Source organism: Actinosynnema sp. NPDC023587, from assembly GCF_040640215.1.
GTDB lineage: Bacteria > Actinomycetota > Actinomycetes > Mycobacteriales > Pseudonocardiaceae > Actinosynnema.
Window position 1 is genome coordinate 960475 of record NZ_JBFABG010000001.1, and the last position, 55555, is coordinate 1016029.

Annotated in this window: 58 protein-coding genes and 1 tRNA gene (2 of these 59 running past the window's edge); 39 read left to right on the forward strand and 20 right to left on the reverse strand. The window is 71.6% G+C overall.

Translation table 11 applies throughout. The features are described from left to right. Window positions 1-686, reverse strand: partial view of a M20/M25/M40 family metallo-hydrolase gene (locus AB0G01_RS04790; RefSeq protein WP_360939687.1) — the 5' end (the start) only. The gene continues 727 nt to the left of window position 1, outside the view; only the first 686 of its 1413 coding nucleotides appear in the window; it begins with the start codon at window positions 684-686; the stop codon falls past the left edge of the window. A gap of 451 nt (window positions 687-1137) precedes the next feature. Between AB0G01_RS04790 and pdhA the strand changes: the two genes are divergently transcribed. From pdhA to AB0G01_RS04810, 4 genes are all read left to right on the forward strand, one after another. After that, window positions 1138-2334, forward strand: coding sequence for a pyruvate dehydrogenase (acetyl-transferring) E1 component subunit alpha (gene pdhA / locus AB0G01_RS04795; protein ID WP_360939689.1), 1197 nt, complete (start codon window positions 1138-1140; stop codon window positions 2332-2334). 1 nt (window position 2335) lies between these two features. Next, the gene (locus AB0G01_RS04800) at window positions 2336-3358 is read left to right on the forward strand and encodes an alpha-ketoacid dehydrogenase subunit beta (protein ID WP_360939691.1); all 1023 of its coding nucleotides are present in this window, start codon (window positions 2336-2338) and stop codon (window positions 3356-3358) included. Window positions 3359-3371: 13 nt separating this feature from the next. Beyond that, window positions 3372-4775 carry a dihydrolipoamide acetyltransferase family protein gene (locus AB0G01_RS04805; protein WP_360939693.1) on the forward strand — a complete coding sequence of 468 codons (1404 nt, stop codon included), beginning with the start codon at window positions 3372-3374 and terminating at the stop codon, window positions 4773-4775. Window positions 4776-4960: 185 nt separating this feature from the next. Continuing rightward, complete coding sequence (locus AB0G01_RS04810) at window positions 4961-5863, forward strand: MerR family transcriptional regulator (protein WP_360939695.1); 903 nt, start codon at window positions 4961-4963, stop codon at window positions 5861-5863. A gap of 3 nt (window positions 5864-5866) precedes the next feature. Here AB0G01_RS04810 and AB0G01_RS04815 read toward each other — a convergent pair whose 3' ends face one another. Continuing rightward, window positions 5867-6235 (reverse strand): VOC family protein, encoded by a 369-nt coding sequence (locus tag AB0G01_RS04815; protein ID WP_360939697.1) that lies wholly within the window; start codon window positions 6233-6235, stop codon window positions 5867-5869. Window positions 6236-6290: 55 nt separating this feature from the next. Continuing rightward, window positions 6291-7505 (reverse strand): acyl-CoA dehydrogenase family protein, encoded by a 1215-nt coding sequence (locus AB0G01_RS04820; RefSeq protein WP_360939699.1) that lies wholly within the window; start codon window positions 7503-7505, stop codon window positions 6291-6293. Window positions 7506-7733: 228 nt separating this feature from the next. Between AB0G01_RS04820 and AB0G01_RS04825 the strand changes: the two genes are divergently transcribed. Beyond that, on the forward strand, window positions 7734-8420 hold the full coding sequence (locus AB0G01_RS04825) for a TetR/AcrR family transcriptional regulator (RefSeq protein ID WP_360939701.1): 687 nt from the start codon (window positions 7734-7736) through the stop codon (window positions 8418-8420). 90 nt (window positions 8421-8510) lie between these two features. Here the strand turns inward: AB0G01_RS04825 and AB0G01_RS04830 are convergent, their stop codons facing one another. After that, on the reverse strand, window positions 8511-9137 hold the full coding sequence (locus AB0G01_RS04830; RefSeq protein ID WP_360939703.1) for an SIMPL domain-containing protein: 627 nt from the start codon (window positions 9135-9137) through the stop codon (window positions 8511-8513). A gap of 132 nt (window positions 9138-9269) precedes the next feature. On the opposite strand from AB0G01_RS04830, the gene AB0G01_RS04835 reads away from it, so the two are divergent. From AB0G01_RS04835 to AB0G01_RS04865, 7 genes are all read left to right on the forward strand, one after another. Then, a complete protein-coding gene (locus tag AB0G01_RS04835; protein ID WP_360939705.1) occupies window positions 9270-10463 on the forward strand; it encodes an ATP-binding protein in 1194 nt (397 codons plus the stop codon). 226 nt (window positions 10464-10689) lie between these two features. Continuing rightward, on the forward strand, window positions 10690-10836 hold the full coding sequence (locus AB0G01_RS04840; protein WP_360939707.1) for a hypothetical protein: 147 nt from the start codon (window positions 10690-10692) through the stop codon (window positions 10834-10836). 450 nt (window positions 10837-11286) lie between these two features. Next, window positions 11287-11661, forward strand: coding sequence for an NTP pyrophosphohydrolase (locus tag AB0G01_RS04845; protein WP_360939708.1), 375 nt, complete (start codon window positions 11287-11289; stop codon window positions 11659-11661). A gap of 492 nt (window positions 11662-12153) precedes the next feature. Further along, a complete protein-coding gene (locus tag AB0G01_RS04850) occupies window positions 12154-13995 on the forward strand; it encodes an NHL domain-containing thioredoxin family protein (RefSeq protein ID WP_360939710.1) in 1842 nt (613 codons plus the stop codon). 36 nt (window positions 13996-14031) lie between these two features. After that, entirely contained in the window at window positions 14032-14325 is a 294-nt protein-coding gene (locus AB0G01_RS04855) for a co-chaperone GroES (RefSeq protein ID WP_360939880.1), read from the forward strand. Between the two features lie 79 nt (window positions 14326-14404). Beyond that, on the forward strand, window positions 14405-16687 hold the full coding sequence (locus AB0G01_RS04860; RefSeq protein ID WP_360939712.1) for a VanW family protein: 2283 nt from the start codon (window positions 14405-14407) through the stop codon (window positions 16685-16687). 93 nt (window positions 16688-16780) lie between these two features. After that, window positions 16781-17569 (forward strand): DUF1206 domain-containing protein, encoded by a 789-nt coding sequence (locus tag AB0G01_RS04865; RefSeq protein ID WP_360939714.1) that lies wholly within the window; start codon window positions 16781-16783, stop codon window positions 17567-17569. Window positions 17570-17626: 57 nt separating this feature from the next. Here AB0G01_RS04865 and AB0G01_RS04870 read toward each other — a convergent pair whose 3' ends face one another. Both AB0G01_RS04870 and AB0G01_RS04875 read right to left on the reverse strand, forming a co-directional pair. Further along, window positions 17627-19465 carry an acyl-CoA dehydrogenase gene (locus AB0G01_RS04870; protein WP_360939716.1) on the reverse strand — a complete coding sequence of 613 codons (1839 nt, stop codon included), beginning with the start codon at window positions 19463-19465 and terminating at the stop codon, window positions 17627-17629. 114 nt (window positions 19466-19579) lie between these two features. Then, on the reverse strand, window positions 19580-20203 hold the full coding sequence (locus AB0G01_RS04875) for a response regulator transcription factor (RefSeq protein ID WP_360939718.1): 624 nt from the start codon (window positions 20201-20203) through the stop codon (window positions 19580-19582). Window positions 20204-20424: 221 nt separating this feature from the next. Between AB0G01_RS04875 and AB0G01_RS04880 the strand changes: the two genes are divergently transcribed. Continuing rightward, the gene (locus AB0G01_RS04880; protein WP_360939720.1) at window positions 20425-20871 is read left to right on the forward strand and encodes a MarR family transcriptional regulator; all 447 of its coding nucleotides are present in this window, start codon (window positions 20425-20427) and stop codon (window positions 20869-20871) included. Next, on the forward strand, window positions 20868-21269 hold the full coding sequence (locus AB0G01_RS04885; RefSeq protein WP_360939722.1) for a DUF5313 family protein: 402 nt from the start codon (window positions 20868-20870) through the stop codon (window positions 21267-21269). The genes AB0G01_RS04880 and AB0G01_RS04885 overlap by 4 nt, the downstream gene beginning before the upstream one ends. Before the next feature lie 29 nt (window positions 21270-21298). Here the strand turns inward: AB0G01_RS04885 and AB0G01_RS04890 are convergent, their stop codons facing one another. The 6 genes from AB0G01_RS04890 to AB0G01_RS04915 all read right to left on the reverse strand — a co-directional run bounded on the left by AB0G01_RS04890 (window position 21299) and on the right by AB0G01_RS04915 (window position 25208). Continuing rightward, complete coding sequence (locus AB0G01_RS04890) at window positions 21299-21490, reverse strand: hypothetical protein (protein WP_360939724.1); 192 nt, start codon at window positions 21488-21490, stop codon at window positions 21299-21301. Between the two features lie 277 nt (window positions 21491-21767). Then, the gene (locus tag AB0G01_RS04895; RefSeq protein WP_360939726.1) at window positions 21768-22343 is read right to left on the reverse strand and encodes a PIN domain-containing protein; all 576 of its coding nucleotides are present in this window, start codon (window positions 22341-22343) and stop codon (window positions 21768-21770) included. Next, window positions 22343-22801, reverse strand: a complete 459-nt coding sequence (locus AB0G01_RS04900; protein ID WP_360939728.1) for a helix-turn-helix domain-containing protein — start codon at window positions 22799-22801, stop codon at window positions 22343-22345. The genes AB0G01_RS04895 and AB0G01_RS04900 overlap by 1 nt, the downstream gene beginning before the upstream one ends. Window positions 22802-23244: 443 nt before the next feature. Beyond that, window positions 23245-23802 (reverse strand): NUDIX hydrolase, encoded by a 558-nt coding sequence (locus tag AB0G01_RS04905; protein WP_360939730.1) that lies wholly within the window; start codon window positions 23800-23802, stop codon window positions 23245-23247. Between the two features lie 446 nt (window positions 23803-24248). Then, on the reverse strand, window positions 24249-24824 hold the full coding sequence (locus tag AB0G01_RS04910; RefSeq protein WP_360939732.1) for a Uma2 family endonuclease: 576 nt from the start codon (window positions 24822-24824) through the stop codon (window positions 24249-24251). Window positions 24825-25137: 313 nt separating this feature from the next. After that, window positions 25138-25208 (reverse strand) — tRNA-Gly (locus AB0G01_RS04915). Between the two features lie 38 nt (window positions 25209-25246). On the opposite strand from AB0G01_RS04915, the gene dcd reads away from it, so the two are divergent. Further along, window positions 25247-25828: a dCTP deaminase gene (gene dcd, locus AB0G01_RS04920; protein ID WP_360939734.1), complete on the forward strand. Its 582-nt coding sequence runs from the start codon at window positions 25247-25249 to the stop codon at window positions 25826-25828. Here dcd and AB0G01_RS04925 read toward each other — a convergent pair. Beyond that, a complete protein-coding gene (locus AB0G01_RS04925; RefSeq protein ID WP_360939736.1) occupies window positions 25825-26832 on the reverse strand; it encodes a cation diffusion facilitator family transporter in 1008 nt (335 codons plus the stop codon). The genes dcd and AB0G01_RS04925 overlap by 4 nt on opposite strands. Window positions 26833-26950: 118 nt before the next feature. On the opposite strand from AB0G01_RS04925, the gene AB0G01_RS04930 reads away from it, so the two are divergent. Together AB0G01_RS04930 and AB0G01_RS04935 are read left to right on the forward strand one after the other, a co-directional pair. Continuing rightward, window positions 26951-28003, forward strand: a complete 1053-nt coding sequence (locus AB0G01_RS04930) for a hypothetical protein (protein ID WP_360939738.1) — start codon at window positions 26951-26953, stop codon at window positions 28001-28003. A gap of 10 nt (window positions 28004-28013) precedes the next feature. Beyond that, window positions 28014-28394, forward strand: coding sequence for a phage holin family protein (locus AB0G01_RS04935; RefSeq protein ID WP_360939740.1), 381 nt, complete (start codon window positions 28014-28016; stop codon window positions 28392-28394). 91 nt (window positions 28395-28485) lie between these two features. On the opposite strand, the gene AB0G01_RS04940 is transcribed toward AB0G01_RS04935, so the two are convergent. Beyond that, on the reverse strand, window positions 28486-30723 hold the full coding sequence (locus AB0G01_RS04940) for a (Fe-S)-binding protein (RefSeq protein WP_360939742.1): 2238 nt from the start codon (window positions 30721-30723) through the stop codon (window positions 28486-28488). A gap of 130 nt (window positions 30724-30853) precedes the next feature. On the opposite strand from AB0G01_RS04940, the gene AB0G01_RS04945 reads away from it, so the two are divergent. The 8 genes from AB0G01_RS04945 to AB0G01_RS04980 all read left to right on the forward strand — a co-directional run bounded on the left by AB0G01_RS04945 (window position 30854) and on the right by AB0G01_RS04980 (window position 37723). Then, complete coding sequence (locus AB0G01_RS04945) at window positions 30854-31186, forward strand: multidrug efflux SMR transporter (protein WP_360939744.1); 333 nt, start codon at window positions 30854-30856, stop codon at window positions 31184-31186. Beyond that, entirely contained in the window at window positions 31167-31706 is a 540-nt protein-coding gene (locus AB0G01_RS04950; protein ID WP_360939746.1) for a TetR family transcriptional regulator, read from the forward strand. Before AB0G01_RS04945 ends, AB0G01_RS04950 begins: the two co-directional genes overlap by 20 nt. A gap of 23 nt (window positions 31707-31729) precedes the next feature. After that, window positions 31730-32302 carry a hypothetical protein gene (locus tag AB0G01_RS04955; RefSeq protein ID WP_360939748.1) on the forward strand — a complete coding sequence of 191 codons (573 nt, stop codon included), beginning with the start codon at window positions 31730-31732 and terminating at the stop codon, window positions 32300-32302. A 162-nt stretch (window positions 32303-32464) separates the two neighbouring features. Further along, on the forward strand, window positions 32465-33271 hold the full coding sequence (locus AB0G01_RS04960; RefSeq protein WP_360939750.1) for a DUF4097 family beta strand repeat-containing protein: 807 nt from the start codon (window positions 32465-32467) through the stop codon (window positions 33269-33271). Window positions 33272-33559: 288 nt separating this feature from the next. After that, window positions 33560-35419: a molecular chaperone DnaK gene (dnaK, locus tag AB0G01_RS04965; RefSeq protein WP_360939752.1), complete on the forward strand. Its 1860-nt coding sequence runs from the start codon at window positions 33560-33562 to the stop codon at window positions 35417-35419. Further along, on the forward strand, window positions 35416-36111 hold the full coding sequence (gene grpE, locus AB0G01_RS04970; protein ID WP_360939754.1) for a nucleotide exchange factor GrpE: 696 nt from the start codon (window positions 35416-35418) through the stop codon (window positions 36109-36111). The genes dnaK and grpE overlap by 4 nt, the downstream gene beginning before the upstream one ends. A gap of 17 nt (window positions 36112-36128) precedes the next feature. Further along, window positions 36129-37298: a molecular chaperone DnaJ gene (gene dnaJ, locus AB0G01_RS04975; protein ID WP_360939756.1), complete on the forward strand. Its 1170-nt coding sequence runs from the start codon at window positions 36129-36131 to the stop codon at window positions 37296-37298. Then, a complete protein-coding gene (locus tag AB0G01_RS04980) occupies window positions 37295-37723 on the forward strand; it encodes a helix-turn-helix transcriptional regulator (protein ID WP_360939758.1) in 429 nt (142 codons plus the stop codon). The genes dnaJ and AB0G01_RS04980 overlap by 4 nt, the downstream gene beginning before the upstream one ends. Window positions 37724-37854: 131 nt before the next feature. Here the strand turns inward: AB0G01_RS04980 and AB0G01_RS04985 are convergent, their stop codons facing one another. Together AB0G01_RS04985 and AB0G01_RS04990 are read right to left on the reverse strand one after the other, a co-directional pair. After that, the gene (locus AB0G01_RS04985; protein ID WP_360939760.1) at window positions 37855-38958 is read right to left on the reverse strand and encodes an FAD-binding oxidoreductase; all 1104 of its coding nucleotides are present in this window, start codon (window positions 38956-38958) and stop codon (window positions 37855-37857) included. A 494-nt stretch (window positions 38959-39452) separates the two neighbouring features. Further along, window positions 39453-39833, reverse strand: a complete 381-nt coding sequence (locus AB0G01_RS04990) for a VOC family protein (protein ID WP_360939762.1) — start codon at window positions 39831-39833, stop codon at window positions 39453-39455. Between the two features lie 236 nt (window positions 39834-40069). Here AB0G01_RS04990 and clpB point away from each other — a divergent pair, with 236 nt between their 5' ends. The 6 genes from clpB to AB0G01_RS05020 all read left to right on the forward strand — a co-directional run bounded on the left by clpB (window position 40070) and on the right by AB0G01_RS05020 (window position 46190). Further along, complete coding sequence (clpB, locus tag AB0G01_RS04995; RefSeq protein ID WP_360939764.1) at window positions 40070-42652, forward strand: ATP-dependent chaperone ClpB; 2583 nt, start codon at window positions 40070-40072, stop codon at window positions 42650-42652. Between the two features lie 200 nt (window positions 42653-42852). Further along, window positions 42853-43548 (forward strand): hypothetical protein, encoded by a 696-nt coding sequence (locus AB0G01_RS05000; protein WP_360939766.1) that lies wholly within the window; start codon window positions 42853-42855, stop codon window positions 43546-43548. Then, window positions 43545-44324, forward strand: coding sequence for an SDR family oxidoreductase (locus tag AB0G01_RS05005; protein ID WP_360939768.1), 780 nt, complete (start codon window positions 43545-43547; stop codon window positions 44322-44324). The genes AB0G01_RS05000 and AB0G01_RS05005 overlap by 4 nt, the downstream gene beginning before the upstream one ends. Before the next feature lie 149 nt (window positions 44325-44473). Then, a complete protein-coding gene (locus AB0G01_RS05010; protein WP_360939770.1) occupies window positions 44474-44827 on the forward strand; it encodes a hypothetical protein in 354 nt (117 codons plus the stop codon). Then, window positions 44824-45762, forward strand: coding sequence for a hypothetical protein (locus AB0G01_RS05015; protein ID WP_360939772.1), 939 nt, complete (start codon window positions 44824-44826; stop codon window positions 45760-45762). Before AB0G01_RS05010 ends, AB0G01_RS05015 begins: the two co-directional genes overlap by 4 nt. Next, a complete protein-coding gene (locus tag AB0G01_RS05020; protein ID WP_360939774.1) occupies window positions 45759-46190 on the forward strand; it encodes a hypothetical protein in 432 nt (143 codons plus the stop codon). Before AB0G01_RS05015 ends, AB0G01_RS05020 begins: the two co-directional genes overlap by 4 nt. A gap of 18 nt (window positions 46191-46208) precedes the next feature. Here the strand turns inward: AB0G01_RS05020 and AB0G01_RS05025 are convergent, their stop codons facing one another. After that, complete coding sequence (locus AB0G01_RS05025) at window positions 46209-46775, reverse strand: hypothetical protein (RefSeq protein ID WP_360939776.1); 567 nt, start codon at window positions 46773-46775, stop codon at window positions 46209-46211. 53 nt (window positions 46776-46828) lie between these two features. Between AB0G01_RS05025 and pyrE the strand changes: the two genes are divergently transcribed. The 5 genes from pyrE to AB0G01_RS05050 all read left to right on the forward strand — a co-directional run bounded on the left by pyrE (window position 46829) and on the right by AB0G01_RS05050 (window position 50447). After that, on the forward strand, window positions 46829-47383 hold the full coding sequence (gene pyrE / locus AB0G01_RS05030) for an orotate phosphoribosyltransferase (protein ID WP_360939882.1): 555 nt from the start codon (window positions 46829-46831) through the stop codon (window positions 47381-47383). A gap of 1 nt (window position 47384) precedes the next feature. Continuing rightward, window positions 47385-48074, forward strand: coding sequence for a hypothetical protein (locus tag AB0G01_RS05035; protein ID WP_360939778.1), 690 nt, complete (start codon window positions 47385-47387; stop codon window positions 48072-48074). Window positions 48075-48138: 64 nt separating this feature from the next. Next, window positions 48139-48516, forward strand: coding sequence for a DUF2784 domain-containing protein (locus AB0G01_RS05040; RefSeq protein WP_360939780.1), 378 nt, complete (start codon window positions 48139-48141; stop codon window positions 48514-48516). Window positions 48517-48640: 124 nt separating this feature from the next. Next, window positions 48641-49336, forward strand: coding sequence for an RNA methyltransferase (locus AB0G01_RS05045; protein ID WP_360939782.1), 696 nt, complete (start codon window positions 48641-48643; stop codon window positions 49334-49336). Window positions 49337-49361: 25 nt separating this feature from the next. Further along, window positions 49362-50447 (forward strand): glycoside hydrolase family 76 protein, encoded by a 1086-nt coding sequence (locus AB0G01_RS05050; protein ID WP_360939784.1) that lies wholly within the window; start codon window positions 49362-49364, stop codon window positions 50445-50447. Here the strand turns inward: AB0G01_RS05050 and AB0G01_RS05055 are convergent. Next, the gene (locus tag AB0G01_RS05055) at window positions 50428-51198 is read right to left on the reverse strand and encodes a TIM barrel protein (protein WP_360939786.1); all 771 of its coding nucleotides are present in this window, start codon (window positions 51196-51198) and stop codon (window positions 50428-50430) included. The two genes, AB0G01_RS05050 and AB0G01_RS05055, sit on opposite strands and share 20 nt — an antisense overlap. Before the next feature lie 12 nt (window positions 51199-51210). Further along, entirely contained in the window at window positions 51211-52167 is a 957-nt protein-coding gene (locus AB0G01_RS05060) for a LacI family DNA-binding transcriptional regulator (protein ID WP_360939788.1), read from the reverse strand. Window positions 52168-52229: 62 nt separating this feature from the next. Between AB0G01_RS05060 and AB0G01_RS05065 the strand changes: the two genes are divergently transcribed. Both AB0G01_RS05065 and AB0G01_RS05070 read left to right on the forward strand, forming a co-directional pair. Beyond that, entirely contained in the window at window positions 52230-53066 is an 837-nt protein-coding gene (locus tag AB0G01_RS05065; protein ID WP_360939790.1) for a PfkB family carbohydrate kinase, read from the forward strand. Beyond that, complete coding sequence (locus AB0G01_RS05070) at window positions 53063-53683, forward strand: nucleoside/nucleotide kinase family protein (RefSeq protein ID WP_360939792.1); 621 nt, start codon at window positions 53063-53065, stop codon at window positions 53681-53683. The genes AB0G01_RS05065 and AB0G01_RS05070 overlap by 4 nt, the downstream gene beginning before the upstream one ends. Window positions 53684-53721: 38 nt before the next feature. On the opposite strand, the gene AB0G01_RS05075 is transcribed toward AB0G01_RS05070, so the two are convergent. Next, window positions 53722-54363, reverse strand: a complete 642-nt coding sequence (locus tag AB0G01_RS05075) for a DedA family protein (RefSeq protein WP_360939884.1) — start codon at window positions 54361-54363, stop codon at window positions 53722-53724. 213 nt (window positions 54364-54576) lie between these two features. Here AB0G01_RS05075 and AB0G01_RS05080 point away from each other — a divergent pair, with 213 nt between their 5' ends. Further along, a protein-coding gene (locus AB0G01_RS05080) for an FAD-linked oxidase C-terminal domain-containing protein (protein ID WP_360939794.1) crosses the window boundary here: on the forward strand, window positions 54577-55555 show its 5' portion. Its footprint extends 404 nt past the window's final position; the window shows 979 of its 1383 coding nt (coding positions 1-979); it begins with the start codon at window positions 54577-54579; its stop codon lies off the right edge, out of view.

Below are 55555 nucleotides of genomic sequence, written 5' to 3' on the forward strand. Positions count from 1 at the left end.
CTGGCCATGCCCGAGTGCAGGCCGCTCTCCAGCACCCGCACGGTCAGCGCGGCCTGCGCGAGCCCGCGCAGCGACGTGGTCAGCCACATCCGCTCGTAGTCGCTGCCGCCCGAGTCCAGGCACACCACCAGCGACACGTCGCCCAGCCCCGGCTTCAGGTGCTCCAGGTAGGCGGGCAGGTCCGGGCTGCCGGACTCCTCGCCGGTCTCCAGCAGCACCACGCACCGCGCGTGCGACCCGCCGGCCGCCCGCAGGCCCTCGATCGCGGCCACCGCGGCGTACCCGGAGTAGCCGTCGTCCACCGCGCCCCGGCCGTAGAGGCGACCGTCCCGGACGACCGGCGTCCACGGGCCCAGCCCCTCGGACCAGTTCGCCACCGGCGGCTGCTTGTCCAGGTGCCCGTAGAGCAGCACGGTGTCGGGGGACTCCCCGGTGGCGGGCACGTCGACCAGCAGCAGCGGCGTGCGCTCGGGGAGTTCGACCACCTCGATGGTCGCGCCCGGCAGGTCGCGCCCGGCGAGCCAGCCGCGGACGTGCTCGACCGCGGCGGCCAGGTGCCCGTGCTCGGCCCACGCGGGGTCGAACGCCGGGGAGATCGCGGGCACCGCGACCAGGTCGGACAGGCTCGGGAGGATCTCGTCGTCCCAGAGGCCACGGACGGTACGGGTCAGCGCTGAACGGTCCACGTCCCGATACTCGCACGGGCCGTGGCGGTACCGGGTGGTGGACAAGCCCCGGGCGGCCGATGGTCGGACGTCCACGGGTGCCCGCGCCGCCGGTCCGGCCAACCCCCGAGGTCCCGCGCACGCGGGTGCGCCGACCGGGTGTACCCGGAGTCGTGCGGTCGGTCGTTAACGAACGGTAACCGGGACGTTCCCGTCCGTTGTGCGAACGGCCTAATCGGACTGCCGAAGATTGGGCTTCCTACCGTTGTGCCTGTTCAGGCGCGTGCGGGCACCATCACAAACTGGGACGGGGCTCACCATCCCGGGTGAACGCGTGTCAGGATGTGGATGAGAAACACCGTCAGCGCCGACGGTTGCCCACCACCCTCACCAGGGGGCGGCGACTGGCGGTGCCGCCGCGCATGGTCGTCACGAGCGACTTGGCGGCCTCGTAGACGAGGAGTAAGGCGCAATGTCGTCCCCAGAGAAATGGACGCAACCGGGGCCGGACAGCCCGCCGGCCACGGCCGCCGCACCGACCGCCGAGCAGGTGATCGCGGGTTTGCGGGCGACTGACGAGGGCGGTGCCGACCTGGTGCAACTGCTGACCCCCGAGGGTGAGCGGGTCACGCACCCGGACTTCGACATCGACATCACCGCCGACGAGCTGCGCGGGCTGTACCGCGACATGGTGCTGGTGCGCAGGGCGGACCGCGAGGCCAACGCCCTCCAGCGCAAGGGCGAGCTCGGCCTGTGGGTGCCGCTGCTCGGCCAGGAGGCCGCGCAGATCGGCGCGGGCCGCGCGATGAAGCCGATGGACATGGCCTTCCCGAGCTACCGCGAGCACGGGGTGGCCTGGTGCCGGGGCATCCAGCCGCACGAGATCCTGGGCATGTTCCGGGGCACCGACGCCGGCTCGTGGGACCCGGTGGAGCGCCGCTTCCACCCCTACACGATCGTCATCGGCAACCAGGTCCTCAACGCCGCCGGGTACGCCATGGGGCAGAAGTTCGACGGCAAGGTCGGCGACGACGCCGACAGCGAGGCCACCATCTGCTTCTTCGGCGACGGCGCGACCAGCCAGGGCGACGTGCACGAGGGCTTCGTCTGGGCCGCGGTGTACGACGCGCCCCTGGTCTTCTTCTGCCAGAACAACCAGTGGGCCATCTCCGAGCCCACCGAGCGCCAGTCGCGGCTGCCCCTCTACCAGCGGGCGCGCGGCTACGGCTTCCCCGGCATCCGGGTCGACGGCAACGACGTGCTGGCCACGCTCGCGGTCTCCCGCTGGGCGCTGGAGGAGTGCCGCCAGGGCAACGGCCCGATCCTCATCGAGGCCTTCACCTACCGGATGGACGCGCACACCACGTCCGACGACCCGTCCCGCTACCGGCTCTCCGACGAGCTGGAGCTGTGGAAGCTCAAGGACCCGATCGAGCGCGTCAAGGTGCACCTGGTCAAGCAGCAGTGGGCCGACCAGGCGTTCTTCGACTCGGTCGAGGCCGACGCCGAGGAGCTCGCCATCACCATGCGCGAGCACTGCGTCAACCTCCAGACCCCGCCCGCCGAGCGGATGTTCAGCAACGTCTACGCCGAGGACCACCCGGTGCTGGACGCCCAGCGCGACGAGTTCCTGGCCTACCACGCCGGATTCGCGGGAGGTGAGCACTGAAATGGCTGCTCCGACGATGGACCGACCGACCTCCGACGCGAGCGCCCCGGTGCAGACGCTGACCATCGCCAAGGCCATCAACAACGGCCTGCGCGCGGCGATGGAAGCCGACCCGAAGGTCCTCGTGATGGGCGAGGACGTCGGCAAGCTCGGCGGCGTCTTCCGGATCACCGACGGCCTCCAGAAGGACTTCGGCGAGCAACGGGTGCTGGACACCCCGCTGTCCGAGTCCGGGATCATCGGCACCGCCGTGGGCCTCGCGATCCGGGGCTACCGACCGGTGTGCGAGATCCAGTTCGAGGGCTTCATCTTCCCCGGCTTCGACCAGATCGTCAGCCAGGTCGCCAAGCTGCACTACCGCACCCAGGGCAGGCTCAAGCTGCCGATGGTGATCCGGGTGCCCTTCGGCGGCGGCATCGGCGCGGTCGAGCACCACTCCGACTCGCCCGAGTCGTACTTCGCGCACACCGCCGGCCTCAAGGTCGTGTCGTGCTCGAACCCGGCCGACGCCTACTGGATGATCCAGCAGGCGATCGACTCCGACGACCCGGTGCTGTTCTTCGAGCCCAAGCGGCGCTACTACGAGAAGGGCGAGGTCGACACGACCGCCGCCCCCCTGCCGCTGCACTCGTCCCGCGTGCTGCGCACCGGCACGGACGCCACGCTCGTCGCGTACGGCCCGATGGTCCGGGTCTCGCTCGACGCCGCCGCTGCGGCGGCCGAGGAGGGGCGCTCGCTGGAGGTCGTCGACCTGCGCACGCTGTCCCCGCTGGACCTCGCGCCGGTGTACGACTCGGTGCGGCGGACCGGCCGGCTGGTCGTGGTGTCCGAAGCGCCCGGCGAGGCGTCCATCGCCGGCGAGATCGCGGCCAAGGTGCAGCAGGAGTGCTTCTACTCGCTGGAAGCGCCCGTGCTGAGGGTGACCGGTTTCGACACGCCGTACCCGCCGTCGAAGTTGGAGGAGGAATTCCTCCCCGACCTCGACCGGGTGCTGCACGCCGTAGACCGCTCGCTGGCCTGGTAAGGGGACCGCCGGAATGCCGCAGTTCAAACAATTCCCCCTGCCCGACACGGCGGAGGGGCTGACCGAGGCCGAGATCCTGACCTGGCACGTGGGTCCGGGCGACGCGGTCAAGGTCAACGACATCATCGTGGAGATCGAGACCGCCAAGGCGGCGGTCGAGCTGCCGTGCCCGTGGGACGGCGTGGTGACCGAGCTGCTGGTGCAGGTGGGCCAGACGGTCGAGGTCGGCATCCCGATCATCACCATCGACGTGGACCCGTCCGGCACCGCCGCGCCGGCCGCGCCGGAGACCAACGGCGTGGCCGCGAAGCCCGCCGAGGGCGAGGGCCGGGTGGCGAACCTGGTCGGGTACGGCCCGAAGTCCGGTCCGGCCAAGCGCCGGGCCCGCACGGGTGCGCCCACTGCGCCCACTGCGGCTACCGCGCCCACTGCGCCCACTGCGCCATCGTCGGTCGCCGTGGCCCCGCCGCCCCCGGCTCCCGTCGCGCCGACTCCGGTCGCGCCGGTCGCGCCGGTTCCGGTGGCCGCGCCGGGCGGGTACGTGCCGCTGGCCAAGCCCCCGGTCCGCAAGCTGGCCAAGGACCTGGGCGTGGACCTGACCGGCCTGACCGGCAGCGGTCCGGGTGGCGTGATCACCCGGGAGGACGTGGAGCGGGCGCTCACCGCTCCCGCGCCGGCAGCGCCCGCCGCCGTCGTCGTCGCGAGTCACGACGCCGGCACGCGCGAACGCCGGGTGCCGATCAAGGGCGTCCGCAAGGCGACCGCGCAGGCGATGGTCGACAGCGCGTTCACCGCGCCGCACGTGACGGAGTTCCTCACCATCGACGTGACGCCGATGATGGAACTCCGCGCCCGCCTCAAGGGCAGCCCGCAGTTCCGCGACGTCAAGCTCACCCCGCTGGCGTTCGCGGCCAAGGCCGTGGTGCTGGCGGCCCGCCGCACGCCCGACGTGAACGCCTCGTGGGACGCGGCGGCCGGCGAGATCGTCTACAAGGACTACGTGCACCTGGGCATCGCGGCGGCCACGCCGCGCGGCCTGGTCGTGCCCAAGGTCCGGGACGCGGACCGGATGTCGTTGCGGGAGCTGGCGATCGCGCTGGACGGCCTGGCGACGGTGGCCCGGGACGGCAAGACGTCCCCGGCGGACATGGTGAACGGGACCTTCACCATCACCAACGTCGGCGTGTTCGGCGTCGACACCGGGACCCCGATCATCAACCCCGGGGAGTCGGCGATCCTCGCCCTGGGCGCGATCCGCGACATGCCGTGGGTGGTCGACGGCCAGGTCGTGCCGCGCAAGGTGTGCCAGTTGGCCCTCAGCTTCGACCACCGCGTGGTCGACGGCCAGCAGGGCTCGCAGTTCCTGGCCGACGTGGGCGCACTGCTGGCCGACCCGGGCGTCGCCCTGACCTACTGATCTGCCGATTTTCGACCCACTGATCTGCTGCTGATCCGCCGAGAGATCCGCTCGGGACGCCGGGTGCCTTCGGGTGCCCGGCGTTCTTCGTGCGCCCCGAACTCGTGCCCGAAGTGCGGTGCTGTCGGATCATCGGCGGAAAAGGGGTTGAAGTTCCAGTGACTGGAGAGTTCAAGGTGGTCCCCGTGACGCACTACTCCATCGGCCAACTGGCGCGGCTGACCGGCTTGTCCACCAGGACGATCCGGTTCTACTCCGACTCCGGTCTGATCCCGGTCGCGGGACGGACGGCGGGCGGGTTCCGCACCTACGACGTCGACGGGCTGGCGCGTCTCAAGCTCGTGCGGACCCTGCGCGACCTGGGCGTGGACCTGCCCACCGCGCAACGGGTGCTGGCACGGGAGGTGTCCGTGGCCGAGGTGGCCCGGACGCACGCGGAGGCCATCGACGCGCAACTGCGCACGCTCCGGCTGCGCCGGGCCGTGCTGCGCGTCGTGGCCCGGAACGGGGAGGTGGAGGCGGTGCACGAATTGGCGAGGCTGTCCGAGGAGGAGCGCCAGGCGATCCTGGACGACTTCTTCGACGAGGTCTTCGGCGGTCTGGACATGGAGCCGGGTTTCCGCGACCGGATGCGGTCGGTGCGGGTGGAGCTGCCGGACGACCCGACGGCGGAGCAGTTGGAGGCGTGGGTCGAGCTGGCGAACCTGGTCCGCGACCCGGACTTCCGGGCGTCGATCCGCCGGATGTCGGAGCGCCACCAGGAGCTGCGCGCGGAGGGCGTGGACATGTCCGCACCCGGGCCGGAGCAGATGGCGGTGTTCCAGTACGCGATGGACCAGGCCGCCGAGGCCCTCGCGGCCGGCGTCGATCCCGGCGGTGCCGACGCGGCGCAGGTCGTGGCCCGGATCGACGCGCGGTGGCACGACGTCCCGAACCCGCCCGCCGGCCAGGAGCTGACCCGCTGGCTGGGCGAGTTCGGCGACCCGAGGTCGGAGCGCTACTGGATCCTGCTGGCGATCATCAACGGCTGGCCCCCGGTGCCCGACACGTCGGCGCAGCGGAGGTGGCTGGCCACGGCGGTCCGCTGAGGCTCAGGCCAGGACCAGGCAGAACGGGTGCCCGGCGGGATCGGCGAACACCCACCACCCGGTGGGCGAGTCGTCCAGCAGGGCACCACCCAACCGCAGGACCTCGGCCCCACCCGGGCCGAGGTCCCGCACGGCGATGTCGAGGTGGAACTGCTGCGGCCGTGCCGGGTCGGGCCAGGTCGGCGGCACGTAGTCGGCGACGCGCTGGAAGGCCAGCACCCCGTTGGCCGTGTGCAGGGTCGACCAGTCGTCGTCCAACGACCACCCGCGCCCGGGAACGTCCACCTCGCCCCCGAGCAACCCCCGGTAGAACTCGGCCAACGCCCGTGGCTCCGGGCAGTCCAGCACGACGCACTGCAACGTCCCGATCATGCACCCGACTCTAACGAGGCTCCGCTACCCGGCCGGAACGCCGGAGGAGATCAACTCACCTGATGTGCATGCCCGAGATCGCCCGAGCCACCACCAAGCGCTGGATCTCGCTCGTCCCCTCGAAGATGGTGAAGATCTTCGCGTCCCGGTGCATCCGCTCGACCGGGTGCTCCCGCGTGTAGCCCGCCCCGCCGAGGATGTGGATGGCGCGCTCGGTCGCCCACACCGACACCTCGCCCGCCTTGAGCTTGGACATCGAGCCCTCGCCCGCCGTGAACGGCACGTTGGTGCGCCCCATCCACGCCGCCCGCCACACCAGCAGCCGGGCCGCGTCGATCTCCATCCTCATGTTCGCCAGGTCGAACGCGATCGACTGGTTCTCGATGATCTTCCGCCCGAACGCCTCGCGGTCCTTCGCGTACTCCAGCGAGTACTCGTACGCCGCGCGCGCCACGCCGATCGCCATCGCGCCGACCGTCGGCCGGGTGGTCTCGAAGGTGGCCATGGCCGCCTGGCCGCCCGCCTTGCGCCCCTCCCGCGCCCGCGCCAGCCGCGCGTCCAGCTTCTCCCTGCCGCCCAGCAGGCAGCGGCCCGGTACGCGGACGTCGTCGAGGAACACGTCCGCCGTGTGCGAGGCCCGCATGCCGTGCTTCCTGATCTTCCCCGGCGACGACAGGCCCTTCGTGCCCGGCGGCACGACGAACCCGGCCTGGCCGCGCGACCCGAGCGCCGGATCGACCACGGCGGTCACGACGTGCACGTTCGCGATGCCCCCGTTGGTGGCCCACGCCTTCTGGCCGTTGAGCACCCACTCGTCCGCGGCCTCGTCGTACACCGCGCGGGTGCGGTAGCCCGCGACGTCCGACCCGGCCTGCGGCTCGGACGCGCAGAACGCGGCCAGCTTCGGCTCGTCCGCCGTGCCGAAGCACTCGGGCACCCACTCGGCCAACTGCTCCGGCGCGCCGGAGGCGAAGATGCCCGCCGCCGCCAGGCCGGTGCCCATCAGCGCCAGCGCGATGCCGGCGTCACCCCAGAACAGCTCCTCGGTGGCGATCGGCAGCGACAGGCCGACCGGGTCGGCGAACCAGGTGGCCAGCGCCTCGAACCCGTACAGGCCGATCTTCGCGGCCTCCCGGATCACCGGCCACGGGGTCTCCTCCCGCTCGTCCCACTCGGCCGCCGCAGGGCGGATGACCTCCTTCGCGAAGCCGTGCACCCACTTCCGGAGGTCTGCCTGGTCCTCGTTCAGCTCCAGCGAAAAGCCGCCCATGTGATCCTCACGCCTTCGGGATGTCTGACAGGCTCGTGCACCCGATCGGGTCGAACGCGACCACCGCGCGCGACTCGCGGGTGGCACCCTCGTCGACAGTGGACGCCGCGTCCTCGATGATCACCTCGTGCAGCTCCCGGCCCCCGTGCCTACTCGCAGGTAAGATTACTGATGAGTAGATAGTGCGGCAAGGGGTCCGTTAACCTCTGTCCCGGCCTTGGAGGGGTGATGCACGCAGAGCAACCGGTCCGCACCGGCCGAGCCAAGCGGCTGCCGCGCGCGGTGCGCGAGCGGCAGATCACGGACGCGGCCGTGGACGTCTTCTCGCGCCTCGGTTTCCACGCCGCGTCGATGGACGAGATCTCCGAGGTCGCGGGGATCTCCAAACCCATGCTGTACGCCTACCTGGGTTCCAAGGAGGAGCTCTTCGCCACCTGCATCCGGCGCGAGGCCACCCGCATGATGGCGGCCATCGCCGACGGCGTGGAGACCGACCAGCCGCCGGACGTGCAGTTGTGGAGCGGCCTGCGGGCGTTCTTCGGGTTCGTCGGCGGCAACCGGCCGAGCTGGCAGGTGCTGCACCGCCAGGCGTCCTCGCAGGGCGGGCCGTTCGCCGAGGAGCTGGCCGACCTGCGCGGCCGGGCGATCGGCCTGGTGGCGACGCTGCTGGTGCGCTCCGGCGAGTTTCCCGACGTCCCGCGCGCGGGCGACAAGGAGGCCGAGTCGCTGGCCGCCGCCCTGGTCGGTGCCGGCGAGTCGCTGGCCGACTGGTGGCTGGACAACCCCGAGGAGCCCGCCGGCGTGGTCGCGGCCCGGCTGATGAACCTGGTGTGGATGGGCTTCGGCGACCTGGTCGCGGGTCACGTCTGGCACCCGCCGTCGCGCCGCGCGCCCGGGACGGCGGAGCAGGACTAGCCAAGCCGCGCAGCATGGCCTTCCAGGTGCGGGCGGTCCAGGTAGCCGAACGCGCGGTCTGCTGGTCGTGCTCCTGGTGGCGGGGTCGGGCTAGCTCAGCAACACCCAGGTCGCGGTGCAGCGGACCGTCACGACGATCTGCTGCGCCGCCAGGTTCAGCTCGTCCATCCGGGGCGCGTCGCCGACCGAACCGCCGTAGGCGGCCATCGCCCGGCCCGCCGACGCCTCGGCCGCCCACGTCTCGCCGTCACCGTCGGAGAGGCGCAGCAGCGAGCCCAGGCGCGCGCCCAGCGCGTCCGCGTACCCCTCGGCCCGCCGGCGGTTGTCCGCCACGGCCTCCCGCTGCGCCTCGCGGATCGCGTCGGCGTCGTCGGCGAGCTGCCAGCTAGGTCCGTTGAGCCACGTCGGCTCGGCGGCGACCAGTGCGGCCAGCAGGTCGTCGAGCTGGGTCAGGTCGTCGACCCGCAGCACGTACTGCTGTGCCGCGCGACTGCCCGCCCGCTGCTGCCCGTCCCAGTTGTCGTGCACGTTGAGCTGTCGCGACCGCACCTCGACGCCCGCTCGCTCCAGCACCGGTTCGACCGAGGCGACGCGCCTGGTCAGCAGGTCCACCGCCTCGTTGCGGGTCGTGCCCACGGTCTCGAAGTTCACCTGCACCTCGGCCCGGTCGGCGGTGCGCTCAACCTTGCCGGTGCCCTTGGTCACGACTTCAGCCACGTGGACCAGCCAACCCGCCCACCGGCCTATCCGCAACGATATGCAAATCTAGCTAATTAACTAGACAGCCTGATACGACGTGACTCGCGCCGAGTATTGGATCTGCCCTAGACACCTCGATACCGTCCGAGGATGGACCCGGTCCGCAACCCGTTCGCCCCCGGCGCGGGGCAGCGCCCGCCCGAGCTCGCCGGTCGGGACAAGGAACTCGCCGCGTTCGACGTCGTCCTGGAACGGGTGGCGCGCGGCCGTCCCGAGCGCAGCCTGGTGCTCACCGGCCTGCGCGGCGTGGGCAAGACCGTGCTGCTCGGTGAACTCCGGTCGATGGCGGTCAAGCGCGGGTGGGGCGCGGGCAAGATCGAGGCGCGGCCGGACGCGGGGCTGCGGCGGCCGTTGTCCGCCGCGCTGCACCGGGCGATCCGGGACCTGGCCGTGCGGCACCGCGCGCCGGACCGGGTGGAGTCCGTGCTGGGCGTGCTGAAGGCGTTCGCGCTGCGCGCCAACCCGGACGACGCGAAGCTGCGCGACCGGTGGCAGCCGGGCATCGACGTGCCCGCCGCGCGGGGTCGGGCGGACTCCGGGGACATCGAGATCGACCTGGTCGAGCTGTTCACCGAGGTCGCGGAGCTGGCGCAGGACGTGGGCACCGGGGTCGCGCTGCTCGTCGACGAGATGCAGGACGTGCCGGCGGACGACATCTCGGCGCTGTGCGCGGCGTGCCACGAGCTGTCCCAGTCCGGCGCGCCGCTGGTCGTGGTCGGGGCGGGGCTGCCGCACCTGCCGGCCGTGCTCTCGGCGTCGAAGTCGTACTCCGAGCGGCTGTTCCGGTACGTGCGGATCGACCGGCTGTCCCGGGAGGACGCCGACCGGGCGGTGCTCGCGCCGGTGGAGCGCGAGGAGGCGGGCATCGCGGACGAGGCGCTGGACGCGCTCTTCGACGCCTCCGGCGGCTACCCGTACTTCATCCAGGCGTACGGCAAGGCCGCGTGGGACGCCGCGCCGGCCGACCCGATCACGCCGGTGGACGTGGCGGTGGCCGCGCCGGAGGCGGACGTGGAGCTCGCGGTCGGGTTCTTCGGGTCGCGGTACGAGCGGGCCACGCCCGCCGAGCGGGAGTACCTGCGGTCGATGGCGGAGCTGACGGACGGCAAGGACGCGGGCGTGAACACCGCGCAGGTCGCCGAGCACCTCGGGCGCAAGCCGTCGTCACTGTCGCCCGCGCGGGACAGCCTCATCAAGAAAGGCCTGGTCTACAGCGCGGAACGCGGGCAGATCGCGTTCACCGTGCCGCACTTCGGGCGCTTCCTGCTCGGGCGCGAGGACTGATCCCCGGCCCTGGGGAGCGCCCCGGCGTCGGGCCGGGGGAGCTGTTGGTGAGCTGTCCGGTCCAGGTAGGTGTCTGTCAGGCGAATCGTAGGGACTTTTCCGGTGGATGCCGGTGATTCATCGGTATGTGCCCCACCTCACCGGACAAACGGGTGCTTTTGCGGGCGGCAGGGTGCATACTTGAGGCACACCACCGAGAGACACCGCTGAGAGGGATGAACCCCCCATGAACTTCACTGCGAAGCTCCGCGCTCGTCGTGTCGAGGCTCGCAACCGCAAGGCTGTCGCCCGCGCGATCGAGATGGCACCGACCCCGGCCATGCGACACGAGCTGATGGCGATCGCCCAGTCCCAGGTGACCTCCCTCCGCTAAGACCTCCGCGTCGAGACGGCAACCCGATCGACACCGGGTACACGCCCCGCTGTCTCGCGCGTTCAGGCGAAGGGGAACGTCGAAGGCCCTGCCGCACCTCCCGCGCGACAGGGCCTTCGACTACTGTCGAGACATTTGAAACGTGATCTGTGTCACACTCGATAGGGGGTGTAACAGTCCACGATCGTGTCTCGATGTTCCTGGTGACCCCGCGATGCTGTCGGACCCCCGACCTGGCAGCACCGCGGGGTTTCCGCTATCTCCCCCGACTGCTCTCTCAGGACATGTCCGGACTACTTGGACGTGGCAGAGCCGGTCCAGGTGTCGTCCTGTCTACGGGCACGCCTCATCATCACTATCCCCCTGAATGTGTCTTGTCCCCCATGGACACCACCCATGGTGCCACCGGGGTACGACAGTTTTTTGAGGGTTTGCTGAGAGCATGGGCCGATGAGCCGTCCGCTCCTGGTGGTTGACGCCGCAAATGTCGTCGGATCCGTTCCCGACGGGTGGTGGCGCGACCGCGCCGGAGCGGCGTCAAAATTGCGGAACGCCCTGGTAGAAGTGGGTGAGCGGGGCCTGTCCGGGTTCGCCGAGGGACCGCTGGAAGTGGTCCTGGTGGTGGAAGGCGAAGCCCGCCACGTGCAGTCGATACCCGGCGTCCGTGTGGTCTCCGCCACGTCCTCCGGAGACGACGCGGTGGTCGACGTGGTCCGCTCCGAAGCCCCCAACCGCACGACTGCGGTCGTCACCGCCGACCGCGAACTCCGCCGCCGCGTCACCGAACTCGGGGCGTCCGTCCTCGGTCCGCGCTCGGTGCGCTGAGCCCCGTAGCGCCCTTGTTCTCCGGAAAACCGGCCGGTCCGTTCGGAAGAAGTCCGAGAGCGCGCACTCGCCGCACCCGCCGACCGTCCGGCGACGGACGTGCAACGGCCCCGGCCCTCGCACCGACTTCGGCATCGCGCAGAAAACGCGACCGACAGAACCACTTTGCGGCCGGTCTGCCGGTCGGGCTCGCGGAGTTCCTCCAGAGCTGCGGTGGTCCACTCGATCTCATACGCCACGGTTCAGGCGACACCGAACTCGGCGAGCACCTCGTGGTGCGGGACGCGTGGTCCGGCAGAGGTCGTCGTGTAAAGCAGGAACTGCACCGCGACGCGGCCAGCGCGGAGATCCAGGCATGGTGAGGCAGCCGGCCGGCTGGGCCATCTCCGACTCGCGCGAGGTCCGGGTCTGGTCGGCTCGCTTCGGCGCGTGTGAGCGTCCACATCCTGGATCGCGAAATACCAGACCTCGGGCCTCGTGTTGACTCCCGACGTGACGACCGCTCCACGCCGCCGTGCCCGTGTCCGCGCTCCTGAACTGGTCGGTCGCGGCTGGCTGAACACCGGTGATCGCGAGATCCGGCTCAAAGACCTGCGCGGCAAGATCGTGCTGCTCGACTTCTGGACCTTCTGCTGCATCAACTGCCTGCACGTCCTGGACGAGCTGCGCCCCCTCGAAGCCGAGTACCCGGACGTCCTGGTCACGATCGGCGTCCACTCGCCGAAGTTCGTCCACGAGGCCGATCCCGACGCGCTCGAAGCGGCCGTGGAGCGGTACGAGGTGCACCACCCCGTCCTGGACGACCCCGAGCTCACCACCTGGCAGAACTACGCCGTCAAGGCGTGGCCGACGCTCGTCGTGGTCGACCCCGAGGGTTACGTCGTGCACGTCGCCGCCGGTGAGGGGCACGTCGACGCCCTGCGCCAGATCGTCGCCGAGCTGGTCGCCGAGCACGACGCCAAGGGCACCCTGCACCGGGGCGACGGTCCGTACGTCCCGCCCGCCCCGGCCGGCACCGAGCTCCGCTTCCCGGCCAAGGCGGTGCCGACCCCGCGCGACACGCTGCTGGTCAGCGATTCCGCCCACCACGCGCTGGTCGAGCTCGACCTGGACGGCGAGACCGTCCTGCGCCGCATCGGCACGGGCGAGCGGGGCCGCCGGGACGGCCTCGAACCCACCTTCTCCGAACCGGCGGGCCTCGCGCTGCTGCCCGCCGACGTCGCCGAGCGGGTCGGCTACCACGTGGTGGTCGCCGACACGGTCAACCACCTGCTCCGGGGCCTGAACCTGGACACCGGCGAGGTCACCACCGTCGCGGGCACCGGCGAGCAGTGGCGGGACGGCGGGACCGACGGCCCGGCGACCGGGATCGACCTCACCAGCCCGTGGGACGTGGCCTGGTGGGAACCCGCGCGGGGGGTCGTGATCGCGCTCGCGGGCAACCACACGCTCGGCCTGTTCAAGCCCCTGGAGAACCGCCTCGAACGGCTCGCGGGCACCACCGTCGAGGGGCTGGCCGACGGCCCGTTCGACGAAGCGTTCTTCGCGCAGACCTCGGGCCTGGCCGCAGCCGGCGACCGGCTGTGGCTGGTCGACTCCGAGACCTCGGCCCTGCGCTACCTGGAGGACGGCCGGGTCCGCACCGCCGTCGGCAAGGGCCTGTTCGACTTCGGCCACCGCGACGGCGACGCCGACCAGGCGCTCCTCCAGCACCCGCTGGGCGTGGCGGTGCTGCCGGACGGCTCGGTGGCCGTCGCGGACACCTACAACGGCGCGATCCGCCGCTACGACCCGGCCACCGGCGAGGTCGGCACGCTCGCCACGGATCTCGCCGAACCGTCCGACGTGCTGTTCGTGGCCGGGGAACTGGTCGTCGTGGCCTCGGCCGCGCACCGCCTGGAACGGCCCGTCGCCCCCGGTACCCGGGTGCTCGGCGAGGCGCACCGGGTGCGCCGCCCGCCGACCGTGCTGGCCCCCGGCGAGCTGGAGCTGAGCGTGGTGTTCACGCCTCCCGCCGGCACGAAGCTGGACGACCGCCACGGCCCGTCGACCCGCCTGGAGGTCACCAGCTCGCCACCGGAGCTGCTGGCCGCCGGCGCGGGCGTGGGCACCGACCTGACCAGGGCGCTGCGCCTCGCGGAGGGGTTCGCCGAAGGGGTGCTGCACGTCGTGGCGCAGGCCGCGAGTTGCACCGACGACCCGTCCGTCGAGCACCCGGTGTGCAAGCTCACCCGTCAGGACTGGGGCGTGCCGGTCCGCATCAGTGCGGACGGCCCTCACCGGCTGCCCCTGCTGATGGGCGGGCTGGACGAGAGCGTCCGGGGGGGCACGTAGACTCTGCTGGTGCCCGATGTCAAGCTTGAGATCCAGATGCTGCATGACCGCGTCATGGTGCGGATCTCGCCGGAGGACGGTGAGCGCCGCAGCAGCGGCGGCATCGTGATCCCGGCGACCGCCCAGATGGCCAAGCGTCTGGCCTGGGGTGACGTCCACGGCGTCGGTACGAACGTGCGACACGTGAAGGTGGGCGACCGGGTGCTGTTCAACCCGGAGGACCAGTACGAGGTCGAGGTGCAGGGCGCGGCCTACCTGGTGCTGCGGGAACGGGACGTGCACGCGATCGCGAGCGAGCGGTCGGACCACGGGACCGGCCTCTACCTCTGAACCACCGAGAAGTGATCGACGCGTGACGCCGGTCGGGTAAGCAGTCCCGGGAACTTGCGGAGAGGCAAGAGGGGGAGCGGTGCCGGAGAACCAGCGACCGGAGTACGACGCTGAGCGGACGAGGGCCTTCGAGCCCGTCCGCCCGTCGGGCACCGCCTCGGAGCGCACGACGCAGATCTCCGCGTCCTCGGTCCAGGAGGCGGCCTGGCCGACCGAGGAGGCGTGGCCGCAGGAGGAGCCGGACGAGCCGGCCGCCGCCCCGACGGTGCGCAACGTGCCGTCTTCGGAGGCGGCGCGGACCCCGCCCGAGGACGCCACGCGCTCCCCCGAGCCCCAGTCCGACGCGATCACGCACAAGCTGACCCCGCCCGCCGACCCCGCCCGTGCCGCAGAAGCCGCGCGTCCGACCGAGCAGGCCCGCCCCACCGAGCAGGCCCGCCCCACCGAGCAGGCCCGCCCCACGGTGCCGTCCGCCGAGGAGACCCGCGCGATCCCGGTCGACGCGACCCGCGCGTTCGCGGCCGACAACCCGCGCTCCCCGTCGTCCTCGGAGGAGACCACGGTCTTCGCCACGCCGGTGTCCGTGCCCGAGGCCGCCCCCGAGGCGACCGTGCTCGGCCCGGTGATGGTGGACGAGGAGACCACCGCCGAGGAGACCGACCAGCGCCGCCGGAACCGCCGGAAGCTGCTCCTCGTCGCCGCCGGCGTGGTCGGCCTCCTCGCCGTCCTCTACGGCGCGGACATCGCGCTGTCCAGCGGGAACGTGCCGCGCGGCGTGACCGTGGCGGGCGTGGACGTCGGCGGTCTGAGCCACGGCAGCGCCGAGCAGAAGCTCCGCGACCAGATCGGCCCGCGCCTGGCCCAGCCGGTGCGGACCCAGGCGGGCGACGTGGCCACCGAGTTCGACCCGGAGGCCGCCGGCCTGGAGCTCGACTGGAACGCCACGCTGGACCGCGCCGGCGATCAGCCGCTGTCCCCGATCACCCGGGTGACGTCGTTCTTCACCTCCCGCGAGGTCGGCATCGCGACCCGCAGCGACAGCGGCAAGCTGACCGTCGCGCTGGAGGCGCTGCGCGCCACCACCGATCACGACCCCGCCGAGGGCACCATCCGGTTCGAGGGCGCGAGCCCGGTGGCCGTGGACCCGAGGCAGGGCCAGAAGCTGGACGTGCCGGCCGCGTCGGAGAAGCTGCTGGGGGCCTGGGCGGACGGCGGCACGATCGACCTGCCGGTCGACACGACCCCGGTCAAGACCACGAAGGAAGGCGTCCTGAAGGCGCTGGACGAGGTCGCCAAGCCCGCCGTGGCCTCGCCGGTCGTCATCAAGGGCGAGGGCAAGGACGCGACCCTCACGCCCGAGCAGCTCGCCACGACGCTGGTGTTCGAGCCCGCCGAGGACGGCGGGCTGACCTCGAAGGTCGACAACAACAAGGTGGTCGAGGCGGCCGGCCCGCAGCTCAAGGACACCGAGAAGGAGGGCAAGGACGCCGAGATCGTGTTCGACGGCGGCCGGCCCACCGTGAAGGAGTCCGTGGACGGCCTGGGCGTCGACTGGGACAAGTCCTTGGCGACCTTCCTGGACGTGCTCAAGAGCAAGGACCAGCGCGAGATCAAGGCGGAGTACAAGCACACGCCCGCCAAGGTCACCACCGAGCAGGCGAACAAGATGGGCATCAAGGAGGTCGTCGGCGAGTTCCAGACCGGGGGCTTCGCCGCCGACTCGGGCACCAACATCCGGGTGGTCGCGGAGAAGGTGAACGGCGCGATCGTGAAGCCGGGCGAGACGTTCTCGCTCAACGGCTACACCGGCCCGCGCGGCACCGCCCAGGGTTACGTCGACGCGGGCATCATCGAGAACGGCGCGCCGGGCCGCGCGGTCGGCGGCGGCATCTCGCAGTTCGCGACCACGCTGTACAACGCGGCCTACCACGCGGGCATGAAGGACGCGGGCCACAAGGAGCACAGCTACTGGATCTCGCGCTACCCGGCCGGCCGCGAGGCCACGGTGTTCATGGACGGCGCGGGCAACAGCCTGATCGACATCAAGTTCGCCAACCCGGACGACACGGGCATCGCGATCCAGACCATCTGGACGCCGTCCACGATCAAGATCGTCCTGTGGGGCACCAAGAACTACGACGTCTCGGGCTCCACCAGCGAGCAGACGGAATTCACCGACCCGAACGAGATCAAGAAGACGACCCAGCCGTGCGTGGCCAGTGCCGGCGCGCGGGGCTTCACCGTCACCGACACCCGGACCATCAAGGACCGCCGGACGGGCCAGTCCCGCTCGGAGACCCGCACGGTCCGCTACGACCCGTCGCCGAAGATCGTCTGCGAGGCACCCCCGCCCGCCGGCTAGCCGGCGGCACGCGAACCCCCGCACACCCACCGGTCCGGCTCGGGTTAGGGCTGGTCACGTTCGGGTAGTCACCCGTTCGTGAACGTGCATGAGGTGAGACGCCACCCGGCGGTGCAGGTCTTCGGCCGGGCGGGGATGGTGTGCTACGGGCTGGTGCACGTGTTGCTGGCCGTGTTGACCGCCCAGGTCGTGTTCGGCGACAGCGGCGAGCGGACCGACCAGAAGGGCGCGGTCGCGACGCTCGCGCAGACCGGGTTCGGGCCGGTGCTGCTCTGGGTCGTGGGAATCGGGTTGTTCGCGTTCGCCGCGTGGCAGCTCGTGATGGCCGTCTCCGGCTACCAGTGGGTGCCCGCCGGTCGCAAGCGGATCACCCGCCGGCTCGGGTCGGCGGGCCGCGCGATCACCGGGATCGCGATCGGCATCGCGGCCGTCGGCTACGCCGGCGGCAAGTCGCAGTCGGACTCCAACGAGCAACCGCAGTCGTGGACGGCGAAGGTGCTCGCGCTGCCGTGGGGGCAGGTCCTGGTCGGCATCGTGGCACTGGCCGTCATCGCGCTCGGTGTCGTCATCGCCCGCAAGGGCGTGAAGAAGGCGTTCGAGGACGACCTCGACATGTCCGACCTGCCCGTCGCCACCCGGAAGTGGGTCGAGCGGCTGGGCCGGATCGGGTGGATCGGCAAGGGCATCTCCTACGCCCTGATCGGTATCCTGGTCGGGTTCGCGGCGATCAACGCCGACCCGTCCCAGTCCGGCGGTCTGGACAAGGCGCTGCACACGCTGGCCGCACAGCCGTACGGCGTGGTCCTGCTGGCCGTGATCGCGTTGGGGTTCCTGGGTTTCGGCGCGTACTGCTTCGCCGCCGCCCGCGCGCACAAGGTGTGACGTGAAGCCGAAGGGCGGCACCCCCGACCGGGGGGTGCCGCCCTTCGCGCTGTCCGGTCAGAACGCGGCTTCGTCCACGTCCATCAGCGAGTTGTCCGTGGTCTCCGCGATCTTCCGGCGCGCCGAGAGCTCCGGCAGCACGGACCTGGCGAAGAACGACGCCACGGCCACCTTGCCCTCGTAGAAGGCCTTGTCCCGGGCGGACACCGGGCCGTCGAGCTTGGCCAGCGCCACCTCGGCCTGGCGCAGCAGCAGCCAGCCCACCAGCACGTCGCCCGCCGTCATCAGCAGCCGGACGGAGTTCTGGCCGACCTTGTACAGGTTGCGGACGTCCTCCTGCGACGTGGTCAGGTAGCCGACCAGCGCGCCGAGCATCCCCTGGAGGTCCTCCAGGCCCTGCTTGAGCAGCGCCCGCTCCTCCTTGAGCCGCCCGTTGCCGCCCTCGTTGTCGAGGAACGCCTGGATCTCGCCGCTCAGGAACCCGAGCGCCTGGCCCTTGTCCCGGATGATCTTGCGGAAGAAGAAGTCCAGCGACTGGATCGCGGTCGTGCCCTCGTACAGCGAGTCGATCTTGGAGTCCCGGATGTACTGCTCGACCGGGTACTCCTGGAGGAAGCCCGAGCCGCCCAGGGTCTGCAACGACTGCGCGAGCTGCTCGTAGGCCCGCTCCGAGCCGACGCCCTTGACGATCGGCAGCAGCAGGTCGTTGACCTTCTCGGCCAGCTCCCTGCCCTCGCCGCCCAGGGCGATCCGGTCCTGGAACGTCGCCGTGTACAGGTACACCGCGCGCAGGCCCTCGGCGTACGCCTTCTGGAGCATCAGCGAACGTCGCACGTCCGGGTGGTGGGTGATGGTCACGCGGGGCGCGGTCTTGTCCGTCATCCGGGTCAGGTCGGCGCTCTGCACCCGCTCCTTGGCGTAGGCCAGCGCGTTCAGGTAGCCGGTGGACAGGGTGCCGATGGCCTTGGTGCCGACCATCATCCGGGCGTACTCGATGACCTGGAACATCTGCGCGATGCCGTCGTGCACCTCGCCCAGCAGCCATCCCCGGGCGGGCACGCCGTGCTGGCCGAAGGTGAGCTCGCAGGTCGTGGAGACCTTGAGGCCCATCTTGTGCTCGACGTTGGTGACGAAAGCGCCGTTGCGCTCGCCGGTCGACTCGCCGGTCTCGGGGTCGAAGTGCCACTTGGGCACCAGGAACAGCGACAGGCCCTTGGTGCCGGGCCGCGCCTCGATGCCGGGGCCCTCGGGCCGGGCCAGCACCATGTGCATGATGTTCTCGGTCAGGTCCTGGTCACCCGAGGTGATGAACCGCTTCACCCCGTCGAGATGCCACGAGCCGTCCTCCTGGAGCACGGCCCTGGTGCGGCCCGCGCCCACGTCGGAGCCGGCGTCGGGCTCGGTGAGCACCATGGTGGCACCCCAGCCGCGCTCGATCATCAGCTCGGCCCACTTCTGCTGCGCCTCGGTGCCGTTGCGGTGGACGACCGTCGCGAAGCTGGGGCCCGCCAGGTACATGTAGACGGCCGGGTTCGCGCCCAGGATCAGCTCGGACGCCGCCCACTGCACCGAGGGCGGGATGCCGAAGCCGCCCAGCTCGACGGGCAGGGACAGGCGGTACCACTCGCCGTCCCACAGGGCCCGGTAGGACCGCTTGAAGGACTCGGGCAGCGTGGCCGAGTGCGTCTTCGGGTCGAACACCGGCGGGTTGCGGTCGGCGTCGGCGAAGGACTCGGCCAGCGGACCCACGGCGAGGTTGTTCAGCTCGGCGAGCACGCCGCGCGCGGTGTCCTCGTCCGCCTGCTCGAACGGCCCCGTGCCGAGGTGGTCCTGCACGTTGAAGACCTCGAACAGGTTGAATTCGAGGTCCCGGACGTTGCTCTTGTAGTGACCCATCTCGTCTCACTCCATGAAGGTCGGGGCTGTCCCCTACTGACCGGTAACAACAGGGTATTACCTGTCAGTAACCCGGGCAAGGGCGACTACCCCGTTGTGGCGCACCAGACGAGATCACGTCATGTTGCCGCTGAGGAGTCCTGCCTGGTAGGCGAGCGAAACGGCGTGCGTGCGGTCCCGCGCGCGGAGTTTGCGCAGGATGTTCTTCACGTGCGTCCGGACGGTCTCCACCGAGACGTACAGCTCGTTGGCCACGGCCTGGTTCTCCAGGCCGTCCGCGATGAGCTGGAGAACCTCGTACTCGCGCCGGGACAGCGCGCGGCGCGACCCGGCCTCGGCGGTCGGCGTGAAACCGGCGGCCAGCGGCGCGAGCGTCGGGTCCAGGTACATCCGCTCCTGGTGGCCGCGCACGATCGCCTGGAGCACCTCGCCGACCTCGCCGGCCCGGGGCACCATCCCGCGCACCCCCGCCGCCAGCGCGGTGCGCACGTACTTCGCGGTCCGGTGCGGCTCGCGGACCAGGGAGATCACCAGCAGTTGCGGGTCGTTGCCGACCAGCAGCGTCGCCAGGTGACCCTGCGGGTCGAGCACCGAGTCGACCAGCAGCACGTCCGGCCGCAGTCGTTCGTGCAGGCGGACGGCCGTGTTCAGGTGCCCGGTCGAGCCGAGCCAGTGCAGCCCCGGCGTTCGCCGCACGACGGCCGCGAGGCCCTCGCGGAACAGCGGGATGGGGTCCACCAGCGCGATTCCCGGCCCCGAGGCATGCCGACCTGCGCCCACCGGGGACGACGGACGCGCGTTGACACCGGTTCGCATGTGGGTAGGAGTCGCGAAACGCCTGGACGTGACGGAGGTTCACGGAAAAAACTTCAGGCGGGGCCGTGCGACGGGTCCGGGCCGTGCTCGCGTCCGACAGGGGCCTGCGCGGGACCGGGGACCGGGTAGTACTGTGTGTACTAATGATTAGTACACAAACTTTCGAGGGCGACCCGCTGTCCCTGGACCGGCAGGTCTGCTTCGCGCTCTCCGTCGCGTCCAGGAACGTGGTGGCCCTCTACCGGCCGCTGCTCGAACCCCTGGGACTCACCCACCCGCAGTACCTGGTCATGCTGGCGCTGTGGGGCGGTGAACCGCTGTCGGTGAAGGAGCTCGGCCGACTGCTCGCGCTGGAGCCGGCGACGCTGTCGCCACTGCTCAAGCGCCTGGAGTCGATCGGCTACGTGACGCGCGGGCGGGCGTCGTCGGACGAGCGGCAGTTGGCCGTGGCGCTGACCGAGGAAGGTGCGGCGTTGCGCGACCGCGCGTTGGCCATCCCACCGGCCGTGGTCGAGCGGCTGGGCATGACGTTGGCCGAGCTGGCCGACCTGCACCGGGTGCTGACCCGGGTGATCGGGGCGACCTCATGACCACGCCACCGGTGCTGCTGCGCGCCTGGTACCTGGTCGGGGGACGGCTGCCGGTGAAGTACCGCGAGTGGGTGTTCCGGCAGGCGACCAAGCCGACGTGGCTGGTGTGGTTCGTGGTGCGGGCGCTGGTCCAGGTCCTGCCGCTGACCGTGGTGATCACCCTGGGCCTGGTCTGGGGCCTGGGCTCCCCGTTCCCGCTGGCCGTCGCGTGCGGCTCGTTGGGGTTGGTGGTCGGGGTGTACTTCGCGGTGTCGTACGCGATCGAGTCCACCGACCACCGGATGACGAAGTACGGCTACCCGAGGGCAGCGGCCAGCACGTTCCGGAAGGAGCAGAACACCGACACCGACCGCGAGCGCGCGCGCCGGTACGACGAGGTGTGGCGGCAACAGGGCTGAGCGCGGAACCTCCGCCGCCCACTGCCCCACTACGGGGAGCGGTCTCTCGCGGGCAGGGCGAGCTTCAGGGTGCGCAGCAGCTCAAGCGCGTGCTTGCGCCCTTCCTTGTCCGCCTTCAACGACCACAGCGCCACAACTGCAACGAGAACAGCGCGCAGGAGAAGCAGGACGAGAGCGGTAACCGCGCCAGCGCCGCCGAGTTGAGCCAGCAGACCGATCATCCGAGCCACCTCCGGACACACTTCACCTGTCGTACGACAGGCTGTTTGTGTCGGACTAGCTCATTCGGTCTACTCCCTTCGGCGGGCTCTCGGCACTACGACAGATGTGTGGTGCCGGGGGTGCAAGTGTCCGGTTGTCGCATACGGTTGTCAATGGTCGCCAAGCTGGCTTGGACGAGGACGAGGACGATGCGCCGCGTCTGTTCGCTGTCGGTCTGGGAGTGGCACTCGAGGGGCACGACCTGTCCATCCTGCGGCCAGTTCGATGCGTGCAAGGTCAGTGGCGCTGCCGCCATCGAGCTTGCAGCACGGGAGTGCGGACCTCCGCAGCAAAGTCGGGAACGACCTTGGCCAAGCGGTCCAGGAACTTCTCCGGTGTGACTTCCGGCTTGTTGTACGCGCTGATCTGATCGTTGATGCACTCGACTGTGCGGTCGGGGTAGAGGTCGAACTGGTCGAGCAGGAAATCGTCAGGGTGCACGGCGTCCAGGTCGTACGGTGTCAATGCCGCAGCGGGGAAATCGTCGGTGTTGGCAGTCACGATCACAGCGGCACCGCCATACGCGGCGGCAGCGAGCACGTGCCGGTCCTTCGGGTCGTTGGTCATCACGTCGGTCAGGGATTCGTAGCCGGTCACCAGCGCGTCGGGAAACACCTGGCGGATGGTGTCGACGAACCGCCGGGCGCTCTCCGGCGTGCGATGTCCCACTCGGGGCAGATTGCGCTCGACCTCGTCGAGCACTTCGTCAGACCAGAGTGGACGGTAGGTATCCGCCTCCGCCAACCTCAGCAGAAGGTCTGCCAGGCGGTAGGGGATGAGCACGCAAGCGTCCAGGAGCGCGGGAAAGGGCACTAGCGGGTCCGGGGCAACTGATCTACAGCGTCGTAGGAGCCGTCTTCGGCAGCTTCACGCGCCAGCTCGTCGAGGGCGGAGCGGCGACGGACCCGGGCACGCTCCTGGTAGTCCACCAGCTCGGCCAACCGGACCCGTCGGTGGCGACCGCGCATCTCGAACGGGATCTCTCCGCCTTCCAGGAGCTTCACCAACGTGGGGCGCGAGACGTTGAGGATGTCTGCGGCCTGCTGCGTGGTGAGCTGGGTCGTGTGCGGGGCGATCGTGATCGCGAGCCCGTTCGACAGGGCTTCGACCACCTCGCGCAGTGCGGCGAACACCTCGCCGGGCAACTTGATCTCCGTGCCGTCCGGACCGACGAGCCTGGTGTGGCCGTGCAGAGCCTCGGCCGCGTGCGCCAAGTCCCTCTGGCTGCCACCAGGGGGCAACAGGGTGTGGTGCCGGAGCGCTGTCGTCATCGTCGTCCCTTTCGGTTCTCGGACCTGTCACATCCTATCCGAAAAAAACGAAAGCGGTGTGTCGCCCTGGCGCACCTGGTGCCGACGCGTCGCGGCAGGTTGACGACCTGCGCCACCGAACCGCTCGACACCGGCCAAGTCGTACCTTTCGCAACAAGAACCACCAATGGCCTGTGGTTGCCCTCGTGGAGGTCGGCGGGATGCCACGAACCCCGGTCCCCGCTGGTTCGTGAGCTGTCGACGGCTCCCGGTCGTCCTCCTGGCCTGCCCGTCCGGCAAGGACATGTTCTTGAGCCTGCGGACGCCGTGGGGTCGTTGGCGAACTGCTCCTCGCCCGCTGTGGGCGGCTTGGAGAGGGCCGGATAGAGACCTCACGGTGGGGATGCTGCACGGCTCGCCAGCGGCCTCGCAGGGCCGCCTTGACCAAGAAAAACTCAACACGCTTACAGCGCGTGGCCGAACTCGGCGTAGATGGCGTGGCCGGCTTCGGCGGCCTTCACTGCCAGGCCGAGCCTGCGGTACAGCGACGGGTAGATGAACGGCTGTGCCTCGGTGAGCAGCAGGAACTTCAGGCCGGTCAGCTCCTCGTCGTGGGTGCGAAGCGTCGCGGCTTGCTCGGCCGTGAGAAATCCCCCGTCGAACACGAACTGGTGACTGTCTCGCCAGGCTCCGCTGCGGGGCAGCCAGTCCACCACCAAGAGCGCACCGATGTGGATGCCCTGGCCGATCTCTTCGATCACCTCACGTCGGCACGCGGCCTTCGGGGATTCGTCGGCGTCCGCCATCCCTCCGGGGATGTCCAACACGGGCTTGTAGCGGGGCGTCACGAACAGGATGCGACCCTGCGCGTCCCTGATCAGCGCACCACCTGCCGACCCCTTGGCCGGGATGCGGCCGGCGATGCCGGGGTCGAACTCGACCTCAGGCGGGCCTTCGAGCTCCACGGCAGCGGCGAACGTCCCGGTGTCCAGGCACGCGTTCGGGGTAGGGTCGGACTCCAAGGTTCGCCTCATTCCGACGGCAGATCACGTGCTCCGGTCAGGAACAACCGGATCGGCGGTGCTCCTCCGTGTTCGGCGAAGTCCCGGCGCAGGTTGCGGGGCCGAACTGTAGACGCCTCGCCCTACGTGCATGGCCGACTCGGTCTGGACGGCTGCGACGTGCGTCTCGGTGTAGCTCCCGCCAGGCGCACGCCTGCTGCGGACGTCCGAGGTGCATGAGTTTGCGAACGCTGCGGGGCAAGGGCATCTTGAACCAGTTGCGAACCTTGTTGGCCAACCGCACCTGGACAGCAGGATGACGCTCTGGTCCGATCACCACGAAGGCCCAGGCGAGACTGGAGAACCGGTGCTGAGCTGGGACTTCGCGCTACGGGCGGCTGGCGGGAATCGAACCGCCGCTACAGCGTGGGAATCCTGGGAGGTGTCACCGCAGGGGTCTGTCGCGATCAGGAACCGGGGCGGCGTGAGCCGATCAGGTCGGCGGGGTCGACCGTCACGGTCATCCCACCGGGGACATCCGCCGTCCCGGCGGCACCTGCTCGGAGCGTCGCCACCTCCACGTACACGTCCTGGTCCAACCGGTAGCAGTAGATGATCGGACCATCCGCGCCTCCGATTTCGACCCGCCAGAAGGCGGGGACCCCCGCTGCGGCGAACGCGGCAGGCTTCTCCAGCCGATCGCGACGTGCCGTGGACGGGCTGACCACCTCGACCGCGAGCGCGACCAATTCGACGGCGACCGTGGTTGTCTCCACCAACTCCGTGCAGACAACCAGGTCCGGGATGTAGCCCAGCCCTGGTGCGATGCGCACGCCGACCGCTGTCACAGCCTCCATGCCGCCGTCCGCGACCGCGTCATCCAGCAGTCGGCACAGCCGATCCGCGACACGTTGGTGGGCCACGGCTGGGGCGGCGTTCACCACGAACCGCCCGTCGACCAGTTCGACGCGGTGGCCTTCCGCAGGCTCAAGGCGCTCCCAATCGTCCAACGTGTAGCCGGCCAAGCGGCGTGCACTGGTCATGGTCTCGGCCTCCGGGACACGGCTGGACGACGCACGTTGAGGAGGACCCGTCGACCTGCGTTGTGGATCATACCGAGCAGGTCCCGCTCCGGCGGGACGGCGTATCCCGCTCGACTCCGTCATCAGGGCGGATCACCCCCGCTCGCGCGGGGAAGACTGCACATAACCGTATCCCAGTCGGGGGTCGGGAGTCGTGCGATGTGCGCGACGCTGCCGTCACCGGGGCGCTCTCAGCCCGCGAAAGGTGTCAGCTCGCGCGCGGGACACGGCGAAGGCCCAGGTCGTTGACTCTGACCTGGGCCTTCGTGTGCTGAGCGGGTGACGGGAATCGAACCCGCCTCTACAGCTTGGGAAGCTGTCGTTCTACCAATGAACTACACCCGCCTGCGGTGCGGGTCCGATCATACACATAGGCTGTGGTCGTGTTGTTGAGTGACCGCGATCTACGCAAAGAGGTCGACTCGGGTCGCCTCGTGCTGGAGCCGTTCGACGACGTCATGGTGCAGCCGTCCAGCATCGACGTCCGACTCGACCGGTACTTCCGGGTGTTCAACAACACCCGGTACACGCACATCGACCCGGCGATGCAGCAGGACGACCTGACCTCCGTCGTCGAGCCGGAGGACGGCGAGCCGTTCGTGCTGCACCCCGGGGAGTTCGTGCTCGGGTCCACGTTCGAGCTGGTCGCGCTGCCGGACGACCTGGCCGGGCGGTTGGAGGGCAAGTCCTCGCTCGGGCGGCTCGGGTTGCTCACGCACTCGACCGCCGGGTTCATCGACCCTGGGTTCTCCGGGCACATCACGCTCGAACTCTCGAACGTGGCCAACCTGCCGATCACGCTCTGGCCCGGCATGAAGATCGGCCAGCTCTGCCTGTTCCGCCTCAGCTCGGCGGCCGAGTTCCCGTACGGCTCCGCGCAGGCCGGGTCCCGCTACCAGGGGCAGCGCGGGCCGACGCCCTCGCGCGCCTACCTGAACTTCCACCGGTCCGACACGCGGCGCTAGAACACGTCGCCGTACCTGGCCAGGACGCGGTCGCGCAGCGCCTGATCGGTCCTGGGCACGGGCTCCAGGAATACCTCGTCCAGGTCCGACCACCTGGCCCTGAGCTCGCCGTCGATCCGCACGCACGCCCGCTCCAGGTCGGCCGCCGACAGGGCGTCGTCGAAGTCGAGCCGCGCGCACAGCAGCACCCGGTCCGTGCCGACGGCCATCGTCAGCAGGTCGACCACCTGCTCCACCTCGGGCACGTCGCGCAGGTAGTCCCACACCGCCTTGACGAGCTGCGGGTCCGCCTGGCGGCCGATCAGCAGGCCCCGGTTCGTGCCCGCGAGCACGTACGCGCAGAACGCCAGCAGCACACCGATCAGCAGCGACGCCACGCCGTCCCACACCGACGACCCCGTCACGTGGTGCAGGCCCAGGCCGCCGAACGCCAGCAGCAGGCCCACCAGTGCGGCCGAGTCCTCGAAGAACACCGTCTTCACGGTCGGGTCGTCGGACACCCGCAGGAACGCGACCACCGACCGGCCTTCCTGCCGGGCCCCGCGCCGCACCTGCCGGAACGCCTGCGCGAACGACACCGACTCCAGCGCGAACGCGATCGCCAGCACCACGTACCCGACGCCGGGGCTGGTCTGCTCGGTCGGTTCGCCGAACACTGTGTGCACGCCTTCGTAGAACGCGAACACCGCGCCCGACACGAAGATCGACACGGCGGCGAGCAGCGACCAGAAGTACCGGTCCTTCCCGTACCCGAACGGGTGACGGCGGTCCGCGGGGCGCTCGGACCTGCGCAGGGCGGTGAGCAGGAGGCCCTCGGTGAACGTGTCGGCTACGGAGTGCCCGGCCTCGGCGAGCATCGCGGCCGAGCCGGTGATCACGCCGGCGATGGCCTTCATGATCGCGATGGCCAGGTTCACCGCCAGGGCGAGCAGCACGGTCAGCGTGCTCTCCCCGCCCTTGGACGCCTCGGCTGCGGACGTCCCCGCAGCGCCCGTGGAAGTCATGGCTCGACCGTAGGTCCACGGGCGGCCACGCGCGCGCCGCGAGTCCGGCCCGGATCTTGAAACATCACCTGAAGGGTGACCGACAGGTCCGCACACGGCGATTTCCGGGGGATGACAGGTGAAGAACGCTCCACGGGCGGTTGCGTGCGCGGTGGTCCTCGCGGTGGTGCTGCCCGGCTCGGCCCAAGCGCGGGAACCGGGGCCGGCGGGGACGGTTCCGGTCACCGGGGTGGTGTGGTTCGACCGGAACGCGAACGGGGTCGTGGACGAGGGGGAACCGCCGCTGGCGAACGGGCGGGCGGTGCGCGTGTTCAACGGGGTGACCAAGGAGTTCATCGGCGAGTTCGGCACGGACGGCACCGGGCGCTACCGGGCGGACGTGCCGGGCATCCCGCCGGCGATCTACAACCACAACACCGACGTGTACCGGGCGACCACGGCTCCGTCCTTCTCCCCGGGCACGCCCGGCGCGTCCGAGCACCTGCTCCTGGTCGACCCGGAGACCGGGCACGACGTGCGCGCCTTCCGCGAGATCACCGTCGCGGGCGGGCAGGACGTGCGGGTGGACGCGCGCTACTTCGAAGCCGTCCACGATGCTGCGGCGGGCCCGCTCGTGGTCACGCCGGACGGTCCGGCGCGGCTCGGTGACGTGCTGGACGTCGTGGTGCCGCTGGAGAACCGGGGCAACGCACCGCTGCGGATCGGACTGGAACCGGTGTCCCGGCTGGAGGTCACGGGGGTCGCGGGCGCGGTGCCGTGGCGGGGGATCTGGCGCACCGCCGACGACGTCCCCGCCGGCGGGCGGGTCGCGGCGACGGTCACCGTGCGGCTGTCCGAACCGCTGGACGAGCTGCGCTTCCGCGTCGTCGTCGAGGAACCGGACCGGGACCGGGGCAATGACGAATCGGCGGCGAGGATCGTGGTGGTCGTGCCACCGACGAGCGCCACGAGCGCCACGAGCACGTCGGCCCCGAGAGGCACGTGGAGCACGACAGCCGCGACGACGGGGACGACGGGGATGACCGGGGTGGTGCCGGCGGAGGGCGGGCTGGCCGGGACGGGGGCGGCACCCGGGCTGGTGACGCTGATCGGCGGCCTGCTGGTGGGCGGTGGCGTGGTGCGCGGCGCGCAGACGTCGCACCTGACCCGTTCGGAGCACTGCCGCGACTAGCCTGCGCGCCATGGGCATTCTGGTGCACGTGCTGCTGACCGCGGTGGCGGTCTGGGTCTCCACGGTCATCCCGGGCATCGACCTCGGGGAGGGCTCGACGCCCGCCAAGATCGGCACGCTCCTCGGGGTGGCGCTGCTGTTCGGCCTGGTGAACGTGGTGGTCAAGCCGGTCGTGAAGTTCTTCGGCTGCGTCTTCTACCTCGTCACGCTCGGCCTGATCGGCCTGGTCGTGAACGGCCTGCTGTTCTGGCTCACCGGCTGGCTGGCGGACCGGCTCGGCCTGCCGTTCCAGGTCACCGGCTTCTGGCCCGCGTTCTTCGGCGCGATCATCGTGGCCCTGACGAGCTGGGCGTTGAACCTGGTCTACGACCGGATCACCGACGGCGACTGACCCGGGATCGACGAGGCCCCCACCGCGCGGCGGTGGGGGCCTCGGTCGTGGTCGGCGGCTCGGCGGCTCAGCGCGTCACCAGGTCAGCGGGTCACGCGTCGGCGGCTTCGGGTTCGGCGGTCGTCGCGCCGGGGCCCTGCTGCCCGCGTCGGACCGCGGTGAGCAGGAGTTGCGCCACGTCCACGACCTCGACGTGCGCGCCCGCCTTGCCCTCGTTCTGCCGGGCCGTCACGCCGTCGGTGAGCATCACCCGGCAGAACGGGCAGCCGGTGGCGATCTTCGACGGCGCGGTGCCCAGCGCCTCGTCCACGCGGTCGACGTTGATGCGCTTGCCGATCCGCTCCTCCATCCACATCCGCGCGCCGCCCGCGCCGCAGCACATGGAGCGGTCGCCGTGCCGGGGCATCTCGCGCAGCGTCGCGCCGGACGCGCCGACCAGTTCGCGCGGGGCCTCGTAGATCTTGTTGTGCCGGCCCAGGTAGCACGGGTCGTGGTAGGTCACGTCCTCGGCGATCTCGGCCACCGGCACCAGCCGGCGCTCGCGCACCAGGCGGTTGAGCAACTGGGTGTGGTGCACGACCTCGAACTGGCCGCCCACCTGCGGGTACTCGTTGGCCAGCGTGTTGAAGCAGTGCGCGCAGGTCACCACGATCTTGCGGCGGCCCGGTGCGCGGCCCTCGAAGACCGTGTTGAGCACCTCGACGTTCTGCTGGGCCAGCATCTGGAACAGGAACTCGTTGCCCGCGCGCCGCGCCGGGTCGCCGGTGCAGGTCTCCTCCGGGCCGAGCACGGTGTAGGAGACGTCCGCGGTGTGCAGGAGTTCGGCCACCGCGCGGGTGGTCTTCTTCGCCCGGTCCTCGAACGCGCCCGCGCAGCCGACCCAGAACAGGTACTCGGCGTCGCCGAGCTCGCCGTCGAACACCGGCACCGCGAAGTCCAGGCCGTCGGTCCACGCCAGGCGGTCCTTGGCGTTCTGGCCCCACGGGTTGCCCTTGTTCTCCAGGTTCTTGAACATGCCGCCCAGCTCGGACGGGAAGTTGGACTCGATCAGCACCTGGTAGCGGCGCATGTCGACGATGTGGTCGACGTGCTCGATGTCCACCGGGCACTGCTCGACGCACGCGCCGCACGTGGTGCAGGACCACAGCACCTCGGGGTCGATGACGCCCAGTTCGGCCGCGCCGCCGACCAGCGGGCGCTCGGCCTCGGCCAGCGCCAGCACGTCGACGGCCTCCAGGCGCTTCTGGTAGTCCTCGTACTTGTCGCCGGTCAGGCCGACCTCGTCGCCGGCCACGTCCTTGCTGCCGCCGGCCAGCAGGTAGGGGGCCTTGGCGAAGGCGTGGTCGCGGAGCTGGGTGATGAGCAGCTTGGGGGACAGCGGCTTGCCGGTGTTCCACGCCGGGCACTGGGACTGGCAGCGACCGCACTCGGTGCAGGTGCTGAAGTCCAGCCACCCCTTCCAGGTGAAGTCCTCCACCTTGCCGACGCCGAAGGTGTCCTCGTCCGGGTCGGCCTCCTCCAGGTCGAGAACCTCGCCGTCGCTCATCATCGGCCGCAGCGCGCCGAGCGCGACGCCGCCGTCGTCCTCGCGCTTGAAGTAGATGTTGAAGAACGCGCTGAACCGGTGCCAGGCGATGCCCATGGTCAGGTTCTTGCCGACCACGATCAGCCAGAGCATGCCGGACAGCAGCTTGAGCACGGCCATGACCGACACCCAGTCGGGGTTGTCGGGCAGCACGTGGCTCAGCGGCAGCGTCACGAAGGACGACCACAGCGGCATGTCCTCCAGGCCGGAGGAGAGCTTGAACGCCTTCACCCCGAGGATGCCGAGGCCCTCGACGATCACGACCGCTTCGACGAAGTAGGCGGACTTGAAGCTGGACCCCGCGAACCGGGACAGCCGGTCGGCGCGGCGCGGGTGATTGAGCTGGCGGATGACCGCGAGGGCCACGCCGCCGGCCACGGTGCCGATGCCGAGCAGCTCGACCAGCAGCGCCCACGCGGGCCACTCGCCGATGACCGGCCAGTGGAACGCCGGGTCGAAGACCTCGCCGTAGGCCTCGAACAGCACCGCGGAGCCGATCAGGAAGCCCCACATCACCATCCAGTGCCAGGGCGCGACCTTGCGCAGCTTGGCCATCCGGGTGTGCGCGACGAACTCCACGAGGAGGGTGCGCAGCCGGGGCCCGACCGGGCCGTTGCGGGTGGCGTCGGGTCGGCCCAGCCGGATGATCTTGATCATCCGGACCACGCCGGCCACGAACAGACCCCAGGCGAACAGGCTGACGGCGACGCCGACGGCGCCGAGGGTGAGCTGGAGGGCTCCCATGTGGTGGCGGCCTTTCTCGTCCGGTCTCCTGGCTGGGCACATTACGCCCGACTACTCGTGGGTAACGACCTGGGCGTGGCCGATCACATAAACTAGTGGGACACCTGTTCAACTAGTTGGAGGCTCACCGGTGGTGTACCTGCTGCTCGCGCTGGCGATCGCCGGGGAGGTCGCGGCGACCGTCTCGCTCAAGCTCTCCGAGGGCTTCACCAAGCCGTGGCCGGTCGTGGTGGTGGTCGTCGGCTACCTCGTCGCGTTCACCTGCCTCGGGTTCGTGCTCAAGCTCGGCATGCCGATCGGCGTGGCCTACGCGATCTGGTGCGCCTTCGGGATCGCCGCCGTCGCGACCATCGGCGTGGTGCTGTTCGGCGAGCCGGTCAACCCGCTGGTGGTCGGCGGGCTGGTGCTGGTCGTGCTGGGCGTCGTGGCGATCGAGCTGGGCAGTGGCCAGACCGCCGGCTGACGGCCGGCGGGCGCGCGGCGAGCGCCGCCGGCGGGAACTGCTCGCGGCGACGCTGCGGGTGATCGAGCGCGACGGCGTGTCCGGCGTGTCGCACCGGTCCGTCGCACGGGAAGCGGACGTGCCGGTGTCGTCGTCCACCTACTACTACGCGACCCTGGACGACCTGCTGATCGCCACGCTCACCTGGTCCGCGCGCGAGATGGCGCTCGGGTTCGGCGCGGTGAAGCCCACGCCGGGCTCGGTGGCCCGGTTCCTGGCCGAGGCGGTCGGGCCGAACCGGGGGCGCACGCTCGCCGAGTACGAGCTCTACCTCCTCGCCGCCCGGCGGCCGGAGCTGCGCCCGGCGGCGCGGCGGTGGATCACGCTGCTGTCGTCGGTGTTCGGCACCATGCAGCCGGCCGCGTTCCTCGGGTTCGCGGCGGCGCTGGACGGGCTGCTGATCCAGGGTCTCATCGCGGATTTCCCCCCAACGGCCGAACAGATGGAACCGGTCGTGTCCCTTCTGATGCCTCCGCGATGACCTTCACGCGGGACACTGGGCGCATGAGGTTCGCCGGACGTGAGTCGTGGCAGGTGTCGCACGGGACGAATCAGTCGGTCAACACCGCGCTCTTCCTCCGGGACACGCTGGCGCTGTCGGTCGACACCGTGCCGGAGCTGCCCGGCCTGGACCCGTCGGTGCCGGTGCTCGTGCCGGCCGGCGTGGACCGGGCCGGCGCGACCGAGGAGTGGCTCGGGTGGTGGGCCGACGTGCTCGACCACGCGCGGACCGAGCAGGCGTCCCCGACGCCGGTCGACCCGGACGGGTCGTCGCTGGCGATCCGGCCGTGCCTGCGCGCGGCGGTGATCGCGCTGCGCGGTGCCGCGTCGGAGTACGGGCGGCGGCACGCCGGCCGGTCGCCGGGCGCGCTGCCGATCGGCGAGGTGGTGCGCGGCGTGGAGAGCCGGATCGGGCGGTACGTGAAGCCGTTCCGGCTGGCGATCACCGTGGTCCCGGTGCAGGGCCTGGTGTGGGAGCGGATGACGGAGTCGCACGTCATCGCGTCCGACCGCTTCCTCGACGACCCGGCCCGGTGCGCGCCCGCGCTGCGGACCGTGGTCGAAGCCCTGGCCTGACGCCCGGAGCGGGACCCCGCGCCCGCGCTCGACCCGGCGCGGTACGGCCCGCGACCGGCCGCCCGCTGACGAACGGGGTAGGGACAGCCCCCGTATCCGGCCGGGGGCTTCCCCCGTGGGCCTGGTAGCCCCTGCGCCCCTAGCTTTAGCGCAATGACCTTGATGCCTGAGGGGGCAGTGGTGGTGAAGCGGATCGCGTTGGTGTCCGTCGCGGTGGTTCTCGTCGCGGGAGCGCTGTCTTCTTGCGTGCGGCTCGTGCAGAACAACTTCAGCGACACGTCGGACATCACCGAGAAGATCACCTCGGTGCGCGTCCAGAACGGTGCGGGCGACGTCTCGGTGCGCGGCGCGGAGGGCACGAACGCCACCCGGGTGGTCCGGAAGGTCGACTACCCCAAGGACTCCGACAAGCCGACCGGCACGACGCACCGGATGGAGGGCGGGGTGCTCGTCCTGGACGGCTGCGGCAACCAGTGCACGGTCAGCTACGAGGTCACCGTGCCGACGAAGGACGTCGCGGTCGTCGGCGACAACAGCTCCGGTGACGTCACGCTCGAAGACGTCGCGAGCGTGGAGATCAGCCTCGGCTCGGGCAACGGCACCCTGCGCAAGGTCAGCGGCACCGTGCGGGTGGACAACAACTCCGGCGACGTGGTCGCGTCCGACGTCGCCGGCGAGTTCACCGGCAAGTTCGGCTCGGGCAACGCGCGGTTGACGAGGTTGAGCGGGCCGGTGCTGGTCGACGGCGACTCCGGCGACATCGAGGTGGAGCTGGCCGCGCCGCGGTCGGTGCGCGCCACCGCCGGGTCGGGCAACCTCACCGTGCAGGTGCCGAGGGGCGCGTACAAGCTCGACGCCGACTCGGGCAGCGGCGACAAGAACCTGGGCGACGTGAAGGACGACCCGACGGCCACCGTCGAGCTGGTGCTCCGCACGAAGAGCGGCGACCTGACGCTCCGGGCGGCCTAGGGGTTCTGCTCGTAGCCGGCGCGCAGCGCCGCCACCCCATCGGCCCCGGCCAGGCGACAGCACCACCCGTCGCCTGGCCGGGGCCGTCGGGCGTCCTGGCCGTCGTCCGGCGCGCCGTCGCCGGGCAGTGGCCCGGATCACGCCAGGACGGGAACACCAGGCGCTCGCCGGTCGTTGGACGAGGCAGAAAGATTGAGCCGGTTGGACTCAAGTCCGCCGGGCCTGGCAAACTTGAGCGGGTACCGCTCAATGCGGGGCACTCATACACGTACTACCAGGAGGAATCCCATGGCGCGAGCGGTCGGCATCGACCTGGGGACGACCAATTCCGTCGTCGCGGTTCTCGAAGGTGGCGAGCCGACGGTGATCGCCAACTCCGAGGGGTCGCGGACCACCCCGTCCATCGTCGCCTTCGCCAAGAACGGCGAGGTGCTCACCGGTCAGCCCGCCAAGAACCAGGCGGTGACCAACGTCGACCGGACGATCCGGTCGGTGAAGCGGCACGTCGGCACGAACTGGGCGACCGAGGAGATCGACGGCAAGAAGTACACGCCGCAGGAGATCAGCGCGCGTGTCCTGATGAAGCTCAAGCGCGACGCCGAGGCGTACCTGGGCGAGGAGATCACCGACGCGGTGATCACCGTCCCGGCCTACTTCGAGGACGCGCAGCGGCAGGCCACCAAGGAGGCCGGCCAGATCGCGGGCCTCAACGTGCTCCGCATCGTCAACGAGCCCACCTCCGCCGCCCTGGCCTACGGTCTGGACAAGGGCGAGAAGGAGCAGACCATCCTGGTCTTCGACCTCGGTGGCGGCACGTTCGACGTCTCGCTGCTGGAGCTCGGCGACGGCGTGGTCGAGGTGCGCGCCACCTCCGGTGACAACCACCTGGGCGGCGACGACTGGGACCAGCGCATCGTCGACTGGCTGGTCGAGCGCTTCAAGCAGTCCAGCGGCATCGACCTGACCAAGGACAAGATGGCGCTCCAGCGGATTCGCGAGGCCGCGGAGAAGGCGAAGATCGAGCTGTCCAGCTCGAACAACGCCACCATCAACCTGCCCTACATCACGGTCGACGCGGACAAGAACCCGCTGTTCCTGGACGAGACGCTGTCCCGCGCCGAGTTCCAGCGGATCACCAACGACCTGCTGGAGCGCACCCGCGCCCCGTTCAACAACGTGATCAAGGACGCCGGCATCTCGGTCGGCGACATCGACCACGTGGTGCTGGTCGGCGGTTCCACCCGGATGCCCGCCGTGGCCGAGCTGGTCAAGGAGCTCACCGGCGGTCGTGAGCCGAACAAGGGCGTGAACCCGGACGAGGTCGTCGCGGTCGGCGCGGCGCTCCAGGCCGGTGTGCTGAAGGGCGAGGTCAAGGACGTCCTGCTGCTCGACGTCACCCCGCTGTCCCTGGGCATCGAGACCAAGGGCGGCGTGATGACCAAGCTCATCGAGCGCAACACCACGATCCCGACCAAGCGGTCCGAGATCTTCACCACGGCCGACGACAACCAGCCGTCCGTGCAGATCCAGGTGTTCCAGGGCGAGCGCGACTTCGCGGCGGACAACAAGAAGCTCGGCATGTTCGAGCTGACCGGCCTGCCGCCCGCCCCGCGCGGCGTCCCGCAGATCGAGGTCACCTTCGACATCGACGCGAACGGCATCGTGCACGTGTCCGCCAAGGACATGGGCACCGGCAAGGAACAGCGGATGACGATCACCGGCGGCTCGGCGCTGCCGAAGGACGACATCGACCGGATGATCAAGGACGCCGAGGCGCACGCCGACGAGGACAAGCGCCGGCGCGACGAGGCCGAGGTCCGCAACCAGGCCGAGACGCTCGTCTACCAGACCGAGAAGGTCCTCAAGGAGAACGACGAGAAGATCCCGGCCGAGGTCAAGGACAAGGTCAAGGCCGCGCTGGAGGAGACGACCGAGGCCCTGAAGGGCACGGACATCGCCAAGATCCGGTCGGCGGTGGAGAAGCTGGCCACCGAGTCGCAGGCCATCGGCCAGTCCCTCTACGCCAACACCGGTGCCAACCCGGCGGCCGACGCCCCCTCGGGTGACGCGCCCGGCGCGCCCGGGGCCAAGGCCGACGACGTGGTGGACGCCGAGATCGTCGACGAGGACGAGGACAAGAAGAAGTGACGCAGCCGGAAGAGCAGCCGCACGCGGTGGTCCGGGACGACCACCGCATCGACCCGGAGACGGGCGAGGTGCGTCCTCCCGCCGAGGAGGGCGCACCGGCTCCCGCTTCCGACGAGACCGGTCCGGTCGGGGGTGGCGGCGAGCACGCCGTCTTCGAGGCCGAGGTGGTCGAACCCGGAGTGGTCGAACCCGGAGTGGTCGACCCGGGCGCGGCCGGGACCGACCCGGCCGTCGAGCTCAAGGCGCAGCTCGACGAGCGCACCGCCGACCTCCAGCGCCTGACCGCGGAGTACGCCAACTACCGCAAGCGCGTCGAGCGCGACCGGGAGGTGGTGGTCAGCACGGCCAAGGCGGGCGTCGCCGGCGAACTGCTGGGCGTGCTGGACGACATCGAGCGGGCGGGCGCGCACGGCGACCTGACCGGCGCGTTCAAGGCGGTGGCCGACAAGCTGGTCAGCGCCCTGGGCGGGACCGGGCTGGAGCCGTTCGGGCACGAGGGCGAGCCCTTCGACCCGTCGGTGCACGAGGCCGTGCAGCACGGCACGTCCCCGGACGTGACCGGGCCGACGGTGACCGCCGTGCTGCGTCGCGGCTACCGCTTCGGCGAGCGCGTGCTGCGGCCCGCGCTGGTCGCGGTGACCGACTACGAGGCGTCCGGCGATGCGCCGGCCGCAGAGTCGCAGCAGGACTGAGGGGGAGGGGGCGTCCGGTGAGTGCTCGGGATTGGATCGACAAGGACTTCTACCGGGAGCTGGGCGTCTCCTCCGACGCCTCGGCCGACGAGATCAAGAAGGCTTACCGGAAGTTGGCGCGGGAGCTCCACCCCGACGCCAACCCCGGTGACGCCAAGGCCGAGGCCCGGTTCAAGGCGGTGTCCGAGGCGTACGGCGTGCTCTCGGACACCGCGAAGCGCAAGCAGTACGACGAGGCCCGCCGCCTGTTCGCGGGCGGCGGTGGTTTTCCCGGCGGGTTCGGCCAGGGCGGCGGCTTCGACGTCGGCGACCTGTTCAACCGCCAGCAGCAGCAGGGCGGCACGGGCGGTGGCCTTGGCGACCTGCTCGGCGGCCTGTTCAACCGGCGCGGTGGCGGCCCCACGGCGTCGGCCACCCGGCCGCGCCGCGGCGAGGACGTCGAGACCGACGTCCGGATCGACTTCACCGAGGCGGTGAAGGGCGCGACCGTGCCGATGCGGCTGTCCAGCCCGGCGACCTGCGCCACGTGCGCCGGTTCCGGCGCGCGGCCGGGCACCTCGCCGCGCACCTGCCCGAACTGCGGCGGCGCGGGCCTGGTGACCCGCAACCAGGGCGCGTTCGCGTTCTCCGAGCCGTGCGCGGACTGCCGGGGCACCGGCCGGATCATCGACGACCCGTGCCCGGACTGCGCCGGCGAGGGGGTCAGCACCAAGACCCGCACGCTGACCATCCGGATTCCGGCGGGCGTGGACGACGGCCAGCGGATCCGGCTGGCCGCGCAGGGTGAGCCGGGGCGCAACAACGGGCCCAACGGCGACCTCTACGTGCGGGTGCACGTCAACCCGCACCCGCTGTTCGGGCGGTCGGGCAACAACCTGACCGTGACCGTGCCCGTGACGTTCCCCGAACTGGCGCTGGGCACGACGTTGACCGTGCCCACGCTGGAGGGCAAGGTGACCTTGAAGGTGGCCGCCGGCACGTCGTCGGGTCAGGTGCTGCGCGCCAAGGGCAAGGGCATCGCCAAGCGGGACGGGCAGGTCGGCGACCTGCTGATCACGTTGCAGGTGGCGGTGCCGAACAACATGGACGCCGCCGCGCGCGAGGCGCTGGAGGCGTACGCGTCGACAACCGCCCAGCACGACCCGAGGGCGGACCTCAACGCCTTGGTGGAGAAGAGGTCGACATGACGTTCCCGTTCCCACCGGGCACGGACGAAGACACCCCGTTCTTCGTCATCTCGGTGGCGGCGCAGCTCTCCGGTCTGCACGCGCAGACCTTGCGGTCCTACGACCGGATGGGCCTGGTGTCGCCGGGCCGCACGTCCGGCGGGGGCCGGCGGTACTCGATGCGCGACATCGTGGTGCTGCGCGAGGTGCAGCGCCTCTCCCAGGAGGAGGGCGTCAACCTCGCGGGCATCAAGCGGATCATCGAGCTGGAGCACGAGGTGGGCGCGCTGCGCGGTCACGTGGCCGAGCTGACCGAGCAGCTCGCGTCCGCGCTGGCCGCCGCCGAGCACGCCGCCGCGTCCGTGCACGCCTCACTGCGCCGCGACCTGGTCCCGGTGCGCCACGAGACCGCGCTCGTGGTCTGGAAGCCCAACCGCGCCCGCTGAACGGCACCACGGGGCCGTCCGCGCCCGCCAGGACCGCCGCAGGGCACCGCGCACGACCACCACGGCCCGCGCGGCGGAACTTCCCCCGGGCCCGCCCGCCACCGGCCCGCACGCCGGTCGGCGGAACCGCGTCAGTCCAGGGTGAACGGGTCGTACTTGATCCGGTCCAACGGCGTGCCGGCGACGAGCATCCGGGACACGGTGGCGCGGATCATCGCCGGCGAGCCGCAGACCAGCACGTCGCGCTCCTCCCACGCCCCGTAGCGGGTGACGACGTCGGCCAGGGTGCCCTGCTCGACGCCGCGCGCACCGGGGTCGGACTCCAGCACCGGCACGACGGTCAGCCACGGGTTGGTCGTCGCGAACCGCCGGAGGTTGTCCAGGTCGTACAGGTCCTCGCGGGTGCGACCGCCGACGAACAGGTGCACGCGGGGGTTCTCGCCCCACCGCGCCATCTCGTCGACGATCGCGTGCATCGGCGCGACGCCCGTGCCGCCGGCCACCATCAGCACGTCGTGACCGGCCTTCCGGTCGACGTGCAGGCGGCCCATCGGCGGCCCGATGCGCCACACGTCGCCCTGCTGGGTGTGCCCGACGACGGACCGGCTGACCCAGCCGCCCTCGACGGACCGGACGTGGAACTCGATGATGCCGTCGTCGCGCGGGGCGTTGGCGGGCGAGAAGTACCGCCACATCCGGGCCCGCTGCGGGGTCTCGACGCTCACGTACTGGCCGGCGCGGTACCCGATCGGGTGATCCGGCTGGAGTCGCACGACCGCCAGGTCCCAGCTCACCCGCTGGTGCTCCAGCACGGTCGCGTGCCAGTAGGCGGGACCGTCGTCGGCCGCCGCAGCCTCCTGCATGGCGCGCGCCATGATCGTGTACGCCTCGGCCCAGGCCATCTCGACCTGCGGCGTCCAGGTGGTGCCGGCGAACTTCTTCACGGCCGCGAGCAGCGCCGTGCCGACCGACTCGTAGTGGACGTTGACCACGCCGAACTTCCGGTGGTCGCGGCCCAACTGGCGCAGGAACGGGATCAGGTCGTCCGGGCGGTCCACCATCTGCACGACGTGGACCAGGGCCCGCAGCAGCCTGCTCCGCTGCACCTGCATGTTCGCGGGGAACATCTCACGGGTGGCCGGCGCGAGGCTGAACAGCATTCCGTAGAAGAACTTCGCGACTTCCTCGGAGCGCGGCTCCACGACCGCGAAGCTCTCCCGGATCATCCGCACCATCGCGGTGACACCCGGAGGAGGTTCTCGGTGAGGAGGGCTCGGGAAGGGGCTCAACACAGCGTTCGCAGTCATGGTCCGGGCGCAGTCTCCACGTTTCTGGCGGCACCAGCAAGGCGCTACGTCCTCGTCAAGCTTCCATCCCCGACGAGAGGAGGCTAACCCGTCAACTGCGCGGTTGACTCCTTGATGCCACCTTCGAGTGCACTGGGGTTACGCATTGTCACCATACGCTCCGACCATCGGATGAACCTGCCCGACGAGGTGTACCGGGTTCGCCGATTATCCCGCACGCGGCGGCGATGAGCTCGTGGAGCTGGGTTTTCCGGGCCGGTGCCCGCGCCGGCCGGTGGTGCGAGGCGGGCGTCTCACCCGGCCGGCGGCTGGTCATCCGCACCACTGCGGTGGGCCGCGATCACCTGTGGATTCACACCTGGGGATTGTGGACAACTGCCCCCGTGGTGTGGACAACCGAGTGCGACATGTGGGTGACCGGGTCAGGAGCCGGCGGCCCGTTCGGCTGCGCTGCGTTCCACGCAGAACTCGTTGCCCTCCGGATCGGCCAGCACGACCCAGCCGGTGCCGTCCGGGCGGCGCTGGTCGTCCACCTGGGTGGCCCCGAGGCCGAGCAGCCGCTCGACCTCGTCGTCCCGCGTGGAATCGGGCTGGAGGTCCAGGTGGACCCGGTTCTTGACCGCCTTGCCCCCCGGTACCCGGATGAAGAGCAGGCTCGGACCGGCCGGCAGTTCGACCAGCGCCTCCTCGTCCCCCGGCGCGTCGTCGGCGGAGACCGGCCGGCCGGTGACCCGGCTCCAGAACGTCGCCAGGGCGTAGGGGTCGAGGCAGTCGACGGTGATGTGGTGCACGAGTGAGCTCATGGCACGGATGGTGGCCCTCCGCAGGCGCGCCCGCACCGGGTTTTCCGGGGTGTGGTCCGGCGTCGCGGTCGTGTCACGCACGGTAGGACCTCGCGTCGGCCGAGGTCGGGCGTGGCCCACGACACACCGGATCGGCCGGGTTGAGCGGAACTGACTCAACTTTTCTGACGTTGAGCGGGATGGCGGCCGGTTTGCCAGGCTGGCCCCAGGCAGGGAACCACCGACCGAGGTGAGGAATGGACGCTTTCAACCCGACCACGAAGACGCAACAGGCCGTGTCGGCCGCGGTGCAGGCCGCGACGATCGCGGGCAACCCCGACGTGACCTCGGTCCACCTCCTCGGCGCGCTCCTCGCCCAGGGTGACGGTCTGACCGCGCCACTGCTGTCCGCCGTCGGCGCGGACCCCCGACGCGTGCACCAGGAACTCGAACAGCTCGCCCGCGCCCTCCCGGCGGCCAGCGGCTCCTCGGTGTCCGCACCCCAGCTCTCCCGCGACGCCGTCCGGGTGCTGGGCAAGGCCCAGGAGCTCGCCACCTCGATGGGCGACGAGTACGTCTCCACCGAGCACCTGCTGGTGGGCCTCGCCCAGCACGGCGGCCAGGTCGCCGACCTGCTCGGCGGGCACGGCGCGACCCCGGACGCGCTCAAGGAGGCGTTCGGCAAGGTTCGCGGTTCCGCCCGGGTCACCAGCCCCGACCCGGAGGGCACCTACAAGGCGCTGGAGAAGTTCGGCGTCGACCTCACCCAACGCGCGCGCAAGGGCGAGCTCGACCCGGTGATCGGCCGCAACACCGAGATCCGCCGGGTCGTCCAGGTGCTGTCCCGCCGCACCAAGAACAACCCGGTGCTGATCGGCGAGCCCGGCGTCGGCAAGACCGCGATCGTGGAGGGCCTGGCCCAGCGGATCATCGCGGGCGACGTCCCGGAGTCGCTGCGCGGCAAGCGCGTGGTCGCGCTCGACCTGGGCGCGATGGTGGCCGGCGCGAAGTACCGCGGCGAGTTCGAGGAGCGGCTCAAGGCCGTGCTCAAGGAGATCACCGATTCGGCCGGCCAGGTCATCACCTTCATCGACGAGCTGCACACCATCGTCGGCGCGGGCGCGACCGGCGAGTCCGCGATGGACGCGGGCAACATGATCAAGCCCATGCTCGCCCGCGGCGAGCTGCGGATGGTCGGCGCGACCACCCTGGACGAGTACCGCGAGCACATCGAGAAGGACGCCGCCCTGGAGCGGCGCTTCCAGCAGGTGCTGGTGGGCGAGCCGTCCGTGGCGGACACGATCGGCATCCTGCGCGGCCTCAAGGACCGCTACGAGGTGCACCACGGCGTGCGCATCACCGACGCCGCGCTGGTCGCCGCCGCCACGCTGTCCGACCGCTACATCACCGCCCGGTTCCTGCCGGACAAGGCCATCGACCTGGTGGACGAGTCGGCGTCCCGGCTGCGCATGGAGATCGACTCCCGCCCGGTCGAGATCGACGAGGTCGAGCGCGCCGTGCGCCGGCTGGAGATCGAGGAGATGGCGCTGGCCAAGGAGTCCGACGCGGCCTCCCGCGAGCGGCTGGCCGCGCTGCGCGCCGAACTGGCCGAGCAGCGCGAGGACCTGTCCGCGCTGACCGCCCGCTGGCAGAACGAGAAGGGCTCCATCGAGAAGGTCCGCGACCTCAAGGAGCAGTTGGAGCAGTTGCGCGGCGAGTCCGAGCGGGCCGAGCGCGACGGTGACCTCGGCCGGGCCGCCGAGCTGCGCTACGGCCGCATCCCGGCGTTGGAGAAGGAGCTGGAGGAGGCGACCCGCAGCACGCAGGACGCCGCCGTGATGCTCAAGGAGGAGGTCGGCCCGGACGACGTCGCGGACGTGGTCAGCGCGTGGACCGGCATCCCCGCCGGCCGCCTGCTGGAGGGCGAGACGGCCAAGCTGCTGCGCATGGAGGACGAGCTCGGCAAGCGGGTCGTCGGCCAGGAGGAAGCGGTGCGGGTGGTGTCCGACGCGGTGCGCCGGACCCGGGCCGGCGTCGCCGACCCGGACCGCCCGACGGGCAGCTTCCTGTTCCTCGGCCCGACCGGCGTCGGCAAGACCGAGCTGGCCAAGGCGCTGGCCGAGTTCCTGTTCGACGACGAGCGGGCGATGATCCGCATCGACATGTCCGAGTACTCGGAGAAGCACTCCGTCGCCCGGCTGGTCGGCGCGCCGCCCGGCTACGTCGGCTACGACCAGGGCGGCCAGCTCACCGAGAGCGTCCGCCGCCGGCCGTACAGCGTGGTGCTGCTCGACGAGGTGGAAAAAGCTCACCCGGACGTGTTCGACGTGCTGCTCCAGGTCCTGGACGACGGTCGGCTGACCGACGGCCAGGGGCGCACGGTCGACTTCCGCAACACGATCCTGGTGCTCACCTCGAACCTGGGGTCGCACGTCATCGCGGACGCCAACCTCGACGAGCGGCAGCGCACCGACGCGGTGATGTCGGTGGTGCGGTCCCACTTCAAGCCGGAGTTCCTCAACCGGCTGGACGACGTGGTCGTGTTCCGGTCGCTGGCCACCGAGGAGCTGACCTCGATCGTGGACATCCAGGTCAACCGGCTGGCCGAGCGGCTGGCGCAGCGCCGGCTGACGCTGGAGGTCACGCCGAGCGCCCGCGACTGGCTGGCCATCAACGGGTTCGACCCGGTCTACGGCGCGCGCCCGCTGCGGCGGCTGATCCAGTCCTCCATCGGCGACCAGCTCGCCAAGGAGCTGCTGGCCGGCGAGGTGCGCGACGGCGACGCGGTCCGGGTCGACGTGCTGGACGACCAGTCCGGGCTGATCGTCGGGAGGCTCTGAGCGCGGTGCACCCGTCCCGGACCGCCCCGCGCGGTCCGGGACGAGCCGTGACCTGGGACGACCCCGGCCGGCCCGGTTCGTCGGCGGCGGACCGGGAGAGCGGGGGCGGGCGGCGTCCCGGGTAACGGGTTGGGCCGATCATGCGAACGAGCCGTCAAGTGATCTTCGTTTGCCGGCCGCAGCCCGCTACCCTCGCACTCGTGGGTATACCGGCGTGGGTCTGGTTCACCGTCGCCGCGGTCGCGGGCGTGGCGGGGTTCGCTCTGCTGGCGACCGACCGGGCGCAGCGAACCGCGCGTAACCGCGAACGGCGTCGGTGGGCGGCGTTGCGCGGGTGGCAGTTCGAGGAGTCCGACCACGTGCTGCCCACGCGCTGGGTCAGCGGCGCGATCGCGTACTACGGCACCGGCGTGGCAAAGGACGTGGTGGCGGGCTCGACCTTCACCGCGGACGGCCGCCGCCAGGTCTACGTGCTCGACCACGAGACGAGCGGCAAGGTCAACTCGGTGCTGGTCGGCGTGCGCTGCCGGCGCGCGATCAGCGTGGTCGTGGAGCTGTGGCTGCCCAGCGTCCCGTTCCAGCGCGACCAGATGCCCGACCTGCTCGGCCCGGTGGGCTCGCGGTACGCGTTCGTCAGCGAGCTGCCCGCCGCCCGCAAGCTCATCACCCCGGACCTGGTCGACGCCGCCGAGGAGATCGGCGCGGACGTCACCGTGGTCTGGCTGGAGGACGACTGGGTGCTGGCGGCGGCACCGCCGAACTCCACCCCCGCCCGCCTGGAACGCCTGCTGCGCGACCTCGGGGAGCTGGCCGACGTGGTCGACCCGTTCGACGCCGACCCGGACGCCGAGACCGGCGGCGAGGTCCACCGCCCGCAGTTCGGCCGCAAGCCGTGACCCCGCCGCTCGCCCTCGTCACCGGTGCCACCGCGGGCATCGGGGCCGCGTTCGCCCGCCGGCTCGCCGCCGAGGGCCACGACCTGGTGCTGGTCGCGCGGACCGAGGACCGGCTGGAGGCCGAGGCCGAGCGCCTGCGGTCCCGGCACGGGGTCCGGGTCGAGGTGCTGCCCGCCGACCTGGCCACCGCCGAGGACCGGCTCGCGGTCGAGGAGGTCCTGGCCGACCGGCCGTTCGACCTGCTGGTCAACAACGCGGGCTTCGCCATCTCGGGCGAGTTCTTCGCCGCCGACGCCGCCGCGCTCCAGGGCCAGCTCGACGTGAACGTGACCAGCGTGCTCCGGCTGACCCGGGCGGTGCTGCCGGGCATGGTCGCGCGCGGCCGGGGCGACGTGGTCAACGTGTCCAGCGTGGCGGGTTTCCTGCCGGGGCGCGGCTCGACGTACAGCGCGGACAAGGCGTGGGTGACGGCGTTCTCGGAGGGCATGGCCCAGGCCACCGCCGGCACCGGCGTCCGCGTGCTGGCCCTGTGCCCGGGTTTCGTGCGCACCGAGTTCCACGCCCGCGCGCGGATCGACATGACGACGACCCCCGAGTTCCTCTGGCTCGACGCCGACCGCCTGGTGCACGCCTGCCTGGCCGACCTCCGCGCCGGCCGCCAGTTGTCGATCCCGGGCACCCAGTACAAGGCGATCGTGGCGTTCGCCAAGCTCATCCCCCGCCCCCTGCTGCGCCGCCTCGCCGCCCGCGCGGCAGGTGCCCGGAACCGCACCTGAGCGGTGTCCCGGCGTCCTCGGCCGAAGGCGAGTGCTCTTCACAGTCCAGGCGAATCAGGACCGTTCGGAGGTTTGATCACTCGAACGAGGGAACCTGGGCGGTGTCCGGCCCGTCCCACTCCCCGACGTGGAGGAGGAGGGATCCGCCCATGGGTGAAGGCTTCAAGGTCGAGCCTGCGGAGTTGCACGGGTACGGCGAGCTGCTGACCCGCAACGCGCAGCACTTCCAGACCATCAAGGACCACGCGGTCACCAAGGGCGGTGACACCTCCGGTTTCACCGGCCTGCTCACGCTGTTGCAGCCCGTCGTCACCGGGGTCGCCGCCCTGTACGGCGAGACGCTGGACTTCGCCGAGCAGATGATGACCAAGGAGGCCGAGGGGCTCGCCAAGGCCGCCGACATGTACGCCCGGGGCGACGAGCTGGCGATGAGCGTCCTCGACCGGGTGCTGGCCCAGCTCGCCGAGGCCGCGCAGGCACCGGTGCTCGGAGGTGGCCGGTGACCGGGTACGCCGACGTCGAGGACCCGACGGTCGCGCTGCGGGCCGCCGCCGAGGACCGGCCCGGCCGGCAGACGACCAAGGAGCTGATCGAGAAGGCCGGCTGGAAGATCCAGGGCGTCAACTGGATCTACCAGAAGGTCACCGGCGAGGACCTGGTCCAGTCGCTGATCAGCCCCCTGCTCGGCGACTTCGAGAAGATCGACGCCAACGCCAACGCGTGGGACCAGGTCGCCAAGGCGCTCGACTCCGTCCGGCACAACGTCGGGCAGGGCGTCGAGCAGCTCGCGCCGCACTGGGACGGCGACGCCGCGCAGGCGTTCGAGCTCCGGATGAACACCATGTGGGTGCTCGCCATCGAGGCGGACTCGCAGGTGGCCCGGATCATCGGCAACAAGTTCCAGTCCATGGCCTCGACCTGCCGCACCGCGACCGGCCTGGCGCTGACCCTGCTGGACAAGCTGGTCACCAAGCTGATGGAAGCCGTCCTGATGGCACCCATCCCGGTCGTCGGCTGGGGCCGCGCGGTGTGGATGGTCTACGACGCCATCCAGATCGTGGACGCCATCCGCAAGATCATCCTGTCCATCCAGACGATCATCGAGGGCGTCCAGGGGATGGTCGACGGGATCATCGCCATGGGCACCGCGCTGGCCAAGCTGAAGGACGTGCGGGACGTCAACGACCTGCTCGACGTCGTGGACGGCGTGCAGGACGGCAAGCAGAAGTTCGACAACGGCAAGTCCGCCGTGAAGTCGGGCGCGTTCAGCCTCGCGCTGGACGGGTACGGGCTCAAGAGCGCGGTCGGCGGCACCGGGCGGTACACCGCCGGGGCCGGTGGCAGCGGCGGCGGGACCGGCGGTGGCGGAACGGGTGGTGGCGGTGGCGCTCCGGCTCCCGCTCCCGCGTCCGGCGGTACCGGCGGGGGTGCGCCGTGACGTTCCCCTACGACCGGGCCCGGCTGGACGCGCTGGTCGCCGACGTCGACGCGCGGATGGCCGCCGCCGAGCGGACCTCCCGCGAGGCCGTCCAGGTGCAGATGCGGTCCAAGGGGCTGTCCGAGGCGGACTACGCGGAGATCTCGCGGTTCGCCAACAGCGCCGCCGCGCCGCGCGAGCTGCGCGACCTCGCCCGCCGGATCGACGCGGGCGAGATGACCTGGCAGGACATCGCGTCCGGCGAGCGCGCCGGCGACGAGAGCGTGCAGCGCGCGTTGCAGTCGGGCGTGCCGGAGCTCCAGCGCGCCTACAACGCGATCCAGGAGGGCGACGACCCGGAGGACGTCGTCGCGGCCGGTCAGCCGCGCCGGGCCCGCCGGGGCGATGACGACGACGAGCCGGGTCGCTTCACCCAGGACGCCTGGTAGGGGCGGCGCGGTCCGGGATCAGGCGGCGGGGAGGTCGAACCCGCCGCCGCCCGTGTGGGCGGTGCCCTTGCCGCGCACCACGTCGAACGCCAGCCCGACCGCGATCGCGAGCGTCCGCACGGGCTCGGGCGTCCCGGGGCGCAGGTGCAGCACGTCCCGGCGCACCCGCCTGCCGTCGCGCTTGGCGATCGCACCCCGGGTGAACCCGGCGGCGTCGCCGAAGTAGCAGATCCGCCCGCCGGAGGGGTCGAGCAGGGCGAAGTGGGTGTGGCTCTCCCGGTGCAGCGCGCCGACCGGCGTGCCGTCCGGGCGGGACACCTGGACCGGTGGCCGGCCGGGGCCCTTGCGGATCAGCAGCAGCGGCTGCCCGTGGTGCGACACGACCAGGTCGAACGTCGTCCGGCCGGAGAAACCCGTGGTGCGCAGGAGCTTCCGCACCGGGCCGAGTCCCCGTCGGTCGGTCGCGGCGGCGACCGGGACGTCGTGCCCGGTGTAGGCCCGCACCTGGTAGCGGGTGCCGAAGAGGTGCCGGCCGGGGCCCCAGGGCTGCTCGATGATCAGCGTGTCGGTGCCGAACAGGTTCACGGTGTGCCAGCCTACGGGCGCGTATGACAGTCTTGGGACCCGTGCGAGCAGAAGTGGTTCTGGACTCCGGTGCGAAGGCCGAACTGGCCCGGCTGGTGAGCGAGTTGGCCGTGGTGCACGGCAAGGTGACGCTGTCCTCGGGTGCCGAGGCCGACTACTACATCGACCTGCGCCGGGCGACGCTGCACCACGCCGCCGCCCCGCTGATCGGCAGGCTGCTGCGGCAGCTCACCGCCGACTGGGACTACGTCGCGGCCGGCGGGCTGACCCTCGGCGCGGACCCGGTGGCGTGCGCGATGATGCACGCCGCCGCCTCGGCCGGTGACGTGCTCGACGCGTTCGTCGTGCGCAAAGCCGCCAAGCAGCACGGGATGCAGCGGCGGATCGAGGGCATCGAGGTCGCCGGGCAGCGCGTGCTGGCCGTCGAGGACACCTCCACGACCGGCGGCAGCGTGCTGACCGCCGTCGAGGCGCTGCGCGAGGCGGGCGCGACCGTCGTCGGCGTGGCCACGGTGGTGGACCGCGGCACCGTCGCCCGCGAGGTGATCGAGGCGCAGGGGCTGCCCTACCGCTACCTCCTCGACCTCGCCGATCTCGGCCTGGCCTGAGATGACGGGCCTCGTCCTGCTACTGGTGATCGTGGCGATCCTCGGTGTGGGTGTCGCCGTGGGGTTGGCGCGCCGCAAGCGCAACCCGTTCACGGACCGGCGTTTCGTGAACGAGTGGGAGCAGCGGATGCGCGCCCTCGAAGCCGGTCTGGGGTGGCGGTTCGTCGCCGAGGACCAGGGCTTCCAGGAACGCGTGCCCCAGATCGGCCGGATGCTGGAGGCCGACCGCAGCAGGGTGAGGTTCCAGCTCGTCGGCCACTGGCGCGGGGTGCCCGTGCTGGCGGTCGAAGTGGTGCTGCGCGCGGACCACGTGGCGACGTCGGAGTACCGCGCGTACTCCGTCGTCGTCGTGCCCCGGCCGATGCCGGGGCCGTGGGTGCTGATCAGCCCCCGCACCGACAGCGTGTGGGGGCTGTTCGAGCAGTTCGTGGCGACCGGCGACCCGGCGTTCGACGCCCGGTACGAGGTGCGCCGCAAGAACCCGGCGTTCGCGACCGCGCTGCTGGGCACCGGCCTGCCCCAGGCGCTGCTCCAGGACCCGCGCGCGAACGGCGTGGCGATCGCGTTCGACGAGCACACCCTCGCCGCCGCGGTGCCCGGCCCGCTGCTCCAGGCCCCGCTCGGGCACCTGGCGGACCTGCTGCTCGACGTCGCCTCCCGGGTCCCGTGGCAGGCGCTGCCGCGCGGGTGACCCCGGCCGGCGCGCCGCGCGCGTCGCGGTCGTCCGCCCTACCCTGGGAACCAGGGAGGTCGCTGTGGTCGCGCTGGCACTCGCCGAACTGGTCGTGGTCCTCCACTTCGGGGCGCTGCTCTTCCTGGTGGTGGGCGGCTTCCTCGCGTGGCACCTGCCCCGCCTGATCTACCCGCACCTGGCGATGGCGTCGTGGGGCGTGCTGGTCGTGGCGTTCCCGCTGGACTGCCCGCTGACCTGGCTGGAGAACACCTTCCGCACCGCCGCCGGGCAGCCGGAACTGACCGGCGGCTTCATCGACACCTACCTCGACGGCGTGCTCTACCCGGAGTCGGCGGCCCCCGCCGTCCAGCTCGCGGTGGCGCTGACCGTGGTCGGTTCCTGGGTCGGCTACGGCCTGAAGCGGCGGACCTCGCCCCGGAGCACCGAGACCTGCCGCTGAGGCGGACCGGCGGCCGGCCGCACCCGTCCGGGTCGTGCGCGGGTCGCGCCACCCCGTTCGCGGCCGGTTCTCCCGCCCCCCCCCGGTGACTACACTCTGCCCGCCCTGCGATGCGAGGAGCGGTGTGGACGAAGAGGTCGTGCTGGAGGGGTTCCACGCGGTCAAGCACGCGTTGCGGTTCGGGGCGGTGGTGGAGCCGCTGGTCGTGCTGGACCGGGACGCGGCGGTCGCGTTCGCCCGGACGCACGCGCCCGACCTGGTCGAGGCGTTCGGGCGGGCGGTCGAGGTCGACGCGGCCGGGTTCGCGCGGGTCGCCGGACGCCCGCACCCGACCGGCGTGGCCGGCGTGGCGGCGCGGCCGGTGGTGGACTGGGCGGCGGTCGTGCCGTCGTCGCCGCTGGTGCTGCTGGACAACCCCCGCAACCTGGGCAACTTCGGTGCGGTGGTCCGCGTGTCGGCCGGTCTGGGCGCGCGCGGGGTGGTGTCGATCGGCACCGTCGACCCGTGGCACCCCACCGTCGTGCGGGGCAGCGCCGGGCTGCACTTCGCGCTGCCGGTGGCGCGCTTGGCCGGACCGGGCGAGCTGCCGGGCGAGGTGATCGCGTTCGACGCGGACGGCGAGGACCTGCGCGGGGCCCACCTCCCCGACGACGCCGTGCTGGCGTTCGGCTCCGAGCGGCACGGCCTGTCCGACGCGGTCCGGGAGCGCGCCGACCGGGTGGTGTCGCTGCCCATGCGCCCGAAGGTGTCCAGCTACAACCTGACCACGAGCGTGGCGATGGCGTTGTACCACTGGGACCTCTTCCGGCGAGCTTCTTGACCGGTCCAGTGCGCAAGCTGGTCGGGTGACGACGCCCAAGCTGCTCGCCGCCCGCGCGGGCGTGGCCGAACGTGCTGTCGAGTCGCGCCACCTGCGCCGGGTCTGGGGGCTGCCGGGCACCGTCCTGGGTACCGCCGGGTGGCCGGTGGACTGGCCGGGCCGCGCGCACCTCCGGTTCAACTACTGGTGGCAGGCGCACCTGCTGGACTGCCTCCTGGACGCCCAGCTCCGCTCGCCGGGCGCGACCCGGCTGAAGCTGATCCGCCGCCTGGTCCGCGGCATCCGGGTGCGGAACGTCGTGAGCTGGACCAACGACTTCTACGACGACGTCGCCTGGCTCGGCCTCGCCCTCCAGCGCGCCGAGCGGGCCGGGGTGGGCAAGCCGCACGCGGTGGACGCGATCGCCCGCCGGCTGCGATCCGGCTGGACCGATCACGGCGGCGGCGGGATCTGGTGGAAGCGCGGCGACGACTTCAAGAACGTCCCGGCGAACGGGCCCGCCGCGATCTTCTTCGCGCGGCTCGCGGACACCGGCGGCGAGCGGGAGGACCGGACCCGCGCGCGGTCCGTCGTGGACTGGCTGGAGGACTGCCTGCGGGACGGGGACACCGGCCTGTTCTGGGACGGCCTGCACGTGCACCCGGACGGCTCGGTGCGCGAGATCGAGAAGAACTTCTACACCTACTGCCAGGGCGTGGTGCTCGGCGCGTGCGTGGAACTCGGTGCGCCGTACGAGGACCTCGCCGCGAGCGTGATCACCGCCGTCGACAAGCACCTCGCCGTGGACGGGGTCCTGCGCGGGCACGGCGGCGGTGACGGCGGGCTGTTCGGCGGCATCCTGGCGCGCTACCTCGCGCAAGCCGCCCTCCGGCTGGACCGCCCGGAGGCGGACAAGGCCGCCGACCTCGTGTTCCGGTCGGCGGAAGCGTTGTGGGACAACAGGTCCATGGCGGTCAGCGGCCCGCTGTTCGGTCCGGAGTGGACGGAGCCCGCCGGCAAGGCCGCCGGCGACCGGCCGGAGCGCGACCTGTCCGTCCAGCTCGGGGGGTGGATGGCGCTGGAAGCCGCCGCCCTGCTGGAGCGCGAGGAGGTCACCCCGCCGCGGCGTTGACCCACGACAGCAGCACGGCCGCGTCCTCCCGGAACCGCTCCGGCGAGTCGTCGGCCACGAACTCCAGCAGCACGTGCCGGTCCACGCCGTCGCGCGCCAGCTCGGCCAGCACCGGCCGCCACAGGTCCGCCCGCGCGGCCAGCGGGAGCCGGTCCCGCCCGCCGCCCGCGCCCCACGAGAAGACGTGCGCCGTGGTGAGCCTGGGCAGCAGGGTCCGGACCTCCTCGACCGCGCTCGCCGCGTCCTGCCCGCCGCGCGGCTGCCAGTACGGCACCACCGACCCGTGCCCGACCTCCGCGTGCAGCCGGTTCGCCGACTCCAGCGTGTCGGTCAACGTGCCGCGGTGGTGCTCCAGCGCGATCCGGATGCCGTAGTCCTCGGCGAACCGCGCCGCGTCCCGGATCGCCGACACCACGCGGGACCGCTGCCCGGCGGACGTCCCGGCGGACCCGGCGGTCCCGGCCCACACCCGGATGCGGGGCGCGCCCAGCTCGGTCGCCACGGCCACCGCGGCGGGCCACTCGACGGGGTCCGTCACGCCGGCCCGGTAGTACGAGCCGTACGCCGACACGCTCAGCCCGGCGTCCGCGCAGCGGTCCCGCGCGTCCCGCGCCCCCGCCAGGTCGTGCACCGGCACGTGCACGTCACCGGCCCACTCGACGGTCCACAACCCGCACGACCGCGCCAGGTCGACCACCCGGGGGACGGAGAGCGCGCGGAAGGTCACCGAAGCCAGGCCGGGTACCAGCACCGCCCCACCGTACTAGTGACAACCGCAGGATCGGCGGTGTTTCAGCACCGGCGGCAGCCGGATCGTCTCCGGCGCGCGCGCCGGGTCGGAGATCCGGGCCAGCAGCAGCCGCACCGCGGTCCGGCCGATCTCCTCCACCGGCTGCGCCATGGTGGTCAGCGGCGGGTCGACCAGCTCGGCCCACTCCACCTCGTCGTACGCGACCAGCGCCAGGTCCGTCCCGATCCGCACGCCGCGCGCGCGGGCCGTCCGCAGCACGTCCACCAGCACCTGGTGGTCGCCGACCACGACCGCCGTGGCCCGGCCCAGCAGCGGCTCCAGCCCGCCCGCCACCAGCTCCTCGTCCCACGGCAGCCCGGCGCGACCCAGCCCGAGCCGGTAGCCGAGCACCCGCTCGTCGGTGGTGGCCAGCCCCGGCGTGCCGGTGACCAGCCCGATCCGCCGGTGGCCCAGCTCCGCGAGGTGCCGCGCCAGGGTGGACGTGGCCTGCACGTTCTCCGGTCCCACCTGGTCGAGGTCCTGCGCCACGGTCAACCGGTCCACCAGCACCGTCGGCACGCCCAGCCGGCGCAGCTCGGGCAGCGCCGCCGAACCCGAGGTGGGCGTCAGCAGCACCCCGTCGACCCGGCGCGACCGCAGCATCCGCACCGCCGCCTGCTCCGACGCCGCGTCGCCGCGGGTGTCGATCAGCACCAGCGAGTACCCGGCGCGGGTCGCCTCGCTCTCGATCGCCGCGATCAGCTCCGCGAAGTAGGGGTGCGACACCAGCGACACGGCCAGGCCCAGCGACTTCGTGCCGCCGGTGACCAGCGAGCGGGCGATCGCGTCCCCCGTGTACCCGGTCTGGTCGATCGCCTTCAGGACCCGGTCCCTGGTGTCCGACGCGACCGACCTGGTCTCGTTGATCACGTGTGAGACCGTGGTGATGGAGACGCCGGCCAGCGCGGCGACCTCCTTCATGGTGACCATGGACACGTCCCCGTTCGGCCTTGCGCAAGCGATTGCGGGCGACGATACCGGCTCGGAGGTGCATGGGCGTGGTGACGGTGCTGTGCGTGGGTCTGACCACGGTGGACGTGACCCAGCAGGTGGCGGAATTCCCCCTGCCGGGGCAGAAGGCGCAGTCGTCGGCCGTCCACTCGGCACCCGGCGGACCCGCCGCGAACGCCGCGCGCGCCGTGGCCGCGCTCGGGCACCGGGCCGTGCTGCTCACCGCGCTGGGCGACGGGCTGGGCGGGTTCGCGCGCGGCCTGCTGGACGGCGTCGAGGTGCACGACCTCGGACCCGGCGGGCCGGCGCTGAGCATGGTCGTGGTGCGCGAGCGCGACGGCGAGCGGATCGTGGTGTCCCGCAACTCGGCCACCTTCGAGCAGACGGTCGCGGTGGACCCCGGGCTGGTCGCGCGGTCCGACGTGGTCCTGGTCGACGGCCACCTGGGCCCCGTCGCGCTGGAGGCCGCCCGCCTGGCGGGACGCTCCGGCGTGCCGGTGGTGCTGGACGCGGGTAGCTGGAAACCTGTGCTGGACGACCTGCTGCCCCTCGTGGACGTCGCCGCGTGCTCGGCCACCTTCGCGCTGTCCGAGTCCGCCGTGCACGCGCGCGGCGTGCCGCTGGTGCTCCGCACGCACGGGGCCGGGCCCGTCACCTGGTCGCACGACGGCGTGACCGGCGCGGAACCGGTGCCGCCGGTGCCCGACGTGCGGGACACCAATGGCGCGGGCGACGTGTGGCACGGGGCGTTGGCGGTCGCGGTCGCGCGCGGCCTGCCGGTGGTCGAAGCGGTGCGGTGGGCGAACGCGGTCGCCGCCGTGCGGGTGCGGCACGCGGCGTGGGAGTGGGTGGAGGGGTTGGCGCGGTGGCGGGGGTGAGGTTCGACGAGCTGGTCGACCGGGCGCGGCGGCTGGCCGACTCCGGCGAGCGCCGGCTGCTCGGCATCGGCGGCGCGCCCGGGTCCGGCAAGTCGACGCTCGCGCGGCGGCTGGTCGAGGCCCTGGACGGCGCGGCGGCCCTGGTCGGCATGGACGGCTTCCACCTGGCGCAGCGCGAGCTGGAGCGGCTGGGCATCGCCGACCGCAAGGGCGCGCCGGACACCTTCGACACCGCCGGCTACGCGGACCTGCTGGCCCGGCTCAAGGCGCGCGGGCCGGACGTGGTCTACGCGCCGGAGTTCCGCCGGGAGATCGAGGAGCCGGTGGCGTGCGCGGTACCCGTGCCGCCGGAGGTGCCGCTGGTCGTGACCGAGGGCAACTACCTGCTGGTGCGGCACGACAAGTGGCAGCGCGTGCGGACCGTGCTGGACGAGGCCTGGTTCCTGGGGATCGACGAGGACCTGCGGGTGGCCCGGCTGATCGACCGGCACGTCCGGTACGGGCGCTCGGTGGAGGAGGCGCGCGACCGCGTGCTCCACGGCACCGACCACGTCAACGCGCTGCTGGTGAACGCCTCGAAGTCCGCCGCCGACCTGCTGATCACCGACGTGCTCTAGCGCGTGCGTCGAAGGTGGGTCGACCGGCGGCGCGCCGGTCAGCCGCTCGGGGTGGTGAGCTCTTCCTCCACCGGCCTGCGCATCTCCTGCCGGTAGCGGACCAGGCCGTAGGCGGTGCCGATCACGAAGAACGCCACGCTCAGGACCACCGCCACCGTCTGGAGCCACGGGATCGAGGTCAGCAGCCCCGCGCCGTAGTAGCCGGCCAGCACCAGCGTCGGCACCCACGCGAGCGCGCCGATCGTGGTGGCCAGCATGAACCGGCGGGGGTCCATCCGGGCCGCGCCGGCGAGCAGCGGGGCCAGCGTGCGCACCCACGGGATCCACCGGGCCAGCACGATCGCCCAGAAGCCCCGGCGGTCCAGGAAGTCGCGGGCCTTGGCCAGGTTCTCGGTGTTGAGCACCTTGCCGCCGCGCCGGGCGAGCAGTCTCGTCCCGGTGTGCCTGCCGACGTAGTAGCCGATCTGGTTGCCGACCACGGCCACGATCATCGCGGCGATCGACAGCAGCCACGCGCTCAGCTCGCCGTCGTGCTGGGCGAGCACCACGCCCGCCGCGAACAGCAGCGAGTCGCCGGGCAGGAACAGGCCGAAGATGAACGCGCACTCGAAGAAGACGAAGCTCAGCGTGATGAGCCACACGGCCAACGGGCCTGCGGTCTCCAGCGGGGACCACGCCATGATTTCGGACGTTGCGGACAGCACCACGCTGCCACCCTACGTGGACGAGTGCGCTCCACATGACGTTCCCGGGCGAACGGTTGTCGAAAGCTCGGAGATCGGGACCCCGCGCCCCGGCGATCGGTACCGCTGCGTGGGTGACCGGGCACAGCGGGTGGTGGTTCCCGCTCGCGCGCTCTCGATCGGCCGGAGTGCGGGAGTTAGCGTGTGGGTATGTCCTTGCTCACAGAACTGCGCGCGGCCCTCGGGTCCGCCGGAGTGCTGACGGACGCCGACGTCACGGCCTCCTACCAGCGCGACATGATGCCGCTCGCGCCGCACGGGCAGCCGTTGGCCGTGGTGCTGCCCACGTGCGCGGAGGAGGTCCAGGCGGTGGTGCGGGCGTGCTCGGCCGCCGGGGTGCCGATCGTGCCGCGCGGTGCGGGGAGCGGGCTGTCCGGCGCGGCCAACGCGATCGAGGGCTGCGTGGTGCTGGTCACCACGAAGATGGACGTCATCGTCGAGATCGACGCGGACAACCGGCTGGCCGTGGTCGAGCCGGGTGTGGTGAACCTCGACCTGCGCGGCGCGGTGGAGAAGCACGGGCTGTTCTACCCGCCGGACCCCTCCAGCTACGACTGGTGCACGATCGGCGGCAACCTGGCCACCAACGCGGGCGGGCTGTGCTGCGTGAAGTACGGCGTGACCACGGACTCGGTGCTCGGCCTGGAGGTCGTGCTGGCCTCCGGCGAGCTGCTCAGGACCGGCCGGCGGACCGTGAAGGGCGTCGCCGGGTACGACCTGGCCCGGTTGTTCGTGGGCAGCGAGGGCACGCTCGGCGTGATCACCAGGGCCACCCTCGCCCTGCGCCCGCTGCCGCAGGCCCCGTGGACGCTGGTCGCCACGTTCGACCGCACCGCCGCCGCCGGTGCGGCCGTGTCGCGGGTCGTGCGCGAGGGGGTGGTGCCGTCGCTGATGGAGATCATGGACCGGACCTCCATCAAGGCCGTCGAGGAGTACCTGAAGACCGACCTGGACGCCGACGAGGCGCTGCTGATCTGCCAGTCCGACGCCGGCGGCGAGGTGGCCCGGCGCGAGCTGGCGACCGTCGAGCAGGTCTGCGCGGACTCCGGCGCGACCCTCACCCACGTCACCGACGACCTGGCGGAGGGCCGTGACCTGCTGGTCGCCCGCCGGTCCGTGCTGACCGCGC

Excerpts from the sequence above, each read along its gene's own strand:
- AB0G01_RS04800 (WP_360939691.1), top strand. The coding sequence starts at position 2,336 with ATGGCTGCTCCGACGATGGACCGACCGACCTCCGACGCGAGCGCCCCG.
- AB0G01_RS04885 (WP_360939722.1), top strand. The coding sequence starts at position 20,868 with ATGACCACGCCACCGGTGCTGCTGCGCGCCTGGTACCTGGTCGGGGGA.
- dnaK (WP_360939752.1), top strand. The coding sequence starts at position 33,560 with ATGGCGCGAGCGGTCGGCATCGACCTGGGGACGACCAATTCCGTCGTC.
- AB0G01_RS04820 (WP_360939699.1), bottom strand. The coding sequence starts at position 7,505 with ATGGGCGGCTTTTCGCTGGAGCTGAACGAGGACCAGGCAGACCTCCGG.
- AB0G01_RS05060 (WP_360939788.1), bottom strand. The coding sequence starts at position 52,167 with ATGGTCACCATGAAGGAGGTCGCCGCGCTGGCCGGCGTCTCCATCACC.
- AB0G01_RS04960 (WP_360939750.1), top strand. The coding sequence starts at position 32,465 with ATGCCTGAGGGGGCAGTGGTGGTGAAGCGGATCGCGTTGGTGTCCGTC.
- AB0G01_RS04900 (WP_360939728.1), bottom strand. The coding sequence starts at position 22,801 with ATGACGACAGCGCTCCGGCACCACACCCTGTTGCCCCCTGGTGGCAGC.
- AB0G01_RS04925 (WP_360939736.1), bottom strand. The coding sequence starts at position 26,832 with ATGACTTCCACGGGCGCTGCGGGGACGTCCGCAGCCGAGGCGTCCAAG.
- AB0G01_RS04835 (WP_360939705.1), top strand. The coding sequence starts at position 9,270 with ATGGACCCGGTCCGCAACCCGTTCGCCCCCGGCGCGGGGCAGCGCCCG.
- pdhA (WP_360939689.1), top strand. The coding sequence starts at position 1,138 with ATGTCGTCCCCAGAGAAATGGACGCAACCGGGGCCGGACAGCCCGCCG.
- AB0G01_RS04870 (WP_360939716.1), bottom strand. The coding sequence starts at position 19,465 with ATGGGTCACTACAAGAGCAACGTCCGGGACCTCGAATTCAACCTGTTC.
- AB0G01_RS04980 (WP_360939758.1), top strand. The coding sequence starts at position 37,295 with ATGACGTTCCCGTTCCCACCGGGCACGGACGAAGACACCCCGTTCTTC.
- AB0G01_RS05065 (WP_360939790.1), top strand. The coding sequence starts at position 52,230 with ATGGGCGTGGTGACGGTGCTGTGCGTGGGTCTGACCACGGTGGACGTG.
- AB0G01_RS04935 (WP_360939740.1), top strand. The coding sequence starts at position 28,014 with ATGGGCATTCTGGTGCACGTGCTGCTGACCGCGGTGGCGGTCTGGGTC.
- AB0G01_RS04990 (WP_360939762.1), bottom strand. The coding sequence starts at position 39,833 with ATGAGCTCACTCGTGCACCACATCACCGTCGACTGCCTCGACCCCTAC.
- AB0G01_RS04840 (WP_360939707.1), top strand. The coding sequence starts at position 10,690 with ATGAACTTCACTGCGAAGCTCCGCGCTCGTCGTGTCGAGGCTCGCAAC.
- AB0G01_RS05075 (WP_360939884.1), bottom strand. The coding sequence starts at position 54,363 with ATGGCGTGGTCCCCGCTGGAGACCGCAGGCCCGTTGGCCGTGTGGCTC.
- AB0G01_RS05035 (WP_360939778.1), top strand. The coding sequence starts at position 47,385 with ATGACGGGCCTCGTCCTGCTACTGGTGATCGTGGCGATCCTCGGTGTG.
- AB0G01_RS04880 (WP_360939720.1), top strand. The coding sequence starts at position 20,425 with ATGATTAGTACACAAACTTTCGAGGGCGACCCGCTGTCCCTGGACCGG.
- AB0G01_RS04855 (WP_360939880.1), top strand. The coding sequence starts at position 14,032 with ATGCTGCATGACCGCGTCATGGTGCGGATCTCGCCGGAGGACGGTGAG.
- AB0G01_RS04955 (WP_360939748.1), top strand. The coding sequence starts at position 31,730 with ATGAGGTTCGCCGGACGTGAGTCGTGGCAGGTGTCGCACGGGACGAAT.
- AB0G01_RS04815 (WP_360939697.1), bottom strand. The coding sequence starts at position 6,235 with ATGATCGGGACGTTGCAGTGCGTCGTGCTGGACTGCCCGGAGCCACGG.
- AB0G01_RS04940 (WP_360939742.1), bottom strand. The coding sequence starts at position 30,723 with ATGGGAGCCCTCCAGCTCACCCTCGGCGCCGTCGGCGTCGCCGTCAGC.
- AB0G01_RS04910 (WP_360939732.1), bottom strand. The coding sequence starts at position 24,824 with ATGACCAGTGCACGCCGCTTGGCCGGCTACACGTTGGACGATTGGGAG.
- AB0G01_RS04845 (WP_360939708.1), top strand. The coding sequence starts at position 11,287 with ATGAGCCGTCCGCTCCTGGTGGTTGACGCCGCAAATGTCGTCGGATCC.
- clpB (WP_360939764.1), top strand. The coding sequence starts at position 40,070 with ATGGACGCTTTCAACCCGACCACGAAGACGCAACAGGCCGTGTCGGCC.
- AB0G01_RS04805 (WP_360939693.1), top strand. The coding sequence starts at position 3,372 with ATGCCGCAGTTCAAACAATTCCCCCTGCCCGACACGGCGGAGGGGCTG.
- AB0G01_RS04985 (WP_360939760.1), bottom strand. The coding sequence starts at position 38,958 with ATGGTGCGGATGATCCGGGAGAGCTTCGCGGTCGTGGAGCCGCGCTCC.
- AB0G01_RS05010 (WP_360939770.1), top strand. The coding sequence starts at position 44,474 with ATGGGTGAAGGCTTCAAGGTCGAGCCTGCGGAGTTGCACGGGTACGGC.
- AB0G01_RS04825 (WP_360939701.1), top strand. The coding sequence starts at position 7,734 with ATGCACGCAGAGCAACCGGTCCGCACCGGCCGAGCCAAGCGGCTGCCG.
- AB0G01_RS04890 (WP_360939724.1), bottom strand. The coding sequence starts at position 21,490 with ATGATCGGTCTGCTGGCTCAACTCGGCGGCGCTGGCGCGGTTACCGCT.